Source organism: Anoxybacillus andreesenii (assembly GCF_030813005.1).
Taxonomy (GTDB): Bacteria; Bacillota; Bacilli; order Bacillales; family Cytobacillaceae; genus Robertmurraya; species Robertmurraya andreesenii.
In genome coordinates, this window is the sequence record NZ_JAUSTU010000001.1 from 1 (window position 1) to 57,671 (window position 57,671).

Sequence of the window (57,671 nt, forward strand, 5' to 3'; positions counted from 1 at the left end):
TTGAGTTATCTTTCTGAGATGAGGACGATGGACGAAGTAAAACTTAATAGAGGAGTATATACTTAATTTGGCTCAGTAGCTCAGTCGGTAGAGCACGATGAATAAGCTTCTGAGAAATAGCATCCAGCGTACTCATCGAGTTGCTTCTTGAGTTATCTTTCTGAGATGAGGACGATGGACGAAGTAAAACTTAATAGAGGAGTATATACTTAATTTGGCTCAGTAGCTCAGTCGGTAGAGCAATGGACTGAAAATCCATGTGTCGGCGGTTCGATTCCGTCCTGAGCCATCTTTTTATTTCAGGCTTAGGCCTTTTTCTTTTCTCAATATGGCGGTTGTGGCGAAGAGGTTAACGCATCGGATTGTGGCTCCGACACTCGTGGGTTCGATTCCCATCAATCGCCCCAATTTCAATCAAATAGCATGAAGATTGTGCGGGTGTAGTTTAATGGTAAAACCACAGCCACGAGCGAAACATCTATGAATTATCTGCGAGTTGCCTCGACGCATCCATCATCCCTGATTTAGCTTTCAGAGGAAGAGGCATGATAAGGCCAATATTCGTAAGCAGAACATAATAATACTACAATACAATTGTGCGGGTGTAGTTTAATGGTAAAACCACAGCCTTCCAAGCTGTTGTCGTGGGTTCGATTCCCATCACCCGCTTACATCAAAAAAAGTAAAGCTGTTTTTTCAGCTTTACTTTTTTTGTGGTCTTTTTCACCTATTCAAAAGTTCAATTTTTAGTCATAAAGAATTATAAAAAAACGAAAGGAATTTTTAATAGGCATGTAGAACTAGTAATGTTGAAGGATATCTCAACAAAATAGTTTGTAACAACTTAAGATAAAGGAGTTGTCAGATGTGGAAAACCAATTAAAAATTCTGATTTGTGATGATTCAGTTTTAATAAGAAAGAAGCTGAGAAGCACATTAGAGAAATGCAAATGTGAGGAAATCTATGAAGCGGAAAATGGTATTGTCGCGGTGGAGGTAGCCAAGGAAAAGAATCCCGACTTAATCTTCATGGATATCGTGATGCCCGAAAAAGATGGAATTGAAGCACTAGAAGAAATTATGAATCACAACCCGAAGGCCAAAGTCGTCATGGCATCATCTGCTGGAACAAAAGATCATCTCAAGAAAGCACTTGAAAAAGGTGCATATGATTTTATCCAGAAACCAATCTCTCTTGAAGCAATCACAAATATCATCGAAAAGATTCTCAAGGAGGGAAGCGTCAATGTTTAGTCAATTTTTTGGCCATTATTTATTAAATCAAGGACTACTTTCGAGGGAACAACTAACAGACGCACTGGAATTCCAGCAGTCGGTTCATGTGAAATTTGGTGTGATCGCTGTTGATGAAGGATTTCTTACACCCGAACAGGTTGAAAAGGTTCACGAAATGCAGAAGCAGATCGATAAGCGCTTTGGTGAAATTGCGGTTGAACTAGGCTATCTAACTGATGATCAAGTGGAAGCGATGCTTTCTGTTCAAAAACAAAATCATTTGCTTTTGGCCCAAGCCCTTGTTGATCGTGGATATATGTCCATTGAGGAATTCTCCAACGCATTAAACCATTATAAAAGGGATTTCAGCTTGTCCGATGATAAATTTGAAGCTATTAAGCGTGGAGATATTGATGCACTTGTAACGAATATTCTTGATCATAAGGAATCGAATACAATCGAGAAGTACGGAAATTATTTGACTCTTTTTGCGAAGAATATGATCCGCTTCATTGATGATCAAGTCTATTTAGAGGTATGTGACCACAAGCAAAACGAAGGCAATTGGCTGGTACACCAGGATATTGTGGGAGAAGCACCATTATTTACGGCCATTTCTGCACAAGAAGATGTCTTCCTTTACATTGCATCTGCGTACGCAGAGGAAGAATTAACAGAGGTGGATGAATTAGCTAAGGCATCCGTCAGTGAGTTTTTAAATTTACATAATGGAATTTACTTAGTCAATATGTCCAACGAAGGTATAGAGCTAAACATGAATCCGCAGGAAGTAGTTGAATCGGCAAAGGTTAATGGGGAAGGATTACTCGTCACCGTTCACACCTCAAAGGGCAAGTTTGACCTATTCCTTTCCACTCAGCCATCCACGGTCTTGATCGAAAAAGGTGAGGATAGTCAACAGCTTGTTTAATAGATAAAGGCTGTTTTCGAACGGATTGTGGTTCTGGAATGTCCTTAATACCGGCCATTCCGTTTCATACTAGGCGTGCGATACGCATAGTTTGAGTAGTACTTTTCTCCGCTGTTTCAACAGATAGACAGCATAAACAACTGTATTGTCTAATAATTTTTTATTCAAAAGCAACAATGTTTGAGAAAAGAGCCTAGATAAAAAAGGTTGCTCGGAATCGAGTAGCCTCTTTTGTTTCACAAATCCTGAGTGACCTCCAATAACCAATCAATTTCAACATTACTAAGCATGAGATCCTGAACATCCTCATCTAGATCAACTGTTGCTTCAAGCAGCTTATCAATATCTGTCATTTTTCTTACTCCTTCGATATAGTTATTTAGTTATAGTTCTATTTTACTAAAAAATTGGATATTTGTCAGTGGTTTTTACTATAATCATTCGGAGTAATAGTGGAAACTATGGGGGTGTTCTAAAAACTTTTTTAAAATATGACCGAACTATTAACAAACCAAGAAATATTAAAGAAATGAAGGAATGGGAGTTGATCGAACGAAAAATAAGAATTATGTTATTTCTAGGAGGTGTTGTATTTTGAACGTTTTGGTAATAGAGGACAATGAAAGTGTATGCTCGATGATTGATATGTTCTTCTCAAAGGAAGACATTAATGGTGAATATGTCCATGATGGAATAGAAGGATATAAACGATATAAGGATGGAGATTGGGATTTACTCATTATTGATTGGATGCTGCCAGGGATGGACGGGGTCTCAATCTGTAGGAAAATTCGATCGGAAGGGGATGCCATTCCGATCATTATGCTAACAGCAAAGGATAGTGAATCGGATCAGGTGTTAGGTTTGGAAATGGGTGCGGATGATTACGTGACGAAACCTTTCAGCCCGCTTGCACTAATGGCGCGAATTAAGGCTATTACGAGAAGAGTGAACAGCGGTTCCTTTGAAAAAGTGGAAAAGGGCTTATTGAACACAGAGCATTTCAAAATTAGCAGGGAAAAAAGAGAAGTGTATCTAAATGGGGACCCAATCACCAATTTAACTCCTAAAGAATTTGACCTGCTCTACTTTTTTGCCCAGCATCCAAAGCAAGTCTTTACAAGAGAGCAGCTTCTGGAACGGGTTTGGGGCTATCAATTCTATGGGGACGAGCGAACAGTCGATGTTCATATTAAAAGGCTTAGAAAAAAAGTCGGTACGGAAAATCAACCGTTTTTCCATACGGTTTGGGGAGTAGGTTATAAGTTCGATGAAACGATCCAAACCATTCAAGATTAAGTATTTATACCAGCAGCTCATTAGTCATATGAGCGTTCTTCTAGGCGCATTTCTGATCTTAAGCCTAGTGTTTGCTCATTATGTCGAGGGGCTTGTCTATCAGAATAAAGTAGATGAGCTCGTCTCCTATGGAAAGGATATTCTCGTAGAAATCACTCGAGGGGATATGGGAGCAAATGAAGTCATTAACCAATATAGTATGGTCTTGAAAGGAAGAAATATTGGCTTTAGTATCTTTGATGAACAAGGAAATATTCTTTATCCGAGCGGCAAGTATATCCCTGATTTGAAGCTTGCGGATGAAGTGCTAGAGCAAATTTCTGAAGGTGAACCACTCGTCGTCAAGAAAAGGGTGCAGCATTCAAATCAGGATGTCACACTCGTTGCTCTCCCGTATTTCATTAAGGGCCAGCTGATCGGTGGAATTTTTCTAACCACCCCCATTAGTGGCTCTAGAGAAATGATCAGTCAAATTAATCAGTATCTCATATTAACGGTCTTCTTCGCCTTTGCCTTGTCCATTCTACCAAGCTGGTTTTTATCAAAGATTCATGTGAATCGGATTAAAAGGCTGCAGGAGGCCACCTCAATGGTCTCTGCAGGGGACTATTCAGTCAACCTTCCACCATCGGATTTTGATGAAATTGGTGAGCTAGCAAAGGATTTCAACCACATGGTGAAAAAACTCAACACGGCGGCAGAAGAAATAGAAAGCCTTGAAAATAGACGGCGAAACTTCATGAGTGATGTGTCTCATGAATTGAGGACCCCATTAACGACCATAAGTGGAGTGATTGAGGGCTTAAAAAACAATATGATTGCGGACGAGGAAAAGGAAAAAGGGATTAATCTGGTCAGTCAGGAAACAAAGCGCTTAATTCGACTAGTGAATGAGAATCTTGATTATGATAAAATCCGTTCGAATCAAATCAAGCTTAATAAAGAGGACCTTCAATTACTAGAGGTATTTGAGATCATCCAAGAAACCCTTTTCCTTCAGGCATCCGAGAGGAATAACAGAATTGAGATAGAGGTGGATGAAGAAGTCCATATTTTTGCGGATTATGACAGGTTGATTCAAGTTTTAATCAATATAACGAAGAACAGTATTCAATTCACCGATAATGGTCTCATTTGGTTAAAAGGAAAATGGGATCAGGGAGATACGATTATTGAAATTGAAGATACAGGAATCGGAATTGATCCGGCCGAGGTCGAAAAAATATGGCACCGATTTTATAAGGCGGAAATTTCGAGAACGAGTAATCCCTATGGTGAATTTGGATTAGGATTATCCATTGTCAAACAGTTGGTTCATCTTCACAGCGGTTCCATTGAAGTGTCCAGTGAAAAAGGCAAAGGAACGAAATTTACCATACGGATCCCCTATTCGAAGGATTAGAGCTATTTAAAGTGGCTCTATTTTTTTTTCTGAAAAAAGCTCTCATGACTCATAATTTCATTCTTCTTCTCTATTTTTTCAATTGTTCTTAAGAATTCTGTCATTTTTTGTTCACAAATTATCACTATGATCAAGACATAAGAATAAAAGAGGAGGAATTATGAATGTCAGACTTAGATAAATTTGAAATGCCAACGAATGAGGATTTACTTCCCAAGAAGAAAAAGGGGAAAGCAAAGCCAATTGTGAAGAGTGCTCTGTCCACAGTTGCGGCTGGGGTAGTTGGTTCTATGTTAACCTTAGCGATCTTCCCGCAAACCGCTGCCTTTCAAAAAATGTATGAACCAGTAAATAATCAAGCTGCAACTATTTCTGAAACGTCTACAGCCGATAGTGATTCAGCAGTGGTTGCCACAAAAGCTTCAGTGAAAAATACCGATTCTTCCGTTTCAGACATCGTGGAAAGAACGGCAACAGCTATCGTTGGTATCGTCAACATGCAGCAGAACAACAATCGCTTTTCAGGAAGCATGGATGCGGTTGAAGCTGGATCAGGCTCTGGTGTCATTTTCAAAAAGACAAATGCTGCAGCGTATGTTGTTACCAATAACCATGTTATTGAGGGGGCCTCAAAGATTGAAATTTCCCTGCATAACGGTGAGAAAACAACAGCCGAGCTTATTGGCACAGATGCCTTAACAGACCTTGCTGTTCTAAAAATTGACCCAAAATACGCTGATAATGTGTTAGAGTTTGGTGACTCGTCGACCCTAAGAGCAGGTGATCAGGTACTTGCCATCGGAAATCCACTAGGGTTAGAATTTTCTCGTACAGTAACACAGGGTATCGTTAGTGCAGTCGATCGAGAAATTTCTGTTTCCACATCTGCTGGGGATTGGGACTTAAATGTCATTCAAACAGATGCCGCCATTAACCCAGGTAATAGTGGTGGAGCTTTAATTAATATGTCGGGCCAAGTTATTGGAATCAATAGCTTAAAGATCTCCGAAAGTGGAGTGGAAGGCTTAGGCTTTGCGATTCCAAGTAATGATGTTGTTCCTATTGTGAATGAAATCATCAAGAGCGGACAAATTAGTCGTCCATACTTAGGAGTTAGCTTGGCAAGTGTCGAGGAAATTCCTCCGTATTATCTCCAGGATACAGCGAAGGATGTACAAAGTGGAGCAATGGTTACCTATGTTGATCCAAACTCAGCTGCCGGAAAGGCTGGCATAAAAGCACAGGATATCATTGTCGCTATCAATGACAATGAAGTGAAAACATCCAATGATTTAAGAAAATACCTCTATACTAAAGTTAAGGTTGGGGAAGATGTCTCTCTAAAAGTTTATAGTGACAACGGCTATAAAACTGTGAAATTGAAACTATCGAGTAATATAAAAACAAACTAAAAATGATGAAGGGAGGCGGTATTGCTTCCCTTCATCATTTTTTTACCTATACTTATTAAAGAAAAATTCCTGCGAATCGATTCGCAGGAATTTTTTTAGATATATCTATATCAAACTACAGAAGAATTCGTCAAGGGTAAGTCCTGAATGGGCTTCTTATGAAATTCTTCTTCGTTTTTTGTTACTTCGATATACTTTATATGATGCTCCTCCATTTCTATAATTTTGAATGAATAGGAGCCAAAAATAATGGAGTCACCTTCGCGGGCCTCAAAATTCTCTGTTAATATCCAGCCCCCAATGGTATCGACATCCTCATCGTTAATATCGAGCCCAAGTAAATCGTTGACTTCACTAACCAAAACCTTGGAATCAAAAATATAGTGATCGTCATTAAGCTTTCTTATTTCGGAAACCTCATCCATGTCGAACTCATCGCGGATATCACCGACGATTTCTTCAATAATATCCTCAACTGTCACAAGACCAGAGGTCCCACCGTACTCATCCATAAGGATAGCCATATGAATACGCTCTTTCTGCATTTTAATCAACAGGTCTCCGATTGGAACCGTATCAATCACACGAATAATTGGACGAATATAGGAGTCCAATGTTTGCGAAGCAATCTCAGGATGGCTTAATAAATCTGCCATCACTTCCTTAAGATTAATCAATCCGATAATATGGTCTTTATCCCCATCAATGACTGGATAACGTGTGAATTTCTCCACATACATAACCTCAAGAAAAGTCTTGATTGTATCGTCCTTTGACAAAGACACGATTTCTGTACGAGGCACCATGATTTCCTTTGCAATTCGATCATCAAATTCAAAGATTTTATTTACATACTTAAACTCTGATTGGTTAATTTCACCACTTTTATAACTTTCGGACAAGATTAGTCGAAGCTCTTCCTCAGAATGTGCTTCTTCACCCTCTTTTGCCGGCTTTAAGCCAAACCATCCAACAATTGTCCGGGCTGATCCGTTTAAGGCCCAAATAAATGGGTAGAATATGCGATAGAACCAAATGAGTGGGCGCGCAACGAGAAGCGTAATCATCTCTGCTTTGCGAATGGCAACGGTCTTTGGTGCAAGCTCTCCCACTACGACATGAAGAAAGGTAATGGACAAGAACGCTATCGCAACGGAAACACTGTGAGACAATGTTGGAGAAATATTAAGCTCCTTAAATAGTGGTTTTAACAATTCCGCTATTGCGGGTTCCCCTAACCAACCTATTCCTAGAGCAGTTACGGTTATCCCGAGCTGGCAAGCCGATAAGTATTCATCAAGATGAGTAATAATCTTTTTGGCGGCAATTGCACTCTTGCTACCTTCTTCGATTAATTGTTCCACTCTTGAACTTCTTATCCGAATGATCGCAAATTCTGAAGCGACAAAAAATGCCGTTAAAGCAATCAAAATGGCTAATAAAACCAAGTTAAATATGTCCAAATAAGTTTCCTTATCTCGTTATACGAGAAAGGAGTCACCTCCCAATAATCTCAAAAATAAATTTTAATATTTTAATCCGGAAAGGGACCTGATTAACATTTTTCCTTCCGTATTCAGCAAATTGGCTAAGCGTTCTGCCTGTCGGTCATCAAGATTTTCAAACAAAGGGACAAGGACGTCTAGGTCATTTTGTAGCTGTTTCATTTGCTGAGTAATGGCTTGGATATGTTTCTTAATCTCCCCTTCTTGTACTTCATCTTGCTTCTTCATTTCAAGCTTTCTCTTAATCTCATCCAATGGAATATGCAGGTTCTTGCATTGTTCAATAAACTTCAGATCTTCCAAAGCTTGATACGAATAAATTCTATAATTTGATTTTGAACGTTGCGCTCTCAAGAGCCCAATACTTGTATAGTAATCAATCGTTCTTTTTGATACATTTGCTAAGCTTGCTAGTTCGCCAATTCGATAGACAGCCCCATCAAATCACCTCAATCTTTTTCCACATATTAATTATAAAATATGAAAAACCATACAGTCAAACGTTGTGGTTTTGAAAAATTTGTTACCTTTAGTTTATTATAAACGGCAATGAATATGAACTGTAATTTTTGAATAATTAGAATTTGAAAAATTACTTCTCTGATCCTTCTTACTAGTGTAATAGATTTGCTAAATGAAATTCACGAAAATGTCATAAAAGAAAAAACACAGTAGTGATGCTACTTCTTTGAGAATTAGAATCATTTATCTGCAGATGTGTGAGATTTTCCACTGCCCATATTAAAAAAAGTGTGATATAAAGAAAGAGAATCATTCTCATTTAAATTTTGAATTAGGTGATGTTCATGTTATCCATGCTTAGAAAAGGTGAAAAGGCAATAATTACAGATATATCAAAGGCTGATGAATTGGTAAAACGTCGTCTCTTAGACTTAGGAATTACGGAAGGCTCAGAAGTATGTATAAAATGTAAAATGCCATTTGGAGGACCTTTTATGCTTGAATCCTGTGGACAATGTGTAGGTATTAGGAAAAATGAAGCAAGCTGCATAAAGGTGGAAGGTCTATAATGGATATCGCATTGCTTGGAAACCCAAATACGGGTAAGACATCTATGTTTAATAATCTGACAGGCTCCTATGAATATGTTGGAAACTGGAGCGGTGTTACGGTTGAGAAGAAGGTAGGTATTTTTAAACAGGGGGCAGCGAAGCTAATCGATTTGCCTGGCGTCTATTCCCTTAACCCGCTCTCAAAGGATGAAGGGGTTGTGACGAGATTTTTGTTAGACGATCCTTTTGATCGGATGTTAAATATTGTCGACGCCTCCCAATTAGAAAGAAATCTACATTTAACGCTTCAACTCATTGAATTTGGAAGTCCCTTAATCATTGGGTTGAACATGATCGATGTGGCAAAAAATCGAGGAATTCAAGTGGATGACGAGAAGCTTTCCTCAGTTCTTGGTGTGGAAGTCGTTCCCGTTGTAGCTAGAACGGGTCGTGGTTGCAAGGATTTAGCTGAAGCGGCCACTACTCCATACCGAGAAACAAAGAAGCAGTTTCAGGTTGATTATGGGGAAGAAATTGATAAAGCGATCACTAAGTTAGAACAGTTGCTTCAGGGAGAGTCCAGTCATTCAACAAGATGGTTAACCCTTCAGCTATTGGAAGGAAACCCATATGTAAAAAAATATTTGCAATCATATATTGACATAGCTGACTTGGATGGGCTCATTCATTCAACTTCACGTGCGGTCTTAGCCGGAAGTGAAGTGAGGACCATTGAACAATTTATCTATAAGAGAAGACAGGCAGCTATTGGCGAGATCCTAAAAGAAACAACCGAGGTGAAAGGAAATAGAGGACAGCCTTTATCGGAAAAAATTGACCTCATCATTACAAATAAATGGCTAGGACTTCCCATTTTTCTTTGCGTGATGTATGTCTTGTTTATGCTGACATTTGACTGGCTTGGATTCCCACTTTCAGATGCCTTAGATGCATTTATTTCTGGACCGATTACAGAAGGGATTAGCCAGTTATTAGACTTGGTTGGAGCCTCCAAATTTATTCATGCCCTCGTGTTGGATGGGATTGTCGCTGGTGTTGGTGGGGTGCTTGTCTTTGTGCCACAGATTTTTATCCTCTTTTTCTTTATTTCGATATTGGAGGATTCGGGCTATATGGCACGCGTCGCCCTAGTGATGGATCGCCTCATGGAGATGGTTGGTCTAAATGGGAAAGCGTTCATTCCAATGATGATTGGTTTCGGCTGTAACGTTCCAGGAATCATGGCGGCGAGAACCATAGAGACACCAAGGGAAAGGCTGATGACCACATTGCTTACCCCTTTGATGTCCTGTTCAGCGAGATTGCCTGTATATGCTTTGTTTGTCGGTGCTTTCTTTGTCCATCAAAAGGCATTAGTAGTCTTATCTCTCTATGTTTTAGGAATTGTCGTTGCGCTTATTCTCGCTAAGATATTCTCTAATACGCTGCTTAGGGGAGAGACGTCCTTCTTTGTTATCGAGCTTCCACCCTATCGCCTTCCACAAGCAAAGGCTTTATGGAAGAGTACTTGGGAAAAAGGGAAAGGATTTGTTAAAAAAGCAGGGACATTTATCTTTGCTGGTTCTGTCATTATTTGGCTGCTTTCCTACGCTGGACCTGGAGGAACGAATGTTCAAATGGATGATAGCTTCTTAGCAATGATCGGTGGAGTATTTGCTCCTTTGCTTGCACCTCTAGGCTTTGGTACATGGCAGGCTGGGGCTTCATTATTAACAGGATTTTTAGCAAAAGAAGCCATTATCTCCACCATGAATATTATTTATTTCGTGCCTGATGAAGCAGGGTTACAAGGGATATTAGCGAATACATTCTCACCACTGTCAGCCTATAGCTTCATGGTATTTATTTTATTGTACATTCCGTGTCTCGCAACAGTTGCAACGATCAAAAAAGAAACCGGCTCCTACAAATGGACATTTTTCTCCATGGGCTATGCTCTGGCTATTGCCTATATTCTTTCTTTAATCATCTATCAAGTAGGACAGGTTTTTGGATTATAGTCAAACGGTATTGGAGAGGTGAAGGAAAATGGTGGTGAATATTATTATTGGTGGCGCTATATTCGGCTATGCGGGGTATGCGTTGTGGAAATTCATCAGTCGTTCTAAACAAGGAAAATGTGCAGCCTGTGATATAAAAAATTCTTGTTCAAGTAATCATTGTAATAGTTCAAAATAACTACTATCGCCGTCGGTAGTAGTCTTTTTTTATACAATTTCTTGTATATGGTTACTTTCATCTTGTATAATCAATTTATAAAGTGTAATTTTACACCATTACTCAAAAGAGGATGACGGTCCATTGACACGAGAAGAGATAATTTTAAGAGTATCGGAAAAAATGCTTCTGATTCGGACAGAGGCGGGCTATACCCAAGATAAAATGGCGGATATCATCGGCGTTTCGAAAAAAACCTTAGTTCAAATCGAGAAGGGACGAATGTATGCAAATTGGCCAACGGTTGTGACGGTATGTGCCTTATTTCGAGAAACCGAAACAGTACGTTACCTTTTTGGCGATGAACCGCTCGAGGTTCTTGAAACGGTGGCACGTGACGGGATAGATTATCGAAAAGAAAGAACGATGGGTGGTAAAATATGGTGGCGTGAAGTCAAAAAGAAGGATGGCTTTATCCTCCAACAAAATATTATTAGCCAGCATTTTCGAATTCTTGACGATGAATTTTTTCGAATATTTAGCAGCTTGGATGAGGCGGCCTCATTAGCCAGGTTTGAAGAGTTAGTTACGGAAGGAAAGAACGAATAAAAAATATTGAACGAAATTGCCCCGTAGAGCGTCATATGTTTGAGTACAGGTTGCGGGCTGTGGGAAAGTGGGGATATATACACGGATGGATGAAAAAGACCTAATCAAGGATGCCAAAAAAGGTAATCAGCGGGCCTTTGCCATACTTTTTCAGGGAAACTATTCTTTTCTTTTGAAATACTTAATTAAAGTGACAATGAATAAAACGATGGCTGAGGATTTGGCACAGGAAACGATGACAAAATGTATTGAAAAAATCCATTTGTACAATGAAAATTCTAAATTTTCTTCATGGTTAATCTCTATCGCAACAAACCTGTATATTGATCAAATTCGCAAAAATAAAAGGGAAAGAAACTGGCAGCAAACCGAACAGGGGATTCGGAATTTAAAATGGCACTTAGAGAGCAGAAATGAAGAATGGAATGATGTGCTTACCGTCTTAGGAAAATTAAGTGATGATGTTAGGATTCCGATTGTTCTCAAGCATTATTATGGTTATTCCTATGATGAAATTGGGAGCTTAATGAAGGTTTCACCTGGTACGATCAAATCGAGAATTCATAACGGAATTCTTACAGTGAGGAAGGAGTTGAAATTAGATGAGCAACCTGAACGAGATTCCAAGCGGGAAAGAGCAACTAGATGATGAACAAAATGAACTCATACAGCTTATGAAAGTGGGATTTGATCAACTTGATGAAGGTGTGGAGATTCATACACCAAGTATGGAATGGTTTGAGCATATGGTCGGTGAACAGACAGAAGTCATACGAAAAAAACGCATCAAGGAAGTCACGATTTTTCTTATGATTGCTGTAATCATTGTGAGTATGTTGTTATTTACACTTTATCAACTCCCAACCATATTCTTTGCCGTACAAGGCTTGGCTTCCATCTTTGTTGTTTTCTATAGTGTAAAGGACTTTGTTAAGCAGGTGAATAAAGCATGACAGAGGCTACGAAAGAACTCCCTCTGCCTGCACTCATTGCCATAGGTGTCATTTTACTTACTCAAAGTATTTTTCTTTTCATAAATGCTCGGAAAAATGGGCATAATTATTGGCTTTGGGGAATTCTTGGAATTATTCAAGCTCCGATGCCAACTCTCTTTTATCTGCTTTTCGCCCGCAAAATATGGAAACGGAAAAAAGCGAAGGAATGAAAACAAGAGGAAAAGCTCACCTTTTGATGTAGGATACTATTGCATACGGTACAGCGGTGTATGTGGAGTAGCATCCTCTGATCATAGTTTTTCTGTTCACAAAATGTTCAAAATAAAGTCAAAAAATAGTGCGATTTATCAAAGGCCTCCTTCTTAAAGCTATGGTACTTTTAAATTTGAAGAGCGACAGCTAAAGGGGGCAGAGATGATGGAAGAGCTTAGTGTAACATTAGTAATCGCGAGCATTATGGTGCTTGTCTATTATGTAGGATATACATTGGCAAAGGCCGAATAAACTGCTTGGATTTCCAAGCAGTTTTTCTATAGTTATAAACCAACATTTAAAAGCCCCCTTCTGTAATCGAAGGGGGCTTAGCCATGTTATATTTAGTTTTGTGTTAGGTCATTATATTTATTGGAAGTGTCCGCTCATTTGTTGCTGAGCTAGAGATACTAAACGCTTCGTAATTTCTCCACCAACAGAACCGTTAGCACGAGAAGTTGTGTCAGCACCTAAGTTAACTCCGAATTCATTTGCAATTTCAAATTTCATTTGGTCTAGAGCTTGTGCTGCACCAGGAACTAGTAGTTGATTTGAAGAACTGTTGTTTGCCATTGAAGTACACTCTCCTTCAGATTTTTTAATCTAATGGTTGGGTTAGCTGGATTTGCACCAGCTAGCAGGCGATTCTTGTTTTTGCGAAAAGAACAAGTTTGCCATGCCACCTTTACTTGGTTTAACCCATCGAGTAATTTTGTGTTGCTTGTTTACTCATTAGTATGGAAATCTTGCAAGTATTTATTCAAGGAATCAGGATGGGAATATTTTCTTTTGCTATAGCGACATCCATTCAGCATCATGGAAATGATTCATACAAGTAAGCAAAAGGCACAAACTAATAAGAAATAAAATCAAAGTTGAGGGTGGAGCATGGGAATTTGTCCAATTTGTAATGGATTTCATGAGGAGCAGAAAAATTGTCGTTTATGTGGCGAAGCAATGGAGGATAGTGGAAGAGTCATGGATTTCTATGATGATTACAGCCCATACATGCCTATTGACCAAATGAAGCTAGAAGATGGTTATCCCGAGGACTACAAGAATGAACAATGTCCACATTTATTCAAATGCCCAACATGTGGCTTCGACACAATCATATTTATTCATGAATAGTGTTACGCTTTTAATAAAGTTCTAGTTAAGATTTCACGTAAATACAGAATTAAGCTATAATATACATTAGGGGGTAATTTGGAACGAGGTGAATGGATTGCAGTACTCAAAAGAATTGATGAATCGTTTGAAGAGACTAGAAGGCCAGGTTCGTGGCGTCATTCGGATGATAGAAGAGGAAAAACACTGTAAGGAAGTGGTTTCTCAATTATCGGCAGTACGCTCAGCAACGGATCGGGCGATTGGCTACATCGTCGCAAAGAATCTTGAATCCTGTATATTAGAAGCAAAAGAAGAAGGTAGAGATGCAGAGGACGCCATACAAGAGGCAGTCAACATGATGATCAAAAGTAGATGAAAGGAAGCTGACGTTTTGAGTCAGCTTCATTTTTATTGGCACTACTTATCATATACATGAAACAGCATTATTTCATGAATCTGTTTTATTAGAGTCTCTTCATCGGTTGGCTTGCTTTCAGATGTCCATTCAATTTGTCCATCCGGATGATAAATGCCGGTTATTTTTTGTTTTTTATAATAAAAGGAAAATCGCCAGCCAGGCATTTCTTTGTTTTCGTATAGCGGCTTGTACTGAAAATGTGTGATCATCCCGTTCCCCCCCCTTGTACTATTGTACATCGTTGGGGGGAGAAAGACATACAAAAAGATGCTCGAATAATGCGACTAGTCTTTGTACTCTTTCTTCTTCGATTTCCTTTTCATCAAAGCTCATGGGTTTCGAATTAATTTCATAGATGACATATTGTTCATCTTCTGTTAATCCAGCATCGATCGAAAACTCTCCGAAGAACCCAACTTTTTCAGCCAACTGCTCTCCGCAAAGATGAACGAGTTCCTGAATAAAAAGCTCATCCTTTTTCCGGTATACTTCCTCAAAGGAGAGTAGTTTTCCACCGTTTGGAATGTGGGTCGTTAAGCTCTGCTCACCTGACTGTCTAATGCCAATTCCTGTCACTGTATACGTGCTTCCATCATAATGGGATAAAATACGAAAGTCATACCGTTTTCCATGGTAAAGAAGCGGAGAAATTCCCTTTTGGGCAATATACTCTCTATTCTGAAAAAGTGTAGCGTACTCTTGCCAAAATTGCTCGAAATCATGAAATAGAATCATTTCTTTCCTATTCTGATAGGTGATGATTCCATTCTCCATCTGTAAAAGCCGGAAGATTCCTTGCCCTTTGGAGGAGCAGGATGGTTTGACATAAATATGCTGATGTTCACCAAGAAATTCTCTTAGGTTGGACATTTCAGTAATATTAATCGTTTCTGGGAAATAAGGCCCTAGAGTTGGATGGTCCTTGAACATTAAATAAAGCTCATATTTATTGAGGAAGGAAGGGTTAAAAATAAGGGACCCTCTCTTTTTGAAGGCCTCGATGGCTGCTTGAAAGGGTTTTGACTGCTCTTGCTTGCGAAAAGGGACACGATTAAAGACAATATGAGGATAAGGTATTTGTACTTCGATCCACTGATTCTCTCTGGGAACGAATAGATAACCGTCTACTCGTGTCTCACGAATGAGTTCAGCGGTAGTCACCACTGCGATTCCACCATTATCATGGACCCTTTGCTGGAGCTGCTTGAATAGGGCGACATTTCCTATGACAGATTGCTGTTGAGCCTGCCCACCGAGGATCGTGATGAGAGGACCAAGATTTCGATGTTGGCGGCAGGAAACATGAAAAGGGATGGAGGAAGGAGAAAGCTCCCTCCTGTATGGAATGGGTGTTTCCTCTACTCCGAGAGTATAATGCGCCTCACCATCTGTATGGAACCATAGCTTTTCCTTTGTATCATAGTAGATAATCATTTGAAAATATCCCCTGGATTCGTAATCGCTTTCTCTGTTAGGTATACGGAATAGGCTAATGACAGCTTTCTTGTGAGAAGGTCAAAGAGCTTTAATTGGGGATGCTTAAAAATAGATCGGCCAGGCTTAGAATTTGCTTCATAGAGCCATACTTTGCCGTCCCGATCGATGCCCATATCAAAGCCAATTTCCCCGATTTCCCCTTCAATTTGCCGTTCTAATGAGGAGCTAAGGGTAAGGCAAGCCTCCGTTAGCTTTCGTACCGCCTCATCTTTTTCTTCCTTTGTTAAAAATATTTCCTCCAGTGTCTTGATCGTTCCGCCATTATTTACGTGAGTGGTCACGCTCCCAAGCCCAGCTATTTTAGCCGCCATGGCTGTCACCTGCCAATGGCCCTCCTTGTCCTTATTCGTATGAATGCGGAAATCAACGGTCCGCTTATCGATGCGGAGGGAGTGAATCCCTTGCTGGACAAGCATATGAGTTAAATTGCGATTTCGAAACAAATGCTTAAATAATCCTTCTAGCGACTCGTACCTTCTTAAGCGATTGCTGCCACTTTTTTCACGATAGCGGCAATAATAAGCATCGTTTTTACGGTCATATATAATCTGATGGATTCCTAGTCCAAGACTGCCGTTAATCGGCTTGACAAAAACATGGCCATAATCAGCAAGCATTCTTTCCACTAAGGAAAAGGAGATGAAAGGATGGGTTTCAGGCAAATATTTGGCACTTGATTCCTCCTGTAGCAATTTTTCATAAACATCCATTTTGTTAAAAAATCCTGGATTATACCAAGGGATGAGATACTCCTTTTGCAAACGTTCCTTTATCTTTGAAATTTGCGCTCTCTTTTCGCTACGTCGATTAGGGAGGCGATCGTAAATAACATTTGGAAAGGGTACTTGGAGTGATTGCCATCCATTTTCATGATAAAACAGCCCTTGAATCGTGCCATCCTCCCAATTGATATGCTCCTCACCAAAGATAAAGGCAAAGGCCCCAACAGATTTCTCTACAGAAAGAAGCTTTGAAAAAAATAAAGATCGCTCTCCAATGGGTCTTATCGGAAATGGGGTAAAGCCTGATGTAAATATGCCAATCAGCGGGCCTAGATATAACGTTTCATTATTAGAAAAAATATGCAATGGGCCAGGCCGAGAGGGGAGCCTTAATTGAGTAGCTAAGTCACGACTAATTGCAATCGTCTTCTTGTCATTTGGGTGAGGATAAAAGGATGCCGAGGAGGAAAAACTCCCAAATGCCACATTTTCCATTTTTTCTAGCTGCAGGGTTGGTGGATAAAGGACAGTTTTGTCATACTTTTCTATGATTTCAATCTGAAATAACTCTTTCTCTTTCATAAGGTTCTGGTCTCCTTTCCTGCAGAAACTTTGCGTAGAGAAGGGGGCTTTCATATAAAAAATCCTTCAGCTCCGGCTTGGTTTCAAGCAATACCTTGCGACCGGGCTTTGAATTAACATCGAGGATCCAAATCGATAAGTCCTTGGCAATACCAATGTCGACGCCAAGCTCAAATAAAGGAGGAAACTGGGTTTCTAGAATGGTGGGTAAGCTTGTTAAAATATCATCAATTTCTTCTATGATAAACCTTCTTTTTCGTTCATCTAGGTTGGCTAACCATTCTTCAAAATTGATTGCTATTCCCCCATAATTGAGATTTGAAACAATGCCACCCTCTTTGCCCTGGCGAATCCCTTTACCAATCATGCTCCAATGACCGAATTGATCCTTTTGTAGCAATGCTCGAATGTCAAAGGGTTGATTTCTTTCATTTTGCAGGGACAAAAAGGGTTGAAGCATGTAATCCGCTTTCGAGAGAATTCGATCGAGCCAGGATAACAGGGTCGATTTTGACTTAAAGGTACGGGAAACCTGATGGGTCATTTTATCCGTTTTGACGATGAATTCTTTATTGTACAGCTCGATGGAATAAATTCCACTCCCCCCTGAACCATCCGTAGGCTTTAAAATGATCCTTCTTTTGTCCTGCAAGAGCTGGTAAACCTGTTCAGATGAACGAGCCTGAATGGTTCTTGGGATATATGGAGCGAGCTTTGATTTAGTAAGCGCCTCATAAAGCATCAGCTTATTTGGAAGACCAAAGCCAAGAAATTGAATCTTATCCTTTGTCTTAAACCAATTGACTATGCCTTTACATTGCCGCGAGTGCAAATCATGTCCGTAAAAGCAGCGATCATAAAGAATGCTTGGAATGAGAAATTGCTCTTCGACCCAGGCATCTTTGTCAGGATCAAACCTTTCTCCTTCAATTTGTTCTGTCAGTGGACTGAACTTTGATGGAATGAAACGATAACAAATGATTTCGTGTTCTTTTGCTCGACGGGCTATTTCTGTAAAATAGCCTGCCTCTGTTTTAAGATTCAAGGTCATGAACCCTAGTGTAAGCATCGTTTTTCCCCCGCTCTAGATTTTCCTTTAGATACTTTTCTCCAATAACCGTTTCTCTTAAATGCTGAAAAGCAAGTGTATGGGCGTATTCATAGATAGCTTTTGTAGAGGGTCTTATGTTTTGTTTCTGTTCTTCGGTATTTTTTGAAGGCTTTGAATTCACCTCGATCAACCACGGATTGCCGCTCGAGTCGATTCCCATATCTATTCCTAGTTCTCCCACATATCCATCCGAGGCTTGGCTGATAACATGGGCTACCTCCAAAGAGAGTTCTTTCATCAAGGCGAGCTGCGCTTGGAGCGTTTGAGGATCGAAATGTTCCATAAGGGCCTTTTCGGGCTTAAACAAATCTCCTCCCCTTGCAAGATTAGATACAAACTGATGAACCGCAGAGATGCGCGAAACAATCGAAGTTATTCGCCATTGGTGTTGATGGTTTTTATGACAAAGAATACGGAAATCAAGCTGTCTATCCTGATAGGTAATGAGAGGAATCGTCTGTTGAATTATAAAGATGTATTGTTTGGAACGGGAATGAAACCAATCATGAAAGTCATGAAGGTGGAGGAATTCTTTATTTTTTTCACGAATGGATGATGATTCAACGATCACATGCTCATTCGTCGATACTCTGTAGATATTACGTCCTTGACTGCCATTTATTGGTTTGAGATAGACCGATGAATATTTATCAAGTAATGAAGACAGGCTTTCCTTGCTATAAAGGTCCGTTTTCGGAAGATATGGCTGCAAATGTTCTTCGGCATGTAGAATATTGTGAACGTCCCACTTGGTTAGGAAGCGGTCATTAAACAGCGGGATCTTCTTGGCTGAAATTTTTTGTTTGAAGTTGTCAAAAAAAAGGCTCGCCTCTATTTTTCGGGAATGAACTCGATTGTAGATGACATTTGGGAGAGTGAGCGTGGCTTTTCTCCAGCCATCCTCCTCGTAATGCCAGCCGATAATTTTATCTTCTGTGAAGTCCTTTGGATGAAAGACGAAAAAAAATCCGCCTTTACTCTCGGAAAAATAGTGCAACTCCTCGCAAAATGAATGGATGGAACGAAAGCTAGGCAGTCCATCCTCCTGCACATAAACCTCTGTAGCTACTGCAATAATAGGACCGATATAAAGGGTTTTATTTTCTTGATCAAATTGACATAAGAACCGGATTTTCTTCATTGGCAGTGGAAGCCTTGCCATGATTTCCTCATCCAATAGCAGGTGGTCCTTCTCAATTTCCTTCTTCATGATCATGACAGGCTGCATGGTAGTGCCAATACATAGGATGATCTGCTCCGAATTACGGATCCCCCAGTAGCTAAGAAGGGAGCTGCTGATATAAATGCATGATGGATGTTCCTGAAACATTTTTATCGGTTGAATCGTAATAGAAAGATAAGTTGTTGATGTCATTGGCATTCCTCATTTGCTCGCCCTTGTATGTCCATATATAATAGCAGGTGGTAGACATACGAGGTCTAAGCTGATATGAGTATCGTATGAAATTAATTAATGGTATGTGCCTATCTTGTTAGGTCGGTCTTGATATGAGGATGGAAGGTAGATGGATATGGAAACTTTAGGAACCATTTTATTTATGATTGTAATTGGGGCGGTGATTGGAGGGTTTACGAACCATTTAGCCATTAAGATGTTATTTCGCCCCTATCATCCAGTCTATATAGGGAAATGGAGGCTCCCTTTTACACCGGGAATTATTCCGAAACGAAGAGATGAGCTGGCTAGCCAGCTGGGGATCATGGTTGTAAATCACTTATTAACGCCAGAGAGCATTCAAAAGAAGTTTATGAATGATACTTTTCAGAAGGAAATGACAAAACTCGCTCAAAGGGAGCTAGATAAGCTTCTAAGCAGTGAAGAAAGCATTAGTGAAGTATTAGAGAGGTTAGGTTTTCAAGATGGTCGGCAACAGATCGAAGGGGAAATGGACTCCTTTTTAGAAAGAAAATACGATCAGTTAATGGAGAAGTATCGTCACCAGCCGATAAAGACGATCCTGTCTGTCGAGTTAATCGAGAAGCTAGACTCGAAAATCCCAGAAATCAGTGGGTACATCCTTCAAAAAGGGGTGGATTATTTTAATAGCATAGAAGGAGAGTTTCGGATTGAGCGAATGGTCGACGATTTCGTAAAAGGACGGAGTGGCATGCTTGGTAATATGCTGCAAATGGTTCTCGGGAATGTTAATCTTACGGGAATGATCCAAAAGGAACTGATTAAGTTTCTTAGCAATGAAGGAACGAAGGATTTGGTGGCCACGCTGTTACGAAAAGAATGGGAGAAGATTCTTGACTGGCAGGCCGAGCAGCTAGAGGAGCAATTTGGTCGAGAACAGCTTCTTCAGACTGCCAAGAAGGTCGTGGGCAAAATTATTCGCATGGACCAAGTTCTTTCTACACCAATCTCCACGTTAGCATCATCCTATCGAGAGCGTTTGGTCGAGCAGATGGCGCCTCAGGTTGTTCAGCTGTTCGGAAGTTGGCTTGCTGGAAGAATTGAGGATTTAATGGAAAGATTGCATTTAGCCGATGTTGTACGTGAACAGGTTGAGACCTTTTCGGTAGAAAGAATCGAGGAAATGGTTCTGCTTATTACGAGTCGAGAATTAAAGATGATCACCTATTTAGGTGCACTGCTCGGTGGCTCCATAGGACTGCTGCAGGGGATCTTTGTTTTGGTGATGGGTTAAGAGCAAAAGGTGCATTTATCATTTTATTGACGCACGATGTGCAATTTGCTTCATAGTTTGTTATAGTGATATGGATTTCTCATCGCATCATGAATGCGTGAGACGAAAAAAGGAGTGAATCAATAGTGGCCGTGAATTTACATGATGCAGCCTATGAACTAGAAAGATCAATAAGAAATAGTAATGAATATCATCAGTTGAAGCAGATGTATGACGCAGTAAATAGGGATGAATCGGCAAGAAGGATGTTCGAGAATTTCCGCAACATTCAAATGCAGCTGCAGCAAAAGCAAATGATGGGTGAGGATATTACCCAAGAGGAAGTGGAGCATGCCCAAAAGACAGTTGCCCTTGTCCAGCAGCACGATATGATTGGACGCCTAATGGAGGCTGAGCAACGCATGAGCATGATCATTAATGAATTAAATATGATCATTATGAAGCCATTAGAAGAGCTGTATGGCGTTGCAGCTGAATAACAGATGAAAGGGGATCACATTTGAGTGGTTCCTTTTTCTATGGGAAATCTTAAACATCGGTGGTATGCCTGAACGAGTCTTTGCTCCTGCCTTTTGGAGCAACAACGAAGAGAAGGTATGCTACCGATTTTATCAAAGGTGAAGCGGTTTTTAAACTAGTTTTTAAGATGTGAAACTTGCTTGTTCTATTTCCCTCTTTTCTCACATAAAAGTAGATTAGATGGCGTAGCTAAATCTTAAATCTACATCATGGAATAGGGGGCAAACAGGGTGATCTATAGGCTACTAGCTTTGAATATTGATGGAACACTGCTGCAAGCAAACGGCAGGCTCCATAAATCGACAAGGGAAGCGGTCGAATATGTAAGGGACAAAGGGATCTATGTTACACTTGTAACCTCAAGAAGCTTTCCATCGGCAAAAAAGGTTGCCAAGGCATTAAAGCTGGATTCCATTCTTATTACCCATAACGGTGGCTATATTGCGAAGGAATTAGATAAACCGATTCTCGAAAAAAGAATTTCTGAGGATATTACCTTTGAAATTGTAAGATTGTTAGAGGGCTTTCAATGTCAAATTAGACTTGTTCATGAAAAATACTCACTAGCCAATAAGCTCAAGATAAACAATAATTTAATGGCAAAAACCGTTGTCAATTCAGGGGATCCACTTTTTTATCCACATCAGTTTGTTGAGTCCATCAGTGATACGATTATGGATGATCCAAGTGCACCACCAAAAATTGAAGTCTACTTTGAAGAAAAAGGCGATCTGGAAGATGCTGAGAAAGCGATTGAAGGAATGTTCTCCGAGGTTGACACGTTCCGTCTCAATGATTATCGTCTGGAGATCGTCCCTCATTCAGTCTCAAAGCTCACAGGGCTTCTCTATTTGGGGCAGCAGCTAGGCATTAAACGAAGTGAGATGGTTGCCATCGGAGATGCGATGGATGATCTAGAAATGATTGAAGCAGTAGGACTCGGGGTGGCCATGGGCAATGCGCCTGCCCAGCTGAAGCAGGCCGCAGATTGGATTACCCGCTCTAATCAAGAAAATGGAGTAAGCTATATGGTAAAGGAGCATTTCCGCAAGCAGCAGCCTATAGAGTTTCTGAAAAAAATGAATATCATTCGATGAGTGGAAGCAGGCTGTTGCCTGCTTTTTCGTGTTGTTCGATTGACCTTGTCGTGAAGACTCTGTACACTAGGTTTGTGACAGCCAAAAATGCGTTTCGCAAATAAAATTGGTTTTCCGCAAATACAATCAAATTTCCGCAAATATAATTGGTTTTTCGCAAATATAACTAAATTACCGCAAATATAATGAAATTTACGCAAATATCTCGTATTTGCCGTAAATAAATCAGCTAAGTTTGAATTAGGGAGTAGATGTTCGCTTGCATATTCACATAAATGGACTGAAGGATGACCGTTTCTCACGGCCACTTCAGCTGATCGCAAACTTATTTTTTGAGGAAACGACGATTTCACTTGAGGATGGGCCTCAAAATCCAGATATCACCATTGATTTCCAGCTAAAAGTAGCCAACAATGTCATCGTGAAGGCCATTTTACAAGATAAAGAGGCTTATTTTGAAAAAGAATTGCCTGAGGCCGCTTCTGAAAAGGAACAATTCAAAGTCATCAAGAATTCAGTCTCCCATGCTTATCTTTCTGTGCTCCAGGAATATACGGGCATGGTTCAAAAATGGGGGATTCTTACTGGGGTACGGCCAACGAAGCTGTTGCATAAGTTTCTCCAATCAGGTCTTTCTAAAGCGGAGGCACACGCAAAACTAAAGGCAGAATATTTGATTACCGATGAAAAAATCCAGCTCATGCAGGAGATTGTTGATCGACAGCTTGCCGTTGTTCCGGACCTTTATGACTTGCGAAAAGAGGTTAGTATTTATATCGGCATTCCTTTTTGTCCGACGAAATGTGCTTATTGCACCTTCCCAGCCTATGCTATTAACGGAAGACAGGGTTCAGTAGACTCCTTTCTTGGCGGACTTCATCATGAAATGAGAAAAATTGGTGAGTGGCTGAAGGAAAATAATATCAATATTACAACGGTTTATTATGGCGGAGGGACCCCAACAAGCATCACAGCTGAAGAGATGGACATGCTCTATGAAGAGATGGTTACATCGTTTCAAAATGTCGAGAAGATTCGCGAGATCACTGTAGAGGCAGGAAGACCGGACACGATCACCCCTGAAAAGCTTGAAGTGTTGAAAAAGTGGAATATCGACCGTATCAGTGTCAATCCGCAATCCTATACGCAGGAGACGCTTAAGGCAATCGGTCGCCATCACACAGTCGATGAAACAATTGAAAAATTCCATCTTGCCAGAAACCTGGGCATGAACAACATCAATATGGACCTCATTATCGGTTTGCCTGGTGAAGGTGTTGCTGAATTCCAGCATTCACTTGATGAAACCGAGAAGCTCATGCCGGAATCGTTAACGATCCATACGTTAAGCTTTAAAAGGGCTTCAGAAATGACGAGGAATAAACAGAAATATAAGGTCGCCAGCAGAGATGAAATTGTAGAAATGATGAATCTCGGGGAAAAATGGACGAGAGAGCATCATTATTTTCCGTACTACCTATATAGGCAAAAGAATATTTTGGGAAACCTCGAAAACGTTGGTTATTCCCTGCCAAATCAAGAAAGTATCTATAACATCATGATCATGGAGGAACAGCAGACGATCATTGGCCTCGGCTGCGGGGCCGCAAGTAAATTCATTGATTACGACGGTAAAATTACTCATTTCGCCAATCCAAAGGAGCCGAAAGCCTATAACGATAGCTTTAAGGAATACACCGATAAAAAGCTCGCTATTTTAACAGAGATCTTTAATCAAGACAGAGCCCTTACTCGTTGAGTAGGGTTCTTTTTTTGCTGATTTTGAAATATTTTAAAAGGGTTTTTATACTATCATGTAGAACTAATGATATGTGCTTATGAAAGCGCTATTACTGTTCATTATTTTGAAGGGGGATGTAAGAATGATGATGCAAACACCATTAACGATGACACAAATGATTAAGAGAGCAGAGAAGTTTTTTCCGAAAAAGCAAGTCATCTCACGGACAACGAAAGGGATCAAAAGATTCACCTATAAAGAAATCGCCGAGAGAACAAGAAGACTTGCAGATAGCTTGCAGAAGCTTGGTGTTGAAAGAGGGGACAGGGTTGGAACGCTAGCCTGGAACACTCATCGTCACCTCGAAGCTTATTTTGCCATTCCTTGTAGTGGGGCCGTCCTACATACAATCAACATTCGTCTCGCACCTCAGCATATCTCCTACATTATTAATCACGCCGAAGACAAGGTTCTACTCATTGATTCAGATATTCTACCACTTATCGAAGCCATCAAGGATCATATACCAACTGTAAAAGCATTTGTCATCATGACAGATGAGGATGAACTACCAGAAACAACGCTATCCCCTGTCTACCACTATGAAGAGCTCATCTCAAAGGGAAGCAATGACTATGAATACCCAGATGATATTGATGAAAATGCTCCAGCTGGAATGTGCTATACATCGGCAACTACTGGCAATCCAAAGGGTGTGGTCTATACCCATCGAAGCACCGTTCTTCATAGCATGGCACTTGGAATGGTCGACAGCGCCGGTGTAAGTGAAAAGGATATTGCTCTCCCAGTTGTTCCGATGTTCCATGTTAATGCATGGGGGCTTCCATTTGCAGGTGTCTGGTTTGGGACAACGCTCGTGATGCCTGGAGCTTATTTCACTCCTAAGATCTTGGCCGAGCTCATTGAACAGGAAAAGGTAACCATGACAGCTGGAGTGCCTACTATTTGGCTGGGACTTCTAAAGGAACTAGAAGCAAATGAGTATGACTTAAGCAGCCTGCGCTATATTCTTTGCGGGGGCTCTGCCGCTCCAAAGAGCATGATCAAAGCTTTTGAGCAAAAATATAAAATTCCATTCATCCATGCATACGGGATGACTGAAACAAGTCCTCTTGTCGTCATCTCAAATTTAAAGAGCTACCAGGAAGAGCTTTCTGATGAAGAAAAGCTTGAATATAAAGCAAAGCAGGGTGTCCTTGTACCTGGTCTAGAAATGAAGGTCGTCGGCAAGGATGGAGAAGTTGCTTGGGACGGCAAGGAAATGGGAGAACTAGCTATTCGTGGACCGTGGATTGCCTCGGAGTATTACAAGGATGAGCGAACGGCCGATGCTTTCAGAGACGGCTGGCTCTACACCGGTGACGTCGTAACTGTTGATGAGGAAGGGTTCATGAAGATTGTCGACCGCACGAAGGATTTAATCAAGAGTGGGGGAGAGTGGATTTCCTCCGTTGACCTTGAAAATGCCCTGATGGCTCATGAGGCAATCTTTGAGGCAGCGGTCATTGCTGTTCCGCATGAACAGTGGCAGGAACGCCCGATTGCCTGCGTCGTTCTGAAGGAGAACGCACAGGCTACAAAGGAAGAACTGATCGAGTTCCTTAAGCCACAGTTTGCGAAATGGTGGCTGCCAGATGACATTCTTTTCATGGACGAAATTCCAAAAACCTCCGTTGGAAAGTTTTTAAAGCGGGCACTGCGTGATCAAGTGCAGGAGCAAATCCAACAATAACTTAAACACGGAAGGTGAATATCATTCTAACCTTCTCCTAATAAATAGTCGGTTGGTTGCCAGCCGACTATTCCATTCCAGGATTGATGATAATTTTTAAAATATTTAAAAAAGTGCTTATTTATTTTGGCAAATCCTTTATAATGAAGGTGAATATTTAAAGGAGGGGAAGGACCATGACAACTGAATTTCTCACAAATACGGTAAAGGTCAGCATAGATGGTCGAGTGGCAACGATTCAATTGAATCGTCCAGAAAGCTTGAATTCGATTAATGCAGAAATGGTGAGGGAATTACTCTATACGCTCAAAGAAATTAGTAATTCTGATGAAATTGATATCGTTGTGTTCACTGGAAATGAAAGGGCTTTTTCTTCGGGTGGAGACATTAAAACAATGCTTAGCCAGCCAGCAAGTGAAAACGATTTCTACACCATTATGGATAACATTAATGAACTGATTGTAACGATCAATAATTTACCAATGCTTACGATAAGTAGCATTTCGGGCGCGGCGGCAGGCCTAGGCTTCAGCCTTGCTCTTGCTACAGACTACATACTCGCTGATGAAAGCAGCAAGCTTGCGATGAATTTCATCGGAATTGGTTTGATTCCAGATGGAGGGGCTCACTTCTTCCTGGAAAAAAGACTAGGTGCCGATAAGGCCCAGCAATTAATTTGGGATGGCAAAGTATTATCCGCACAGGAAGCGCTTAAGCTGAACCTGATTCATGAGGTGTCCTCGAACTATCAAGAGGCGCTTGAAGCCAAAATCCAAGAATGGCTCAACAAACCGATTAAAGCGATGATTAAAACGAAGAAAATTCTTGCTGAGAAAAATCGTCCTCAACTATTAAAGATTCTTGAGCTTGAGAAGAATGGTCAATATCAAATGAGGCAAACAAAGGATCATAAAGAAGGAGTGGCAGCATTCCTAGAGAAAAGAAAGCCACAGTTCACAGGAGAATAGGAAGAGTTAGCAATTTGGATATACCCTCAAAAAACATCGGGTCTGAAGTGTCTAAAGGACAAATTTCAGGCCCTTTCTCATACAATAAATTAACTAGACCATATATCCCCATGCACAGGCAGATTAGAGAACAAGAATGCTAGCTACGATAACACGTAAGAACTCCCACTCATAAGGTATATTGAATTTCTTTTTTGGCGAGAGGAAGTGAAGGGCATGAAACGCTCCTTTTTAATTAAGCCGATGCTTGACGACGATTATCCAACGGCTAAGTATGGAAAGGGCATCTACATTTATGATGAAAATGATAAACAGTATTTAGATGGATCTTCTGGTGCCGTAACTGCTGGAATCGGTCACGCTGTTCCTGAAATAATTGAAGCGATGCATGCGCAGGCTCAAAAAATCTCCTTTGTCTACCGTTCACAGTTCACAACAGAGGAAGCAGAGAGGCTTGCGGAAAAGCTAAGTCATATTGAATTCATAAAGGATGGAGAATACTGCTCATTTTTTGTCAACAGTGGTTCAGAGGCCACGGAAACAGCGATGAAAATTGCTATTCAATATTGGCAGGAGCAAGGTAAGCCGACAAGAATCAAAGTAATTTCGAGATGGACTAGTTATCATGGCATCACAATGGGGGCTTTATCCCTATCGGGGCATTCAGAAAGAAGAAAGCGCTTCGTCAGTTTACTCGATGACCTGCCAACAATCCATGCACCATATTGCTACCGCTGTCCATTTGCTGAAAGCTTCCCAGGCTGTCAGTTAAAATGTGCTTCAGAGCTAGAGGGGGCCATTCAGAGATTGGGTGCAGATCAAATAGCCGCTTTTATCGCTGAACCAATTATAGGGGCGGCAGGAGCTGTCATTGTTCCGCCGGAAGGATACTACGAAAGAATTAAGGAAATATGCGAACGCTATGAAATTCTTTTTATTGCTGATGAGGTGATGACCGGAATCGGTCGAACAGGAAAAATGCTTGCGATGGAGCACTGGGATGTCAAACCAGATATCATTGCGCTTGGGAAAGGAATGAGCGCAGGCTATACTCCTATTGCTGCGACCCTTGTTAGTGAGGAAGTAATGAAGCCAATAAGACAAGGTTCCAAGGTGATTATGAGCGGTCACACTTACAGTGCCAATCCTCAGTCCGCCGCTGTGGCTCTTGCTGTATTGGACTATATTGAGCGGCATCATTTGGTTGAAGAGGCAGCCGAAAACGGTGCATACCTGCTTAACGAATTACAGAAGCTTGCGAAAAATTATCCGATTATTGGCGATGTCAGAGGAAAGGGACTGATGGCGGGGGTCGAGTTTGTCTCTAATTTCTTTAGTAAGTATCCATTTAGCAAAAATGTGAATTTGACAAATAGGATTGTCGCAACAGCTAGGGATAAGGGACTCCTCATCTATCCTGCTTCGGCAGGAATCGAAGGCGGAGATGGGGATGCCGTGATCATTTCCCCTCCATTAACGATAAAAAAACATGAAATTGATCAATTGATTCATATTTTTAGAGACACGATTGAGGAAGTGCAAGGTGGCCTCATGATGGATGATGAACTTGGTTCGATAAGTTAGGAGGGATCAATTTGAGGGAGGCAAAAAAGAAAACACCCAGCAAGGTCATCACGGTAGAGAAAGCGCTTACTTTTGTTGAAGATGGTTGTGTTTTAATGTTCGGTGGCTTTGGGGGAGTTGGAAATCCTCCTACTTTAATCAACGGAATCTATGAAAAAGGGGTTAGAAACCTCACCTTAATTGGAAATGATTCCGGATTTCCCGACATCGGCATTGGAAGAATTGTCAGTCATGGTCGGGCAAAGAAATTAATTACGACTCATATCGGCTCCAATCCGATTGCGGGGGAATTAATGGTTGAAGAAAAAATGGAGGTGGAATTTTGCCCCCAGGGAATTTTGGCTGAACGGATTCGGGCAGGCGGCGCAGGTCTTGGGGGGATTCTCTCCGATATTGGCCTAGGGAGTGTGATTGAAAAAGGAAAACAAAAGGTGTTGATTGGGAACAAGGAATATTTGATTGAAACGCCCCTGCAGGCGGATGTAGCCATTGTTCATGCCAAAAAAGCAGATACCTATGGAAACCTTGTCTACGACAAAAGTGCGAGAAACACCAATCCATTAGTAGCAACCGCAGGGAAAATTACCATTGCGGAGGCAGAAGAAATTGTGGAGCCGGGAGAGTTAGATCCAGAATGTATTATTACTCCAGGAATTTATGTTGATTATGTTGTCAAAAGCAAAGGAGTGGACTGGAAATGGGCATGGGAGTAGATACGAGAAATCGCATTGCTAGAAGAGCGGCTAAGGAAATTAAGGATGGCATGATCGTGAATCTAGGCATTGGGATTCCCTCTCTTGTGTCCAATCACCTCCCGTCCGATATTCATGTGATGTTCCATGCGGAAAACGGCATTCTCGGAATGGGGGAGTCACCGGAAAAGGGTGCGGAGGATGCCATGCTTTGCAATGCTGGGGGCTTTCCTGTCACGATTGTCCCTGGAGCATCCTACTTTGACAGTGCACAGGCCTTTGGCATGATTCGCGGTGGTTACTTAGACATTACGATTCTTGGAGGTCTTGAGGTAAGTGAAAAAGGAGATCTAGCAAATTGGGTAATTCCGGGAAAACGGGTGCCTGGCATCGGTGGAGGCATGGAGCTTGCCGAAAAGGCAAAGAAGGTCATTGTTTTAATGAGTCATGTGAACAAAGACGGCGAGCCGAAAATCTTAAAGGAATGCACCCTTCCATTAACTGCAGGGCGCTGTGTGGATTTAATTATTACGGATCGGGCGGTGATAGAGGTGAGGGAGGAAGGTCTTGTCCTTCTTGAAGTAATGGAGCCGTTCACGATCCAGCAGGTGGTTGAAGGTACGGGCGCTGCATTAATCATTTCGGAGGATGTAAAAAGCATGAACTAACATGGGGGTGTGTTGAATGGCTAGAGAGGGCAAGATCCGGGAATGGCTTGAGCAACATCGTGAACGAGGAATCCAGCTCCTAGAACAATTTGTTAGAGCTAGAAGTACCCAAGGAAATGAGAAGGACGTTCAACAGCTAGTCATAGAGGAGCTTGAGCGAATGAACCTAGAGGTGGATGTTTGGGAGCCGGGCGGGAAAGAGCTTCTAGGCAACCCTTATTTTGCATCATCAAGAAAAGAGTTTTCAGGAAGCCCTAATGTAGTTGGTGTGCTAAAGGGGGCGGGAAATGGTCGCTCGATCATCCTCAATGGACATGTGGATGTTGTACCAGAGGGGGACCTAGATAAATGGGAGGATGACCCTTATAGTGCAAGGATTGTTGATGGAAAAATGTTTGGCCGTGGCACGACAGATATGAAGGGTGGAAATGTTTCACTGCTCCTAGCCATACAAGCGATCCAAGCATTGGACATTCGTCTAAAGGGAGATATTATTTTTCAAAGTGTGGTAGAGGAGGAAAGTGGTGGGGCAGGCACGCTTGCGACCATTTTGAGAGGCTATCAGGCAGATGCTGCTCTTATTCCTGAGCCCACCAACATGAAGATATTCCCGAAGCAGCAAGGGTCGATGTGGTTCAGATTACATGTCAAGGGGCAATCAGCACATGGTGGCACACGCTATGAGGGAGTAAGTGCGATTGAAAAGAGCATGAAAGTTGTAGAATCGATTCTCGAGCTGGAAAAGGTACGTAATGAAAGAGTGACTGACCCTTTGTATGAGAAGATCCCGATTCCGTTTCCTATTAATCTAGGCAAAATATCGGGAGGAGATTGGCCTTCCTCTGTTTGTGATTTGGTGGTGATGGAAGGAAGGATGGGCGTATCTCCAGAGGAAACAATGGATGCTGCCAAAGCAGAATTGGAAAGCTGGCTTGTAGGCTTGAAGGAAGTCGATCCATGGTTTGAGAAGCACCCTGTCACGGTGGAGTGGTTCGGTGCACGCTGGTTGCCAGGGTCCATTGATGTTGAACATGAATTAATGAAAACCCTTGTTGTCAATTATAAGAGAGTATTAGATGAAGAGCCGATTATTGAAGCGTCACCATGGGGAACGGATGGCGGCCTTTTAACAGGTGTCGGGGGCACACCGTCCATTGTTTTTGGCCCCGGCGTAACGGAAATGGCTCATTTTTCAAATGAATACATTGAGCTTGATAAAATCTTTATCACTGCAGAAATTATTGCCCTATGTCTATTGGATTGGTGTGGTGTTGACGGCGAATAAAGAAAAGAGCCTCCATTTTCACTAATAATGGAGGCCCTTCTCGTTTTAGGGATGAAACAGCAGCAGCTTTCCGCTTGGAGAGGTGCAGCGATGAGTCTTTTCTAATGCCCCTTTTTCTGAAAGCATCTTCTCCCCTAATTGCTTTGCCTCAATATCATCCTTGGCTTCAAATGCTTCATCCACAAGTTTTTCCCCGTTTGGTTCAAATACCGTTAATTTATAAGTTTTCATAACCAAGCATTCCCCTTTACCTTATATATACCATTATTTTTGCATAATTTTTGAAAATTTGCAAAGAGGAAAAATTCTATCTTGAAAATGAATCCATTTGGATTTGTTTACGTATAAACTAATGGAAGAGGAGGATGCAGTATGGTATTAAAGTTAGAGCATGTAACAAAGCGATTTGGAAGCTTCACCGCTGTCAATGATCTATCCCTCTCGATCCCAGAGAGTGAAATGTTCGGATTCTTAGGTGCGAACGGAGCGGGAAAGACGACCACTTTTAGAATGATTCTTGGACTACTTGATCCTAGTGACGGCAAAGTAACCTGGGACGGAAAACCGATCAACTATGAGACAAGCCATATTATTGGCTATCTACCTGAGGAAAGAGGGCTTTATCCGAAGCTCAAAGTAAGGGATCAGCTCATTTATTTAGCCCGATTGAGGGGAATGAACAAGCAGGATGCGGCAGAGGAATTAGAGAAATGGTTAACTCGGTTCGGAAATCCTGAGTATATGGATAAAAAGGTAGAAGAGCTTTCAAAGGGAAACCAGCAGAAGATTCAATTTATTGCAGCTGTATTACATAAGCCGAAGCTACTTATTTTGGATGAACCCTTTAGCGGTCTGGACCCTGTGAATGTAGAGCTGCTTAAGGAGGCAGTGCTGGAGCTAAAGGAACAGGGGACCACGATTGTGTTTTCCAGTCACCGCATGGAGCATGTTGAGGAAATGTGTGAGCACTTGTGTATTATGCATAAAGGAAGCCCTGTCGTTCATGGTTCGCTAAAGGAAATTAAGCGAGCATTTGGGAAAAAGAATCTCATTATTCATGCGGATTTTGATCTTGAAGACATAAAGAACTATCCAGGGGTGAAGAAAGCTAAGCAAACACCAGAAGGAGTTCATTTACAAATTGAGGGTGAATATGTCGCAGAAAAGCTCCTAAAGGATATCGTTGGGAAAGGCTTCATTCGCAAGTTTGTCCTTGAGGAGCCTTCTTTAAATGACATTTTTATCGAGAAGGTAGGTGCATCCTATGAATAATTTCTGGATTATTTTATTTCACACATATTTAACAAAGCTGAAAACAAAGTCCTTCATTATTACGACCATTCTAACCGTTGTCCTCGTTCTCGGACTTACTAATATGAGCAATATCATCAATTTTTTCAATGATGGAGATGGGGACGATAAGATAGCGGTCCTTGATGAAACGGGAGTTCTATTTGAGCCGTTAAAGGAGCAATTAAAGGTAACTGGTGCTGACGTTCCATTAGAGGCCTTTGCTGCTGGTGATAAGGAAGCGGAAAAAGGGGTAAAGGACGGAAAATATAAGGGCTTACTCATTCTTACCTTTGATGCCAACGAGCTTCCTGTTGCAACCTACAAGGCGATGAGTATTTCTGATTCAACTTTCGTCACAACATTGTCCGGGGCTTTACAGCAAATAAAAACGCAATTAGCGGCAAGCCAAATCAATCTAACACAGGAGCAGCTGGCGAAGCTCTATGAACCAGTTCCAATAGAAAAAGTCGCATTAGAGAAAAATGCTAAAACAGAGGAAGAATTGAGTCAGGCAAGAGGACTTGTTTATGTGCTGTTATTTGTGATTTATTTTGCCGTTATTATGTATGCAAACATGATCGCAATGGAGGTTGCAACGGAGAAGTCTTCACGTGTAATGGAAATCTTAATTTCGAGTGTATCTCCGATTAAGCAAATGTTTGCCAAAATCATCGGAATTGCCTTGCTCAGTTTGACACAACTAGCTGTCCTTTTAGGGATCGGATATTTTTCCATTAAAAAGAATATAGATTCGATGGAGGGAGACTTTTTTAGCTTCTTTGGTTTTGGGGATATACCTCTAGCGACCATCATTTATGCCATTATTTTCTTCCTGTTAGGATATTTCCTATATGCGACACTTGCGGCATTCCTGGGATCCCTTGTAAGCCGAATTGAGGATGTCCAGCAAATGATTACACCGATGACTTTATTGGTAGTTGCTGGTTTCATGATTGCGATGTTCGGGCTTGGGCAACCGGAGACACCTTTTATTACCATTACGTCCTACATCCCGTTCTTTACCCCAATGCTTATGTTTATGCGTGTGGGAATGCTTACTCTCCCGACTTGGGAACCGATTTTAGGCATTGTCATCTTACTTGTCTCGATCATTCTCCTTGCTTTCTTTGGAGCAAGAGTATATAAGGGCGGTGTTCTCATGTATGGGAAATCGAATTCTTTTAAGGATATTAAAAAGGCATTGCAGTTAACGAAAAACAAGTAAGAAATTTTGCTCCAGTAAAAAAATTCCTTTGCTTGCTTTTTGGTTTTGTATCTGTTATTCTTAGAGAGAATTATTTTTGTTCAACATTTAAGGGAAGAGATAAATATTATTTTCGCCTGGAAGAGCAAGAATAGTAATACATTTGTGCGCTGGACGCACGAGGAGGCAACATACAATGGAAAAAGGTAAAGTAAAATGGTTTAACGCAGAAAAAGGCTTCGGATTTATCGAGCGCGACGGCGGAGAAGATGTATTCGTTCATTTCTCAGCTATCCAAGGCGAAGGCTTCAAAACTCTTGAAGAAGGTCAAGCAGTTACTTTTGACGTAGAGCAAGGTGCTCGTGGACCTCAAGCAGCTAACGTTAACAAAGCATAATTAACCATTCGAACCTTCAAGCAGACTCATTCATGGGTCTGCTTTTTATTTTGCATTTTGGTACCAGGTACCGAAATTTATATAGAACATATATTCGTATTATGGTAAAATGGAAGAAAATGATGAGTGAGGAAAAGCGATGAAAAGTGTGACATTTATTCATGCGGCAGATATTCATTTAGACAGCCCTATGGTTGGTCTTCAAGGCTTGCCAAAGAATATTTTTCAAAGGCTGCAAGAAAGCACCTTTAAGGCTTTTACCCGAGTAATAGATGCTGCGCTCACCAACAGCGTCGATTTCGTAATTCTTGCAGGAGATTTATTTGACCATGAGGATCGGAGTATCAGAGCACAAATTTTTCTTAAGAAGGAATTGGAACGGCTAGAAAAAGAGGGAATCCCTGTTTTTCTTGTCCATGGGAATCATGATCATTTAAGCGGGAACTGGACTGATATTAAACTTCCAGGCAATACATATGTTTTTGGTTCAGAGGTCTCGGTAAGTAAGCTTCAAACAAAGTCTGATGCGACTGTACATCTCTATGGTTTCAGCTATGGAAAGAAACATGTATATGAGCGGAAAATTATCGAATACCAGCGTCAGTCTGGTGCTGATTTTCATATTGGCATTCTGCATGGAAATATGGAAGGAAGTAGTGAGCATGGCAACTATGCTCCATTTCATTTATCAGAGCTACTTGAAAAGGAGTTTGATTACTGGGCTTTAGGACATATTCACAAGAAAATGCTTCTGAATGAAGAGCCTCCAATTGTCTACTCTGGCAATACACAAGGACGAAATAAAAAGGAAAAAGGCGCAAAGGGATGCTATATCGTTACCCTTCAGGAAGCAGGTTCACAGCTTCAATTCGTGGAGACTAGTGATGTTAACTGGTCTGAACTGGTCATAAATGGAGCCAATGTCACAAGCGTCGATGGACTATACCAAATATGTCGGGCGAAAATAGAGGAGGCCAGGAGAGAAGGGAGAGGGACCCTTGCACACATAGTTGTTCAGGATCTTTCCATTGATTCTTATCATGCAGCCATGGTGGACGAGCTCCTTGAAATTCTTCAGGAGGAAGAAAAGGAAGAAACAGAATTTGTTTGGCCGATCCACATACAAATAGACGAAGCGCTGAATTTTGATAAGGAAGAGCTAGCCAATCACTCCGACTTTTATGAAGAGTTATTTACCGTCATGGATGAATTCATAGAGTTCGAAGAGACGCTAGCACCTTTATATAAACATCCAAGTGCTAGAAAACTTTTATCCTCTCTCACTCAACAGGAACTGACAGAAATAAAGAAGGAAGCTGAGAAGCTCTTAATTCAAAAGCTCATCCAACAAGGATAGGGGGTGGCATCGTTGAAAATTTTGGAAATTCATATATATGGTTATGGAAAGCTAGAAGATGTTCGTATGACGAATTTAAGGGAGTTCCAAGTATTTTACGGAGAGAATGAGGCTGGTAAATCGACGATTATGTCATTCATTCATAGTATCCTTTTTGGATTTCCAACAAAGCAGCAAACGGAATTGCGCATGGAGCCGAAGAAGGGAGCCAAATATGGCGGACAATTAGTGCTCTTTTTCGAGGAACAGGGCAGGGTCGTCGTGGAAAGAGTGAAGGGTAAGGCAAGCGGCGATGTAAAAGTTCTATTTGAGGATGGGACGGTTGGAGGAGAGGAAGGGCTGCAGGAGCTTTTGCTTCACATCGATAAATCATTATATCAAGCGATTTTCTCCTTTAATCTGCATGGTTTACAGAACGTACATCAATTAAAAAGTGAGGATTTAGGTAAGTTTCTGTTCTCTACAGGCACGATCGGGACAGAGCGGTTAATGACTGTCGAACAGCAGCTCCAAAAAGAAATAGACCAGCTATTTAAGCCTAGCGGAAGAAAACCTCTTATCAACGAAAAACTGAAAGAGGTGAAATCTGCTTACGAGGATTTAAAAAAGGCAGAACAGCAAAATACAGGCTATGGTCAGCTCATTCAAAGGAAGGAAGAGCTTGAGCAGCTCATTCGGCTCAAACAGGAACAGATCCATAGTGCGCAGAAACGGATTCATCAATTAGAGGAATGGAAGAAGCTTGCTCCTATAGCTAAGGAAAGGGAACTTTTAAAGGATCGGATCGAATCGCAAAGTCTATCGTTCCCTGTTGACGGTCTATCACGACTTGACTCAGTACATCAGCTCCTTAAGCCATTAGAGGCACAATTAAAGGTCTTATTAGACAAGAGAGATAGACTTGAAAAAGAGCTTGAGGAATATCGCCCGAATGAGGAGCTCCTCGAAAAGGAAGCGTTGATTCAGCATGCATTAGAAAGTCTCCCCCTATACGACACTCTCCAAGAAGAAGAGGCAGAATGGCAATCAAAGGTAGAGCACTTGCTGAGAGAAATCGAAGAGATAAAAGAAAAGCTTCATTTCCCCACGGATGAAAGCAAGCTAGAACAGTGTGATACAAGCATTTTTATGGCTGAAAAGACAAGGGATGCTGAGAAAAAGCAGCTCCGTCTTCAGGAGAAGAAGCTTGAATTAGATGATGAGTTTGTTAAGGAAAAGCAGGAGCTAGAAGGAATCGAAGGGCAAATAGACCTTCTAAAGAAAGAGTTGCTTCCAGATGATGTCAGGGAGGCAAAGAAACAAAAGCTGGAGGACTTCACCAATAAGGCTTCAATGGAAAGAGAGTTAAAAAATATACAGGATCAGATTGATCTATATCAATTATCTGCCAAAAAGGCAAAGGAGCAAACGAAGCAAAATTATTATCAATTCTTGATCCTATGTAGCATTTTGTTAATCTTCGTTGGCTGGGGTATGCTCAAGACCCAATGGCTAGTGGCTTTTATCGGAGGAATTGGGTTTCTATCACTGCTCTTTTTCCATCTAAAAGGCAAACAGTCGAGCAATGAAGATTTGCGTCGAAAGCTACAAGCCTTAAAAACACAGGAGCAGAGTCTGAAGGAACAATTGAACAATCAGGATTCATCAGCCATAGGATTAATTAAAGAACAATTAACAAGAGATTCCCTGCTTCAAGAGCAGCTCACAATGTTGAAAATGAAATGGGAACAGCAAAATGCTAAGTATGACCGAATTATACAAGCATTTGAAGAATGGGAAAAGGAAGCACTTGCTCATCAAAAACTGCTGGCTCGTTTAGGTACGGAATTATCCATCCCTGAAGAAATTGCTTTGAGAAATATTCATTCGGCCTTTCTTTTAGTAAAAAAATTGAAGGAAGGCTATAGAGAGTATCAGCAATCAAAGGCACAATTGGAAAAGAAAAAAGCAGCAAGAGATAAAATCAAAGAAGCTATTTTCACCTTGGGTAAACAGCTTGGTATTGAGGAAGCGAGATCCGTTTACGACCAAGCCATCCAATTGCGTGAAATCTTGAAAAAGGAATTAGAAAAGAAACAAACCTTTAGTATTTTGAGGGAAAGGCTGGAAGAAGTTCTTGAGGAAATGGAGAGAGTTAATAAGGAATGCAGTTTCCTTCTTAAAGAAAGAGAGGAGCTTTTTCAACTGGCTGATGTACATTCGGAGGAGGATTTTCGCTTGCTTGGGAAAGAGGCAGAGAAGTTAGCTGAATGGTCCAATCGAATGGAGGAACTACAGAAGCAAATAGATATCTCGATGTTGACTGAAAGTGAAATAAAGGAATTTATGGCAATAGAGGATCTTCCATTCGTCCTTGAAGAGGCATCTGCGCAACTAAAAGTAAATATCAACGAAGATGAGGAATTGCGACAAGAACTTGCCGAAATCAAGCATCAAATTGCCTTGCTTGAAGAGGGAGGACGATATGGGGAGCTTCTCCATCAGTATAGACAGCTGCAATCTGCACTTGATATCGATGCGAAGGAATGGGTCAAGCTCTCGTTAGCGAAGGAAATGCTAAGAAGAACAGTCGCAAGCTTCAAACAGGAACGGCTTCCAACTATGCTAAAAAAAGCAGAGGAATATTTAGCTTTTTTAACAGATGGAACCTATATCAAAATATTTCCGAAGGGTGAAAGCAACGGTTTCTTAATTGAGAGAAAGGATCACCTACTGTTCGAAGCAAATGAATTAAGTCAGGCCACGACAGAACAGGTGTATGTTTCTCTGCGATTGGCCCTAGCAACAACCATTTATCGGAAAATGCCTTTTCCGATCATTATCGATGATAGTTTTGTAAATTTTGACCACGTCCGTACGGAAAAGGTGATTTCTTTGTTAAAAACATTGAAGGAAAATCAGGTCCTGTTTTTTACCTGTCATTTGCATTTATTGGACTATTTTTCTAGAGAAGATGTCAATATTTTAAAAGAGTCCATCGATCCTCCTATCCATTCCCAATAAGTGTGAAGAAGGATTATGCTATAATAGCTTCATAGAAAAGTAAATATTCGATTGATAGGAGAGGAGTGTCGAGTCTATGAGCAAGGGAATTCTTCAGCATGAGGTTGGAGAGCAGGTGGAGAAATTTCTATTGATTAAAAGCTCCACCAAGGGTACTGCAAGCAATGGTAAGCCATTCTTAACACTTATTCTACAGGACCAGACCGGTGAAATTGAAGCAAAGCTATGGGATGCATCTGAGGATGATGAAAAAAATTACTGTGCAGAGACCATTGTGAAGGTACAGGGAGATATTCAGAGCTATCGTGGGAGAAATCAGTTAAGACTCAGACAAATTCGTCCTTCGTCCCCGCAAGACTCGGTAAATCTATCCGATTTCCTTGTTGTCGCTCCCGTAGATAAAGAAGAAATGCAGAGTAAAATCACCCAGTATATATTTGAAATGAAGAATCCTAATATTCAAAGAATCACGAGGCATTTGCTGAAGAAATATTACGACGCATTTTTTGAATATCCGGCAGCGACAAAGAATCATCATGAATTTGTTTCAGGCCTTGCCTACCATGTCGTAAGCATGCTGGATTTAGCTAAAGCCATTGCTGGCCTCTATCCAAGCTTAGATAAGGATTTACTCTACGCTGGTGTGCTGCTTCATGATTTGGGAAAGGTCAAGGAGCTTTCTGGACCTGTGTCTACTACCTATACGGTGGAAGGAAATCTTTTAGGACATATCAATATTATGGTTTCTGAAATATCGAAAGCAGCTGATGAGCTGGGAATTTCAGGGGAGGAAGTCCTTGTTTTGCAGCATTTGGTCTTAAGTCATCATGGCAAGGCTGAATGGGGAAGTCCGAAGCCACCGCTTATTAAAGAGGCCGAGATTCTCCACTATATTGATAATATCGATGCCAAGATGAATATGCTTGATCGAGCGCTGGAACGCGTCAAGCCTGGGGAGTTCACTGAAAGAATTTTTGCTTTGGATAACCGTTCCTTTTATAAGCCTCTCTTTCATAAGTAATAAAAATGCCTTTTTTAAGGGCATTTTTTATGCCAATGTAAAGAGATAATCATAATCCTATTGCCCAAGCATACATTTTTATAAAAAGAGCTTGTACAAATCTTTTGGAGGGAGAATGTATGGATATTCCAATTTGGGTCTTATTATTAGTTGGTGGGATTATCATTAGCGCTTTCATGGCTGTCAAAACAGGGAGAGATGAGAGAAAGCAGGAGCATGAATTAATAGAGAGAGAAGGCGAAGTGTACATCCAACGCCTTGAAAAGGAAAGGGAAGAGAGAATGGAAAAGCGTTCGTTTGGCTAAGGGTACAAAAAAGGGGTTCCAAATTAGGAACCCCTTTTGATTACTTGCTCTCTTTTTCTTTGTTGTCTGCATTCGTATTGTCTTGGATGATATCCTTTAAGTCCTTATCCTTAACCTTAACGTTGGCATTTTTTAATTCTTTTTGGAGAGCCTCTTGCATGGCAGTATTATCGACCTTTGATACTTTGACTTTCTGCTCAATTTCAGCCTTCATTTTGTCCAGGCTTTCTTTTTTCTTTTTGTCAGTTACTTGAATAATATGCCAACCATTGTCAGTTTTGACAGGCTCACTAATTTGATTCACATCAAGGGCATAGGCAGCTTCTTCGAATTCAGGGACCATTGCACCTGCACCGAACCAACCAAGATCTCCACCTTGCTCAGCAGAGCCTGGGTCTGTTGAATTTTCTTTAGCAAGCTTTGCGAAGTCCTCGCCCTTATCAAGCTTCGCCTTAATTTCCTTCGCCTTCGCCTCATCCGCAACTAAAATATGACGGGCTTTAATTTCAGGTTTAATATTATCGTAATACTCTTTGATTTCCTTATCGGTTACCTTGACATCTTTTGTTGCTGCTTTTTCAACAAGCAAGTCCAATTTCAAGCTTTCCTTAAGCTCTTTCTCAGTCATTTGATATTGCGCTAACGCCATTTCGAAATTATCCCCAAGCTGATCCTTAACCTCTTGTAGTCTTGCGTCTAATTCCTTATCTGACACTTTATATTTATCTGATAGCACTTTCTCATACACAAGCTGCTGAAGAACCTGTTTCCCATTTGCTTTCTTCATTGCATCATAAAGCTCGTCCTTTGTAATATTGCCGGCCTTTGTTTCGACAACCGTGTCTGATGAGCCAGCATTATTGCATGCTGATAATCCAATAACCCCTAGTACTAAAGATAGGGCAAGTATCCATTTTTTCATTAAAACAACTCCTAAATTTTTTAATTTCTTTCGTGTAATTTCTACAAACAATACTATAACATAACTTGGAAAGAGAGCAAAAGAAAAACCCATTTTGACTGTTGATTTTCAAAAAAATAGGCACTGTCACTATTCCATAAAAGGGACTACTACATAGGATAAAGTATAGGCAGTTGATGTGGAGCTAAATTTAGTCTCATCCAGCAATCCGAACTCAAAAAGATACCTGCCTACATGGTAGAGATAATTTTCTTATAGAAAGAAGTAAATGCAATGGAAGGGGGTGTTACGATGAGTCATGGAGGATATGGTGGAGGATTTGCGTTGATTGTTGTCTTGTTTATCCTTTTAATCATTGTAGGAGCAGCATGGTGGTATTAATTAGGTGTAGAGATTATCAAATGAATCATTGAAAAAGAACATGGGAGCAGCCCATGTTCTTTTGTTAAGAAAACAATATTTCAATATATGATGAAATGAGAAGAATGGTCACCAATACATTAATCGTTCTAAAAACCTTTGGTTGCCGTTCTTCAGGGATTTCTTTTTGTAAACAAAGGGAATTTGTGAGTTTATTAATATTAAATAATATAAAAATAGCAAAAATTATAAATATGGAGATGATCACCAAATCCCTCCTTGTTGGGACAATTTTTCTTTTCACAACCATATCAAATTTTCTCTGAAAAGGAAAGTGTAGTTGAGAAGAAAATCTCATTCCTACATGTTTCGTACTTGATGATGGTGGATCAATATTTCAAAGCCATCATCATTTTCCTCTATAAATGCTGCCTTAGGTGCTTTAAGGATATTCAAACCGTAGGCAATATCAGGCACAGAAAGTCCAATTTGATAAGCCATTAAAATAGCAAAATAGTGTACATAATGCGGAAATAAGAAACAGCTAACAGCTAAAAGGATTGTAATGGATATAAAAGGCAAAAACAAAGCGAACAGAAACAATGGCTTCGAGATCGGCTCATGTACTTTTACTTCGATAAATGGGTAAACTCCGTATTTCCATTCAATTCTTTTCCTTATCTTTGAACCAAGATGAGCTACAGGCAAGTAATGTAACAGCTTATGAAGAGGGTACATCAAAATGATTCCGAAAATGAATAAGACGAATTGATTATCATAAAGCTCATTAGGAGCAAAAAAATAAGAAAGTGGAATATAGAGTATAATAAAGGTGAGCAACATCGTAATTAGTGAAAGAATAAACATTCTTTGGGAACCATATTGCTTTGAGTAATTAACCGTTTTCCAGCAATTCAAGATATCATCCTCCATCAGGAGCTACCTGAGCTTCTTTTACACGTAAAAGTCATTCATTTACTCACTTAAGATACTTTACGATGAAAGGATGAAAAAATCAATAGGAAATCGTATTACATTTTTAGCTAGATTTTTGCAAAAAATAAGCGAAAGATAGACGCTTTATTATACTAATTTTAACTACATTTTGAAAGAGGATCCACTATGAATTTAGATGTCTTATTAGAAAAGATCAATCGTCTTGAATTTCATCAATCGCTTCTATTAAAAATGATCGTGGATAGCGAGGATCATTTTTATCGGATGATCATCGAAAAATCATTAACGGAACAGGATTTGAAACAATTCTACCAGAGCTGTGACGAGCTAACTGTTGCTTTAGAAGAGCAAAAAGCGGAGGGATTTGTCAATTTTGAGCCACTTTTCCAAAAATTCAAAGCAGCTCTACACCCAAACCTCATCGCAGAAGAAGTCGTTCATGCCTGTCTCCGCCAACAGCTATATCGGCCTCTCATGTTAGAGTTTCGAAAATTCATTTAAGCTAGACACATTCCTTGGTAGAAGGCTTCTTTTTGAGCTTCCCATCCTCGTCGTTGAATTCATTTTCAATATTTTCAAAGGACTTTTCAAAAATTTCCATGAAATCATCGCCATAGATATTACGAACAATCGCCATCATTTCGACGATTTCTGGAAATTTCCCATATAGGCTTTTTAATGGCATTGCCCCAGAGAATACAGCATTCTTTTCTGGGTCATAGGTTTCCATTAGATTTAGTAAAATTTCTTCCCCTTTTTCAGTAAGCTGAATGTATGTGTTTCGTTTATCGTTTTCCTTCTTAGAAAAATTCAAAAGTCCTCTTTCCTCGAGTTTTTTCGAGAAATTAAATGCGGTAGATACATGCATAACACCGAATTTAGCCACATCTGAAATAGATGCTCCATTCAAATGGTAAGCAATCCAAAGGATATGGTGTTCATTAATATTCAGGTCAGCTGGCTTAATCCATTGCTGCCAATCCTTTTCAATCGACTTCCATAAGGCTTTGCTTAATTGTGCAATTCTTTGACTAAAAATCATAGCTTCTTTCATTGAATAATGTTTCTCTGTCATCCCCTAAATTCCCCCGATTTTATTTTTCTTACTATTCATTATGCCAATAAAACAAAAAGAAATAAAGATAAAAAATACTAAATTTTTAGAAATTTATTTATAAAGTTTGTATAACAAAGGTACATGAGTTGAAAAAAATCCTTAAAAATATTTCGAGTTTAGAAGAAGAATTTTTATAATATATTACTTTTCTGTGTTTTATTTAAAAATCCTTCAATTTTTTCAAAAAAGTTTTATAAGAAATTGAAAGATTTATTATTAATGGAAAAATAATATTCTTTTGCTCTAATGGGTTAAAGCTTTTCTATCTTTTCATAGGAGGGACTTTTTCGCATATAGATGAAGTAAGACTTTTTTTGCAGTGTCTTCAGGAGGAGTGAGTGGGATTGGCTAGTACTATTTTTTGGATATTTGTTGTAGGGATCGGATTATTTATTGGAGCCTTATTCAATGCTATGTCAGTAAAAAAACCCGGATTTTATCCTCCAAAGAGAGTATTAAAAAGGCGGGCGGTTTTACTTGCGGCTTTGGGGAGTATTAGTTTTTTATTGGGGATGCTGTTATCCGCATTTAAATGAAGGCATATTTTTCATGCAAACAGCAAAAAAAGAACCCAATCGGGTTCTCCTTATTAACTGCTGACTGTTTGGTTTGTAAGCTTTGTTCTCTTGACAATGGTAAGGGCCACTGGATAAAGGACAACCATGGCAACCGTATTAGCGACAGCTGCTGGTAATACAACACCTGCGAAAAGAGCTGCGAATGGTCCTGGCAGACCGACAATGATAGCGGCAGACCCTAGGAATACAAAGCCAGATACAATGGTTCCCAGTGCTGTTAACACCGCAATACTAACAATATTGGTACGGTATTTCTTTAATGCTAGGAATAAAGCAAAAAAGATAAAGGCTGTTATCGGCTTATCGATAATGTTTGGGATAAGACCCATTGGAAAAGTCGTTGTTAACCCTGAGATAATACCTGTTACCAAGCTTAAGAGCAAAATGCTCTTCCCATCTGGGAACAAAACAATCCCTAAGAACATCATCGCCAGCATCATGTCCGGCTTCATTCCAAACACGATTCCGGGCATAACCGCATGTAAGACAGCACCCATACCAACGAGCAGGGCTAACGCAACCAAATTTTTTGTTCTCATTTCTCATCTCTCCTCAGCTATTCTAACTTTTTCTTTCGCTTCTCCTACAGTGCACTCATTGCCTGCAGCGATCAGCTTGCTACTATTATATCATAAAAAGTCAACTAGTAAAGTTGAAGAATTCTGATAATTAACGGTAGGTTTTCATAAATTCTGCCAATCTCTGCACATGTTCAAGAGGAACTGCGTTATAGATCGACGCACGGCAGCCACCGACGGAACGATGTCCGTTCAGGCCAATAAAACCTTGTTTCTTTGCTGCATCTAAGAAATTTTTTGTGTCATCCTCAGTAGGAAGAGTAAAGGTTACGTTCATGTTCGAACGGCTTTCCTTGCTCGCATGTCCCTTAAAGAAACCATCGCTCTCATCGATTGCATCGTAAAGATATTTTGCTTTTTCAATATTCTTTCTCTCTAGGGCTGCTAGACCGCCTTCATTTTCCACCCAATCGAGCACTAATTTTAATAAATAGATCGCAAAGGTAGGGGGCGTGTTATAAAGAGAATTATTTTTACTAAAGGTTTGGTAATTCAGCATCGTTGGTAGATGATCTAGAGGCTCACTAATCAAATCCTTTTTAACGATGACAACCGTCACCCCTGATGGTCCGAGATTCTTTTGGGCACCGGCGTATATCAGTCCAAACTTGCTAATATCCAGTGGTCTACTAAGAATATCACTGGACATATCGGCGATCAGCGGAACTTTAAGGTCAGGGAAGGACTGCCATTGGGTGCCGTAAATTGTATTGTTAGATGTAATATGAAGGTATGCGGCATCTTCCTGTAACAAATCCAAATCAAGTTGAGGAATAGAACGATAATTTTCCTCTTTTGTTGAAGCAAGGATTTTCGTGTTCCCAACCTTTTGCGCTTCCTTAAGCGCCTTTTCTGACCAAGCGCCTGTAAGGACATAGTAGCCAGTCTTATCTTCTGATAATAAATTCATCGGCACCATGGAAAATTGTAGACTTGCACCGCCTTGCACGAAGAGAATTTCGTAGTTGTCAGGAATTTGGAGAAGTTTTCGCAATTGGCTTTGCGCACTGTTATGTACTTCTTCATAATCCTTGCTGCGATGGCTCAACTCCATAACAGACATGCCAGTTCCGTTGAAATTTAGCAAATGCTTCTGTGCTTCCAGCAATACTACTTCAGGAAGAGCGGCTGGTCCAGCATTAAAATTGAATGCTCTACTCATTTTTAACAACCTCCATATTTTTCTGCTTTAAAGAATTAAAGATACTATGTGATTCATTCTACATAAATCGGTATGGAGTGTAAATGATAAAAGTTGAACATTTCGAAAATTTGTTTGGAGATAGGCTATGTAAAAATACGAAGTTTATCTTAGCCTTTTAGCTGTACGTGAACGGGTTTTATTCGGTACGAAAACTCTCGTGAACGTGCACCTATAAGGCGGAATATATATAAAAGCCTCCCAGCTCATGCTGAAAGGCTTTAGTTTTATAAATTTTGCTTGATTTCCTTTGCCATGTTTTGATAGTCTTCTGGGGTATAATCGCTCTGATGAGTTTTCCAGACAGCACCAAAGCCGTCACCCTCACCATATCGGGGAAGAAGATGCAAATGGAAATGGAACACCGATTGTCCGGCTTTTTCTCCATTGTTGTTGACAAGGTTCATTCCAATTGGGTTATAGGTTGTTTTTAAAGCATTGGCGATCTTCGGCACTACCTCAAAGATTTGCTGGGCAACCTCAGGTGTTAGCTCATAAACATTTTCCTTATGTACCTTAGGAATAACAAGGGTATGTCCTTTCGTTACCTGGCTAATATCAAGGAATGCAACAACATGCTCATTTTCAAAAACTTTGGCTGATGGAATTTCTCCATTAACAATCTTACAGAAAATACAATCGCTCATTTTCAGACTCCTCTCGAGTATTTTAGAATATTTTACCACAAGCGAGAGGCAAAGAGAACAGGATGAAGCTGCGCAGTCATAGCGATTGACTTATTAGTCCAAAAAAGTGGAACAGGCAGGATTCCTCTTGAATCCCGCCTGTCCCTTTGAAGGGGAAATGCTTCTTGTTCATTCGGGTATCTTCCCTTTGATAAACACCTCATTTGCATGAATGTTATCTAATGAGAAATCGATCCATTGTCCAAGCGTACCATCCCCTTATTCCTTATAGGTTTCACAACTTATAAAGCGGGTAGATAGCCTTTAGCGAACACCCCATTTATTTATAAAATGGTTTACAGATCTAGGTTAGTGAACTAAATAGTCCAATACAACCATCCCCTTATTGGAACGTTTGAAGCTTATTTTCAATGGTTATTGCCTGCGACAGACATCCCATTTTTAACTTGGTTTTCCCCTTCGAATATTATCATGTCCAGACTACAAAAAAATATGTGCGATTTTTAATTTTTTCTCTTTTTTCTCTTTAATATTTATTTTTGATTAATAAACCGCCTTATATGTGTACGTTCACGAGAGTTTTCGTACCGAATAAAACCCGTTCACGCACACATATAAGGCTAATAAACAAAGCGCTATATGCTAAATATTTCACAACCGTATCGTATTTCTATTTTTTAGAAGTGCAATTTGTTAAAATGAAACTAACTACATTTGGGAGTTGTTGTTGAATGAGTTTGCTGGAAATCAAAGAGATCACGGGTGGTTACACAAGAAACCCCGTTCTAAAAAATGTTTCTTTTGAAGTGAATGAAAATGAAATAGTCGGTCTCATTGGCTTAAATGGAGCAGGAAAAAGCACAACCATCAAGCATGTTATCGGTTTAATGGAGCCGCATAAAGGTGAGATCAGCATTAATGGAAGGACGTTTCAGGAGGACAAGGAGGCCTATCGAAAACAGTTTACGTTCGTTCCGGAAACCCCCATTCTATACGATGAGCTAACGCTGGACGAGCATTTATCAATGACGGCAATGGCCTATGGGCTTGACAAGAAAATTTTTGAGGAGCGAAAGCAGGTTCTCTTGAAGGAATTTCGAATGCAAAAGCGGTTGAAATGGTTCCCAGCCCATTTTTCGAAGGGGATGAAACAAAAGGTCATGATCATGTGTGCATTTCTTGTACAGCCAAGTCTTTACATCGTAGATGAGCCTTTTGTTGGTCTCGATCCTCTCGGTATCCAATCCTTGCTTGATCTGATGAAAAAAATGAAGGAAGCTGGGGCAGGAATTCTCATGTCGACACATATTTTGGCAACTGCGGAGCGCTATTGTGATCGTTTTGTGATTTTGCATGAGGGTAGTGTGCGGGCAAAAGGGACTTTAAAGGATTTGCAGGAGCAATTTTCGATGCCAAATGCGACGTTAGATGATTTATATATTCAGTTGACAAAGGAAGAAGACTATGTTTGATGAAAAGAGGCTCTGGAAGGAAAGAGTAGGTCGAACATTAAAGGAATTAAGCAGATATGGACGTTATATCTTTAATGGTCATGTTGTTATTGGCATGGTTTTCTTAATTGGTACAGCATCCTATTATTATCAAGGCTGGGTGCGAGGTTTGGAACAGGATTTTCCAGTGGCGGTTGTTATGGCTGTCCTGTTGGCTCTTTTGCTCACATTCAGTCCCATCTTTACCTTTCTAATGGAGGCGGATCGGATTTTTCTTATTCCGCTTGAAGAGAAATTAAAGCCATATTTTCAACGATCGATGGTGGCAAGCTTTTTTATCCAATTGTACCTATTGATTGGGGGCCTTGCCATCCTGATGCCGATGTACGCACAGGTTCATAACAATGATTATGGAAGCTTTTTACCATTTCTGTTGATGATGTGTGTAGCTAAGGTGTTAAATCTTCTCATCCGCTGGCGCGTACAGTTTTACGTGAGTACGAATGTACATATGATTGATTCAATCATTCGCTATTTTATCAATGCAGTTTTTCTTTTTCTCTTGTTTTCGCATGCCCAGCTTTGGTTCATTCTTCCTGTTCTCTTCATTTGTGGAATGCTCTATCTGCTTTATTTTTCGCAAACAAAGCAAAAGGGTCTGAAATGGGAGTTCCTCATTGATCAGGAAGCAAAGCGAATGATGGCCTTTTACCGTTTAGCGAATTTATTTACGGATGTTCCGAAGCTAAAGGATAGGGTAAAGAGAAGAAAATGGCTTGATTGGGTATCCGGATTCCTTAAATTTGAGCATAAAGGGGTCTATACCCATCTGTATGTCCATACATTCATTCGAGGTGGAGACTATCTCGGCCTTTTCATTAGATTAACGGTGATTGGGATGCTGGTTCTTTTCTTCGTGGTGTATGGAAAGGGGCAGATTCTCTTTGTGCTATTGTTCTTATTTCTCACCGGCTTTCAGCTTATGCCACTATGGAATCACCATCAGAATAAAATATGGCTGCAGCTATATCCAATCGAAGAATCGTTCAGAGGGAATGCCTTTAAGAAAATCCTTACAATCATTTTAATGCTCCAGTCTATATTATTAGCCATTCCGATCTTTCTGAAAGAAGAATGGGCCGTTGGCTTTATCTCTATGGTCGCAGGGTTTGTATTTAGTTATTTATTTGTCTATATTTATCATAAAAATAGGCTAAAAGCTTAACTCCTTTCATAATGGAAAGGGGTTTTTTCATAATATTGTTTTTAGAAAGTCTTTGATGAAACTAATCGCTCATGATTTCGTATTCTATGTATAGATTGGAAAAAGGATGTGACTTCCTTGAACGAATATGAGTTGAAAGTATTTGACGAGGTGCAGGAATGGAAAAGCAAGCTTCTCAAGCGTTCGAGTTTACTGAAAAGATTATCGAAAAAGGCCCAAGGAAAAATAAATGAAATCATACCTGAAAAAGCCCATCAGCTAATGACAGATGGCATCAAAAACATGGTGAAGGCTACATTAACAGGTTCTGGACTTTTGACAAAAAATGAGGGCTATCGAAATGCTTCATTAGAGGAGAGGGATAATCAGCTCACCGAAAAGCTCGCTGCTTATCGAAAAACTGCCACAATTGAAGGCGCAGGAACAGGGGCAGGTGGGATTTTTCTTGGACTAGCCGATTTCCCATTACTATTATCGATAAAAATGAAGTTCCTATTTGATGCAGCCTCGATCTATGGCTTTGATACAAGGGAATATGAAGAACGTCTCTTTATTCTCCATGTCTTTAAGCTTGCCTTCTCCAGCGAAGAAGAGAGAAAAGAAACCTTGGAATTCATCGAAAATTGGGAGGAGAGAAAAAGGGAAATTATCGATATGGACTGGAGAGTCTTCCAACAAGAATACCGTGATTATATCGACTTTGTTAAAATGCTGCAGCTTGTACCAGGAATTGGGGCGGTAGTAGGAGCCTATGCCAACTATAATCTATTAGACCATTTGGGTGAGGTCGCCCAAAATGCTTATCGAATACGAATTTTAAAAGCCTTCCCAAAGCTCTATTAGAGCTCGTGGAAGGCTTCTTTCTGTCTTTTCTATCAATAATTTAAGGCTGCCGCACCTAATGCTTTTGCAGCAACAAGCATGGCTTTTTCGTCAATATCAAATTTGGGGTGATGATGTGGGAACGCTTGCGTAACTCCTTCAGGCTTTGCCCCGGTAAAGAAGAAGGTTCCTTTCACATGTTCGAGATAATAGGCGAAGTCTTCACCGCCCATTTGCGGTTCCGATTCTTCTACTGTATGAACACCGGATATGTTCTGCACACAGTCAATGAGGTAATCGGTTTCCTCGCTATGATTGACGACCGCTGGGTATCCACGATGAAACTCATAGGAATATTCGCAATCTGCGGCGATACACGTACCTTTTACAACCCTATCAATCTCCTGCTCAATGAATGTGCGGACATCCTCGTTAAAAGTACGGACCGTCCCGATGAGCTTTGCCTTATCAGCAATAACATTAAAGGCATTTTCCGCCACAAATGAACCAACTGAAATGACAGCGGAATCGACAGGATTCACTCTTCTACTAACAATTTGCTGGAGATTTAGAACTAGCTGTGAAGCAATCACAATGGCATCCTTTGTGGAATGAGGATGTGCACCATGCCCACCCTGGCCCTGGATATGAATTTCAAACCGATCAGCTGCGGCCATAATTGGACCTTTTCGGTATTGGATTTTACCGGTAGGTTCACTTGCCCAGAGATGCGTACCGAAAATGGCGTCAACTCCCTCTAGACAACCATCCTCTATCATAGAAATGGCTCCACCAGGTGCATACTCCTCGGCGTGCTGATGGATCATTACATATGTACCTGAAAGCTCATCCCTTAGTTCATGAAGGGCTTTGGCAAGGACTAAAAGAGTCGCCGTATGTCCGTCATGTCCGCATGCATGCATGACTCCTGGATTAAGAGATTTATATGGAACCTCATTTTCTTCATGAATAGGAAGGGCGTCAAAATCGGCTCGCAAGGCAATCGTTTTACCTGGCTTAGCACCACGAATTTTGGCAACAACTCCATTACCACCAACATTTCCTTGAACCTCAACGCCAAGCTTCTCATAAAAGGATTTAATATACTGGGCAGTGTTTACTTCTTGAAAGGATAGCTCAGGATGCTGGTGCAGATACCTTCTGATCTCAACCATTTCATCATAATAGTTTTCAAGCTTTGTAAATAACTGTTCTAACATGATCGTCTCTCCTCTTTATGTATAATTTTTTGTCTATTTTGAATTATAATAAGATTTTATCACATATTCTTAGAGACTCGAAGAAAATTTATTTGAAAATTTTTTTTGACAGAAGGCTGTGTTGATTTTAGCCCTATACTTGTGCGTGAACGGGTTTTATTCGGTACGAATAACTTAGTGAACGTATAAGTATAAGGCGGAATATTGAGCAATCACCAAATATAACAGAGCAAATAAAAAAGGATGAGGTAGCACCATCCTTTTTTACTAGTCAATTAAATTAATCATGCAAAAATTTTACACAGACTGGATCCGGGACCACGATATCCGATTGAACTAATGTTAGTTTACCGGTTTCTGGATTACGCTCGAAAAGAACGAGGCTGCTCGATTCCTGATTGGACGCAACGATGTATTTTTCAGATGGGTCAAGAGCAAAATCTCTCGGCCATTTCCCTGCTGTTGATGCATGCTCGACAAAGCTCAGTTCACCGCTATCTTGATTGATGTTAAATACGGCAATGCTGTTGTGTCCACGATTCCCAGCATAAATAAATTTTCCATCGGAGGAAATATGAATGGCGCTTCCTTGACTGTTCTCTTCAAATCCATCAGGGATGGTCGAAATGTATTGCACCTCAGTAAAGCTGCCATCGATTTCATTATAGGAAAGAACAATCACCTCAGAGCTTAATTCTGTCATGACATAGGCCATCTTGAGATGAGGATGAAAAACAATATGGCGCGGGCCACTTCCTGCTTTAACAGATAATTGATGCCTCTCAGTTAAAATCCCATTATCCAGTTCATATGTATAGACCTTGTCACATCCCAAATCCACAGCGATTACATATTTTTCGTCAGGGGTAAACCCAGAATAATGGGTATGTGGCTTTTCTTGACGTGGATCAGGACCTGTGCCTTGATGCTCCACTACGGATGCTGGCGGTTGAAGGGTCCCATCCATATTTAATAGGTAGGAATCGATCGTTCCTTTATGGTAGTTGGCAGATACTATATTTCGGTTCTTGCTGTCCACACTCACATGACAAGGAGGAGCACCAGTTGTAACCTGATGATTTAATGGGGTTAGCTTTGCTTTTTCCTTATCTAAAGCAAAAGCAGCGACCCCACCTAAATCACCTTCTTTCACAACCGAGTAAAGAAATTGATTGTCCCTGCTAATTGCTAGATAGGTTGGATTCTCAAGCTCGGCGGCAAGCTGTGGCTCTTCTATTTTCGCTGTAGCTGTATCTAAAGTGAGGGAATAGATTCCTCGACTATTTCCTTTTGTATAGGTACCAACAAAACCTGTAAATTTGGTCATCAATATCCCTCCAAATGTTATGAATCACTTCACCTATAGTTTACAATATTTATTGAGAAAATACGAGAGAAGTTACATCTCCGTCTCAAGACGGAGGACAAAACAACCCAAGGTTTGTTCATGAACGGAGAAAAAATAGTAAACTAAAAAGAAAGGAAAATCCCTGTCGAAATCGAAATGTTTAAGAAGGTTAAGAAAGTAGGGAATTATGTTGAGATATCGGTCCATCAATCAGATTTTATTTGCCTTATTCCTCTTGGCTATTGGAGTTGTTCTTCTTCTCGTGAATATTGGTGTCATTTCCTTGGAAATAATGGACTTTATTGTCTATTCCTATCCTTTTTTCTTTTTGGCAATAGGAATCAGTATGCTTTTCGGTAATTTGCTGAAAAAAAGGAATGATCTATTCTTTAGTTCATTTGTTGTCCTGTTCTTCTCCTTGCTTGTCCTAGATCGCTTCCATGTGATTGACTTCGGTTTCTGGGATATATGGAAGCTGTGGCCTGTATTGATCATTTTATTTGCCTTTTCCATATTATTTAAAAAAAGAAGCCTTAGGATTCATTTCACGAACGATTTAGCCTCAGACATGTATAAAAAAGGTCTAGATGGTGAACTATTGGGCGGCCGAAAAAAAGTTCGAGGATTAACAATTGGAGATATTAGCTTTAAGGAAAACAATTGGGCGCTGGAGCCGATGGAATTATACAACACGATAGGTGATTATTTCATCGATTTTAACAAAGCCTATATTCCAGAAAAAGAGACCTCGGTAACCCTTAAGGGATGGATTGGTGATGTCAAAATGATCATTCCTGAAGGAGTGCCAGTCAGTATTCAAGCAAACATAAAGGTAGGGGATATTCGCATTTTTGATCATAAATCAGAGGCGATTAACCGTTATTTGGAATACGAGACACCCGGATATGATGAAGCAACTAGAAAGCTGAAGATCATGATCGAACTTAAGATAGGTTCTATCCGAATTGATAAGGTATAGGGAGAATCATATGAAGAAATTAAAAAGCATCCGTTTTTGGTTTATACAAACCTTTGTCATGATGGCTTTCATCAGTACTTTAATCATCTTTGTAGGTCTGCAAATCTACTTGGTTGTTTCGGATTCCGCCATATTGGATATAAGAATGACTCTATGGCTCTCTCTTTTTGCGCTCGTTGTTTTTTTGTTGGTAGGGGGATATTTTGGCATAAAAGGCAGCTATCTAATTAAAGGGAGATTAACAGATATTCATCTATTTGTCTCGACGCTAAGAAGTGGAAATACAACGGACAAAATCCCTATCTATGAAAAGGATGAGATTGGTCTTGTATCAGAGGAATTAAATCTACTGGCGGACTATATTCAGGAGCAAAAGCAATCAATGCAGAGATTAGCAGATAAGAAGACTTCATTAGCACAATCTGCCCATGCTGCTGCAGTGATGGAGGAAAGGCAGAGACTGGCAAGGGATCTTCATGATGTGGTCAGTCAACAGCTCTTTGCCCTAGGTATGATGTCTTCTGCTACATTAAGATTATTTGAACTGGATCGTGAGAAAGCGAAGGAACAGCTAGAGGAAATCAATCGTATCGCTGCAAATGCACAAGGGGAAATGCGTGCCCTCCTACTTCATCTTCGACCAATCCAGCTTAGTAATGAGCGACTTTCTGATGGGATCATTAAGCTCCTTCAAGAGCTAAAAGGAAAAACAAATCTTCACTTCCAGGCGAGCATCGATGATATCGAAAATATTTCTAAAGCAACAGAGGAGCATCTATTCCGTATCATTCAAGAGGCGCTTTCCAACATTCTGCGGCATGCAGAGGCAAAGAAGATCAAAATCACACTCACTGAAAAAGAGAATACTATCTATTTGTTTATCGCTGATGACGGTAAGGGCTTTAACCCGAGTGTGGAGCGAATAGCCTCATACGGCTTGAAGACGATGCGTGAAAGATGCGAAGAGGTGGGGGGAGTATTCAATATTCGCTCAAAGGAAAAGGAAGGAACATATATTGATATTCGAGTGCCATTGACAAGGGAGAGTATGAAAAATGATTAGAGTGGCAGTTGTGGATGACCATGAAATGGTGAGAAAAGGGATTATCTCCTATTTAATTACCGAGCAGGAAATAGAGATTGTTGGCGAGGCGAAAAGCGGATTTGATGCGGTCAAGCTTGTGCTTGATAAAAGACCAGATGTCGTATTAATGGATCTATTAATGGAAAATGGAACGGGTATTGATGCGACGAAGGAGATACTTAAGACGTATCCAGAATGCAAAATCATTATTATTACAAGCTTCTATGATGATGAACAAGTATTCCCGGCGATTGAGGCAGGTGCCTTTAGCTATATGCTCAAAACCGCAACTGCTGAAGAGGTGGTTCGAGCCATTCGCAAGGCGGTTGATGGTGAAGCGGTGATTGAGCCTAAGGTTGCCAATCGAATGATGAGACGATTACGTCCGCAGGAGAGAAAGCCTCATGATGAATTAACCGAACGGGAGCTTGAGGTGCTGATGTGTATTGGCGAAGGGATGACCAACCAAGAAATTAGCGAAGAGCTTTTTATTGGGATTAAGACGGTAAAGACCCATGTGAGCAATATTTTGAGCAAGCTTGATGTAACCGACCGAACTCAGGCAGCAGTCTATGCCAATCGAAATGGAATCATCAAGGAAAATCGTTGATATCTTATTTTTAACTTAGCCCTTCATAGATTCTGAAGGGTGAGAAAGTAAGAAGAAAGTGAAGGGAATGCAAAACGGCATTCTCTTTTTTATATGGCTCTTTTCTCAAACATGGTTGTCATTGACCAATAAATAATTTCTTTTGTTCATAAGATTCTCCTTTTTAGGAGGTAAAGACTCTAATCATATTCGTTATAATAAAAGAAAAGGCTATTAAAAGCGGGTGTTTCTTTAATGAAAACGAAATGGTATCTATTTATTTCGATAATTTTGACTTTGTCTATTGTTATTTATAATTTCGTTAGTTTTGATAAGGAAAACCCCTATAAGATCGGAATCTTAATGGTTGGGAAAGAGCGAAGCGAGAAATATGAAGGCTTGCAGGCTGGGTTGTTGGACTTAGGGTATGAAAAAGAGGATTTTCATTTTATTGTGAAATCTGCAAAGGATGATACGGAATTATTAAGAAAACAAATTAAGGAGCTCTTGAATGAAGATATAGACTTAATTGTTACTTTAGGCGGAATTGAGACAGTTGAGTTAAAGAAGCAAATAGAAAAGGAAAACAGAACCATTCCAGTAGTATTTGCCGGGGTAGCTGCCCCGAGGGAAATCGGTATTATTGATGATTATCGTTCCCCTGGAGGTAGTTTTACGGGAATTAATAATTACCACACTAGTTTATCTGGCAAAAGGCTTGAATTACTACACGATCTAGTTCCTTCTATTGAAAGGGTACTTGTTATTTATGACCAGGATGTTGATGTAAGTAGACTTAGCTTACAGAAAACAATTGAAGCTGCTGAGGCACTTTCTATCAAAATCATTCCTTTTAATGTATCAAATAAAGACTATAAAGACCTAATGGAAAGAACGGTTCAGAAGAATGATGCCCTGCTTATTCTTCCCAGCTTTCGCATTGAGTCATTAACAAAAGAAATTGTCTCTTTTTCAAAGGAATATGCCATTCCCGTTATGGGGATCTATGAGCATGAGGTAGAGGCTGGTTACTTAGCAAGCTATGGGTCTAGTTTTTTTGATCAAGGTTACCATTCCTCTAGGTTTGTCAGTTCTATTCTTCAGGGGAATTCTCCTAGTCAAATTCCGACCGAATTACCAGATACAGTTCGTTTTCTTATCAACAAAGAAGTGACGGACAAGTTGAATATCCACGTTAGCAAGGAATTAATCCCCATGGCAGAGTTTATCAATGAAAAGGGGGAGATCCAGTGAAAAGTAGATCTTTGTTAAGTTGGTTTTATTCCCAATCTATTCGGAATAAAGTGCTTGTCTTTGGAGTTCTCATGTCGACGATCCCCCTTTTATTGATTAGCTATTTTTATTACACACAGGTAAAAATGGATCTAGAAGATAGAATTATGGAGAAGCAAGAGCTGTTAACGAAAAATTTATCCAGTGAAATAAAGCTGGAGTTTGGCAAAACTCTTCAGCAAATTCAAATGTTCGCTGCATTATATCAATATGGCGATGGGAAACAAGGCTTTTATGAGATTTTTCAACAAAATGAAACGATTGATGAAATTGTCATTACGAATAACTCTGGAGGTGTGGTTGAGCGTGTTTCCAGGTATCAGCTCAATCTTCCACAAAAGGATGAAAATTGGTTTACGGATGAAATGTGGGATGATTTCCAAACAGAGGATAAGGTCTATGGGGCGGTTGAATTTAATGATTTAGGACAACCGGTGATCAAACTCGCCATTCCCCTTCTCAATGAAGGAGAAAGGTACGGAATTGGAGTCAGCATACAGCTACAGAAAATTATTGGTCGAATCTCTTCCTTAAGGCAAGATTCATCTTCCTATTTATATCTGCTTGATCAATATGGCCGAGTCATTGCCCATCAAGATTATAGCAGACTATGGGAAAAATCAACTGCATATGAAAGCAAGAATTTACTAAGCGTAAAAACAAACATAGAGGAATTGAATTGGACACTGGTCATGGAACAACCAAAAGGGACTGCATACCTACCGATTAATAAAATGTTTCAAACAGGGCTGATTGCTGTGGCAGTCTCAACACTTCTTATAAGTATTATTAGTATCTACGCTGGTCTCTATTTTACCAAGCCGATTCTCCTTTTGGACCAAGGAATGAAAAAACTAAAGCACGGGATCAAAATCTCACCAATAGAATTGAAACAAAAGGATGAAGTGGGAAAGCTTGCCCAGTCCTTTAATGAAATGACGAAAGAGTTACAAACGAAGTCACTTCAGCTAGAAATGGAAAAGGAACGGCTAAAAGTTGTGGTTGAGGGGATCGGTGCTGGCCTTGCCCTCGTCACAAAAGAATATGCTGTCACATGGATGAATCCAACCTTACGGGAGTGGATCGAGCATCAAGACCTGAATCTTCCTTGTTATACAATGATTGGTGGGCACCCTTCTCCATGTAATGATTGTCCTATTACGGATCTCAATCTTGGCGAGGGAAGCGGGAATAAAGAGATGAAACTAATGACGAAGAGTGGGGATGAAAGGATCTTTCAGCATCGCGTCTTTTCTCTTAGTCATGCGATTGAAGGTGAAGGAGAGTTTCTAGTAGTCATTGAGGACATTACAGAACAAAGGGAAATGGAAGAGAAAATTATCCAGACAGACAAATTATCCGCACTTGGACTAATGGCTTCAAGCTTTGCGCATGAGGTGAATAATCCTCTTACAACGATTAATGTATATGCGGAGGATTTAACCGATCGGTTTGAAATGAAAGACGAGACTTTAGATGATGATGAAATTTATGATTACTTAAGA

The 57,671-nt window shown here is 40.3% G+C and carries 60 protein-coding genes and 3 tRNA genes (1 of these 63 running past the window's edge); 45 read left to right on the forward strand and 18 right to left on the reverse strand.

The features are described from left to right. Positions 1–216 precede the first annotated feature (216 nt). From J2S07_RS00005 to J2S07_RS00040, 8 genes are all read left to right on the forward strand, one after another. Positions 217–289: transfer RNA gene (locus tag J2S07_RS00005), tRNA-Phe, on the forward strand. A 42-nt stretch (positions 290–331) separates the two neighbouring features. Further along, positions 332–407 (forward strand) — tRNA-His (locus tag J2S07_RS00010). Between the two features lie 191 nt (positions 408–598). Next, positions 599–669, forward strand: a tRNA-Gly gene (locus J2S07_RS00015). A 198-nt stretch (positions 670–867) separates the two neighbouring features. Next, entirely contained in the window at positions 868–1,254 is a 387-nt protein-coding gene (locus J2S07_RS00020) for a response regulator (protein ID WP_307148338.1), read from the forward strand. Next, positions 1,247–2,167: a cyclic di-GMP-binding domain-containing protein, MshE-related gene (locus tag J2S07_RS00025; protein WP_307148339.1), complete on the forward strand. Its 921-nt coding sequence runs from the start codon at positions 1,247–1,249 to the stop codon at positions 2,165–2,167. Before J2S07_RS00020 ends, J2S07_RS00025 begins: the two co-directional genes overlap by 8 nt. Positions 2,168–2,761: 594 nt before the next feature. After that, on the forward strand, positions 2,762–3,466 hold the full coding sequence (locus J2S07_RS00030; protein WP_307148340.1) for a response regulator transcription factor: 705 nt from the start codon (positions 2,762–2,764) through the stop codon (positions 3,464–3,466). Continuing rightward, positions 3,438–4,868, forward strand: a complete 1,431-nt coding sequence (locus J2S07_RS00035) for a sensor histidine kinase (RefSeq protein WP_307148341.1) — start codon at positions 3,438–3,440, stop codon at positions 4,866–4,868. The genes J2S07_RS00030 and J2S07_RS00035 overlap by 29 nt, the downstream gene beginning before the upstream one ends. Before the next feature lie 164 nt (positions 4,869–5,032). Then, positions 5,033–6,280 (forward strand): S1C family serine protease, encoded by a 1,248-nt coding sequence (locus J2S07_RS00040; RefSeq protein WP_307148342.1) that lies wholly within the window; start codon positions 5,033–5,035, stop codon positions 6,278–6,280. A 110-nt stretch (positions 6,281–6,390) separates the two neighbouring features. Here the strand turns inward: J2S07_RS00040 and J2S07_RS00045 are convergent, their stop codons facing one another. After that, a complete protein-coding gene (locus J2S07_RS00045) occupies positions 6,391–7,743 on the reverse strand; it encodes a hemolysin family protein (RefSeq protein WP_307148343.1) in 1,353 nt (450 codons plus the stop codon). A gap of 63 nt (positions 7,744–7,806) precedes the next feature. Continuing rightward, positions 7,807–8,208 (reverse strand): MerR family transcriptional regulator, encoded by a 402-nt coding sequence (locus J2S07_RS00050; RefSeq protein ID WP_307148731.1) that lies wholly within the window; start codon positions 8,206–8,208, stop codon positions 7,807–7,809. 377 nt (positions 8,209–8,585) lie between these two features. On the opposite strand from J2S07_RS00050, the gene J2S07_RS00055 reads away from it, so the two are divergent. The 7 genes from J2S07_RS00055 to J2S07_RS00085 all read left to right on the forward strand — a co-directional run bounded on the left by J2S07_RS00055 (position 8,586) and on the right by J2S07_RS00085 (position 12,750). Next, positions 8,586–8,816, forward strand: coding sequence for a FeoA family protein (locus J2S07_RS00055; protein WP_307148344.1), 231 nt, complete (start codon positions 8,586–8,588; stop codon positions 8,814–8,816). After that, entirely contained in the window at positions 8,816–10,819 is a 2,004-nt protein-coding gene (gene feoB / locus J2S07_RS00060; protein WP_307148345.1) for a ferrous iron transport protein B, read from the forward strand. Before J2S07_RS00055 ends, feoB begins: the two co-directional genes overlap by 1 nt. Before the next feature lie 28 nt (positions 10,820–10,847). Then, positions 10,848–10,997, forward strand: a complete 150-nt coding sequence (locus J2S07_RS00065) for a FeoB-associated Cys-rich membrane protein (protein WP_307148346.1) — start codon at positions 10,848–10,850, stop codon at positions 10,995–10,997. Between the two features lie 123 nt (positions 10,998–11,120). Then, entirely contained in the window at positions 11,121–11,585 is a 465-nt protein-coding gene (locus J2S07_RS00070; protein WP_307148347.1) for a helix-turn-helix transcriptional regulator, read from the forward strand. Between the two features lie 85 nt (positions 11,586–11,670). Continuing rightward, entirely contained in the window at positions 11,671–12,234 is a 564-nt protein-coding gene (gene sigY, locus J2S07_RS00075) for an RNA polymerase sigma factor SigY (RefSeq protein WP_307148348.1), read from the forward strand. Beyond that, the gene (locus J2S07_RS00080) at positions 12,188–12,538 is read left to right on the forward strand and encodes a YxlC family protein (protein ID WP_307148349.1); all 351 of its coding nucleotides are present in this window, start codon (positions 12,188–12,190) and stop codon (positions 12,536–12,538) included. Before sigY ends, J2S07_RS00080 begins: the two co-directional genes overlap by 47 nt. After that, positions 12,535–12,750, forward strand: a complete 216-nt coding sequence (locus J2S07_RS00085) for a sigma-Y antisigma factor component (protein WP_307148350.1) — start codon at positions 12,535–12,537, stop codon at positions 12,748–12,750. The genes J2S07_RS00080 and J2S07_RS00085 overlap by 4 nt, the downstream gene beginning before the upstream one ends. Positions 12,751–13,162: 412 nt before the next feature. Here J2S07_RS00085 and J2S07_RS00090 read toward each other — a convergent pair whose 3' ends face one another. Further along, on the reverse strand, positions 13,163–13,366 hold the full coding sequence (locus tag J2S07_RS00090; RefSeq protein ID WP_307148351.1) for an alpha/beta-type small acid-soluble spore protein: 204 nt from the start codon (positions 13,364–13,366) through the stop codon (positions 13,163–13,165). A gap of 315 nt (positions 13,367–13,681) precedes the next feature. On the opposite strand from J2S07_RS00090, the gene J2S07_RS00095 reads away from it, so the two are divergent. Beyond that, entirely contained in the window at positions 13,682–13,924 is a 243-nt protein-coding gene (locus J2S07_RS00095) for a hypothetical protein (RefSeq protein WP_307148352.1), read from the forward strand. Between the two features lie 97 nt (positions 13,925–14,021). Beyond that, positions 14,022–14,282, forward strand: a complete 261-nt coding sequence (locus tag J2S07_RS00100; RefSeq protein WP_307148353.1) for a metal-sensitive transcriptional regulator — start codon at positions 14,022–14,024, stop codon at positions 14,280–14,282. A 41-nt stretch (positions 14,283–14,323) separates the two neighbouring features. On the opposite strand, the gene J2S07_RS00105 is transcribed toward J2S07_RS00100, so the two are convergent. The 5 genes from J2S07_RS00105 to J2S07_RS00125 are packed head-to-tail and all read right to left on the reverse strand — an operon-like array spanning position 14,324 to position 19,611. After that, positions 14,324–14,533, reverse strand: a complete 210-nt coding sequence (locus tag J2S07_RS00105; protein ID WP_307148354.1) for a YheE family protein — start codon at positions 14,531–14,533, stop codon at positions 14,324–14,326. A 19-nt stretch (positions 14,534–14,552) separates the two neighbouring features. After that, entirely contained in the window at positions 14,553–15,758 is a 1,206-nt protein-coding gene (locus J2S07_RS00110; protein ID WP_307148355.1) for a YheC/YheD family endospore coat-associated protein, read from the reverse strand. Then, positions 15,755–17,125 (reverse strand): YheC/YheD family endospore coat-associated protein, encoded by a 1,371-nt coding sequence (locus J2S07_RS00115; protein ID WP_307148357.1) that lies wholly within the window; start codon positions 17,123–17,125, stop codon positions 15,755–15,757. Before J2S07_RS00115 ends, J2S07_RS00110 begins: the two co-directional genes overlap by 4 nt. After that, positions 17,097–18,194 (reverse strand): YheC/YheD family endospore coat-associated protein, encoded by a 1,098-nt coding sequence (locus J2S07_RS00120; protein ID WP_307148358.1) that lies wholly within the window; start codon positions 18,192–18,194, stop codon positions 17,097–17,099. The genes J2S07_RS00115 and J2S07_RS00120 overlap by 29 nt, the downstream gene beginning before the upstream one ends. Beyond that, positions 18,160–19,611: a YheC/YheD family endospore coat-associated protein gene (locus J2S07_RS00125; RefSeq protein WP_307148359.1), complete on the reverse strand. Its 1,452-nt coding sequence runs from the start codon at positions 19,609–19,611 to the stop codon at positions 18,160–18,162. The genes J2S07_RS00120 and J2S07_RS00125 overlap by 35 nt, the downstream gene beginning before the upstream one ends. A 151-nt stretch (positions 19,612–19,762) precedes the next feature. Here J2S07_RS00125 and J2S07_RS00130 point away from each other — a divergent pair, with 151 nt between their 5' ends. From J2S07_RS00130 to J2S07_RS00175, 10 genes are all read left to right on the forward strand, one after another. Further along, positions 19,763–20,908 carry a DUF445 domain-containing protein gene (locus tag J2S07_RS00130; RefSeq protein ID WP_307148360.1) on the forward strand — a complete coding sequence of 382 codons (1,146 nt, stop codon included), beginning with the start codon at positions 19,763–19,765 and terminating at the stop codon, positions 20,906–20,908. Between the two features lie 125 nt (positions 20,909–21,033). Further along, positions 21,034–21,387, forward strand: coding sequence for a YlbF/YmcA family competence regulator (locus tag J2S07_RS00135; protein WP_307148361.1), 354 nt, complete (start codon positions 21,034–21,036; stop codon positions 21,385–21,387). A gap of 270 nt (positions 21,388–21,657) precedes the next feature. Further along, a complete protein-coding gene (locus J2S07_RS00140; RefSeq protein ID WP_307148362.1) occupies positions 21,658–22,524 on the forward strand; it encodes a Cof-type HAD-IIB family hydrolase in 867 nt (288 codons plus the stop codon). 259 nt (positions 22,525–22,783) lie between these two features. Beyond that, positions 22,784–24,283, forward strand: coding sequence for a coproporphyrinogen III oxidase (locus J2S07_RS00145; protein WP_307148363.1), 1,500 nt, complete (start codon positions 22,784–22,786; stop codon positions 24,281–24,283). A gap of 127 nt (positions 24,284–24,410) precedes the next feature. Next, positions 24,411–26,018: a long-chain fatty acid--CoA ligase gene (locus J2S07_RS00150; RefSeq protein WP_307148732.1), complete on the forward strand. Its 1,608-nt coding sequence runs from the start codon at positions 24,411–24,413 to the stop codon at positions 26,016–26,018. Positions 26,019–26,194: 176 nt separating this feature from the next. Continuing rightward, entirely contained in the window at positions 26,195–26,986 is a 792-nt protein-coding gene (locus tag J2S07_RS00155; protein ID WP_307148364.1) for an enoyl-CoA hydratase, read from the forward strand. 216 nt (positions 26,987–27,202) lie between these two features. Further along, on the forward strand, positions 27,203–28,570 hold the full coding sequence (locus J2S07_RS00160) for an aspartate aminotransferase family protein (RefSeq protein WP_307148365.1): 1,368 nt from the start codon (positions 27,203–27,205) through the stop codon (positions 28,568–28,570). Positions 28,571–28,581: 11 nt separating this feature from the next. Continuing rightward, complete coding sequence (locus J2S07_RS00165; RefSeq protein ID WP_307148366.1) at positions 28,582–29,283, forward strand: CoA transferase subunit A; 702 nt, start codon at positions 28,582–28,584, stop codon at positions 29,281–29,283. After that, positions 29,268–29,930 (forward strand): 3-oxoacid CoA-transferase subunit B, encoded by a 663-nt coding sequence (locus J2S07_RS00170; protein WP_307148367.1) that lies wholly within the window; start codon positions 29,268–29,270, stop codon positions 29,928–29,930. The genes J2S07_RS00165 and J2S07_RS00170 overlap by 16 nt, the downstream gene beginning before the upstream one ends. Positions 29,931–29,946: 16 nt before the next feature. Beyond that, on the forward strand, positions 29,947–31,215 hold the full coding sequence (locus tag J2S07_RS00175; RefSeq protein ID WP_307148368.1) for a peptidase: 1,269 nt from the start codon (positions 29,947–29,949) through the stop codon (positions 31,213–31,215). A 45-nt stretch (positions 31,216–31,260) separates the two neighbouring features. On the opposite strand, the gene J2S07_RS00180 is transcribed toward J2S07_RS00175, so the two are convergent. Beyond that, positions 31,261–31,446, reverse strand: a complete 186-nt coding sequence (locus J2S07_RS00180; RefSeq protein WP_307148369.1) for a YhzD family protein — start codon at positions 31,444–31,446, stop codon at positions 31,261–31,263. 141 nt (positions 31,447–31,587) lie between these two features. Between J2S07_RS00180 and J2S07_RS00185 the strand changes: the two genes are divergently transcribed. From J2S07_RS00185 to J2S07_RS00215, 7 genes are all read left to right on the forward strand, one after another. Then, the gene (locus J2S07_RS00185) at positions 31,588–32,487 is read left to right on the forward strand and encodes an ABC transporter ATP-binding protein (RefSeq protein ID WP_307148370.1); all 900 of its coding nucleotides are present in this window, start codon (positions 31,588–31,590) and stop codon (positions 32,485–32,487) included. Further along, on the forward strand, positions 32,480–33,733 hold the full coding sequence (locus J2S07_RS00190) for an ABC transporter permease (protein ID WP_307148371.1): 1,254 nt from the start codon (positions 32,480–32,482) through the stop codon (positions 33,731–33,733). The genes J2S07_RS00185 and J2S07_RS00190 overlap by 8 nt, the downstream gene beginning before the upstream one ends. Positions 33,734–33,908: 175 nt before the next feature. Next, positions 33,909–34,109 carry a cold-shock protein gene (locus J2S07_RS00195; protein ID WP_307148372.1) on the forward strand — a complete coding sequence of 67 codons (201 nt, stop codon included), beginning with the start codon at positions 33,909–33,911 and terminating at the stop codon, positions 34,107–34,109. A gap of 139 nt (positions 34,110–34,248) precedes the next feature. Beyond that, entirely contained in the window at positions 34,249–35,466 is a 1,218-nt protein-coding gene (locus J2S07_RS00200; RefSeq protein WP_307148373.1) for a metallophosphoesterase family protein, read from the forward strand. A gap of 12 nt (positions 35,467–35,478) precedes the next feature. Continuing rightward, positions 35,479–38,469, forward strand: coding sequence for an ATP-binding protein (locus J2S07_RS00205; protein ID WP_307148374.1), 2,991 nt, complete (start codon positions 35,479–35,481; stop codon positions 38,467–38,469). A gap of 76 nt (positions 38,470–38,545) precedes the next feature. Then, a complete protein-coding gene (gene yhaM / locus J2S07_RS00210) occupies positions 38,546–39,490 on the forward strand; it encodes a 3'-5' exoribonuclease YhaM (RefSeq protein ID WP_307148375.1) in 945 nt (314 codons plus the stop codon). A 119-nt stretch (positions 39,491–39,609) separates the two neighbouring features. Further along, the gene (locus J2S07_RS00215) at positions 39,610–39,795 is read left to right on the forward strand and encodes a sporulation YhaL family protein (RefSeq protein ID WP_307148376.1); all 186 of its coding nucleotides are present in this window, start codon (positions 39,610–39,612) and stop codon (positions 39,793–39,795) included. Between the two features lie 40 nt (positions 39,796–39,835). On the opposite strand, the gene J2S07_RS00220 is transcribed toward J2S07_RS00215, so the two are convergent. Continuing rightward, entirely contained in the window at positions 39,836–40,717 is an 882-nt protein-coding gene (locus J2S07_RS00220) for a peptidylprolyl isomerase (RefSeq protein WP_307148377.1), read from the reverse strand. A 291-nt stretch (positions 40,718–41,008) separates the two neighbouring features. On the opposite strand from J2S07_RS00220, the gene J2S07_RS00225 reads away from it, so the two are divergent. After that, entirely contained in the window at positions 41,009–41,098 is a 90-nt protein-coding gene (locus tag J2S07_RS00225; protein ID WP_307148378.1) for a YjcZ family sporulation protein, read from the forward strand. A 64-nt stretch (positions 41,099–41,162) separates the two neighbouring features. On the opposite strand, the gene J2S07_RS00230 is transcribed toward J2S07_RS00225, so the two are convergent. After that, entirely contained in the window at positions 41,163–41,342 is a 180-nt protein-coding gene (locus tag J2S07_RS00230) for a hypothetical protein (protein ID WP_307148733.1), read from the reverse strand. Positions 41,343–41,437: 95 nt separating this feature from the next. Further along, positions 41,438–41,995: a DUF3267 domain-containing protein gene (locus J2S07_RS00235; protein ID WP_307148379.1), complete on the reverse strand. Its 558-nt coding sequence runs from the start codon at positions 41,993–41,995 to the stop codon at positions 41,438–41,440. Between the two features lie 204 nt (positions 41,996–42,199). Here J2S07_RS00235 and J2S07_RS00240 point away from each other — a divergent pair, with 204 nt between their 5' ends. Continuing rightward, positions 42,200–42,535, forward strand: coding sequence for a DUF1878 family protein (locus tag J2S07_RS00240; RefSeq protein WP_307148380.1), 336 nt, complete (start codon positions 42,200–42,202; stop codon positions 42,533–42,535). Between the two features lies 1 nt (position 42,536). Here J2S07_RS00240 and J2S07_RS00245 read toward each other — a convergent pair whose 3' ends face one another. Next, positions 42,537–43,109: an HTH-type transcriptional regulator Hpr gene (locus J2S07_RS00245; protein WP_307148381.1), complete on the reverse strand. Its 573-nt coding sequence runs from the start codon at positions 43,107–43,109 to the stop codon at positions 42,537–42,539. A gap of 380 nt (positions 43,110–43,489) precedes the next feature. On the opposite strand from J2S07_RS00245, the gene yhzF reads away from it, so the two are divergent. Next, on the forward strand, positions 43,490–43,687 hold the full coding sequence (gene yhzF / locus J2S07_RS00250; protein WP_307148382.1) for a membrane protein YhzF: 198 nt from the start codon (positions 43,490–43,492) through the stop codon (positions 43,685–43,687). A 53-nt stretch (positions 43,688–43,740) separates the two neighbouring features. On the opposite strand, the gene J2S07_RS00255 is transcribed toward yhzF, so the two are convergent. The 3 genes from J2S07_RS00255 to J2S07_RS00265 form a co-directional block, all read right to left on the reverse strand. Then, positions 43,741–44,268 (reverse strand): tryptophan transporter, encoded by a 528-nt coding sequence (locus J2S07_RS00255; RefSeq protein WP_307148383.1) that lies wholly within the window; start codon positions 44,266–44,268, stop codon positions 43,741–43,743. 130 nt (positions 44,269–44,398) lie between these two features. Next, positions 44,399–45,469, reverse strand: a complete 1,071-nt coding sequence (serC, locus tag J2S07_RS00260) for a 3-phosphoserine/phosphohydroxythreonine transaminase (RefSeq protein ID WP_307148384.1) — start codon at positions 45,467–45,469, stop codon at positions 44,399–44,401. Between the two features lie 266 nt (positions 45,470–45,735). After that, the gene (locus J2S07_RS00265) at positions 45,736–46,155 is read right to left on the reverse strand and encodes an HIT family protein (protein ID WP_307148385.1); all 420 of its coding nucleotides are present in this window, start codon (positions 46,153–46,155) and stop codon (positions 45,736–45,738) included. A gap of 731 nt (positions 46,156–46,886) precedes the next feature. On the opposite strand from J2S07_RS00265, the gene J2S07_RS00270 reads away from it, so the two are divergent. From J2S07_RS00270 to J2S07_RS00280, 3 genes are all read left to right on the forward strand, one after another. Continuing rightward, on the forward strand, positions 46,887–47,627 hold the full coding sequence (locus J2S07_RS00270; RefSeq protein ID WP_307148386.1) for an ABC transporter ATP-binding protein: 741 nt from the start codon (positions 46,887–46,889) through the stop codon (positions 47,625–47,627). Further along, positions 47,620–48,831 carry an ABC transporter permease gene (locus J2S07_RS00275; RefSeq protein ID WP_307148387.1) on the forward strand — a complete coding sequence of 404 codons (1,212 nt, stop codon included), beginning with the start codon at positions 47,620–47,622 and terminating at the stop codon, positions 48,829–48,831. Before J2S07_RS00270 ends, J2S07_RS00275 begins: the two co-directional genes overlap by 8 nt. Before the next feature lie 117 nt (positions 48,832–48,948). After that, positions 48,949–49,674, forward strand: a complete 726-nt coding sequence (locus tag J2S07_RS00280) for an EcsC family protein (protein WP_307148388.1) — start codon at positions 48,949–48,951, stop codon at positions 49,672–49,674. A 32-nt stretch (positions 49,675–49,706) separates the two neighbouring features. On the opposite strand, the gene J2S07_RS00285 is transcribed toward J2S07_RS00280, so the two are convergent. Beyond that, complete coding sequence (locus J2S07_RS00285) at positions 49,707–50,873, reverse strand: M20 family metallopeptidase (protein WP_307148389.1); 1,167 nt, start codon at positions 50,871–50,873, stop codon at positions 49,707–49,709. 280 nt (positions 50,874–51,153) lie between these two features. Further along, the gene (locus J2S07_RS00290; protein WP_307148390.1) at positions 51,154–52,200 is read right to left on the reverse strand and encodes a lactonase family protein; all 1,047 of its coding nucleotides are present in this window, start codon (positions 52,198–52,200) and stop codon (positions 51,154–51,156) included. A 208-nt stretch (positions 52,201–52,408) separates the two neighbouring features. On the opposite strand from J2S07_RS00290, the gene liaF reads away from it, so the two are divergent. The 5 genes from liaF to J2S07_RS00315 all read left to right on the forward strand — a co-directional run. After that, a complete protein-coding gene (liaF, locus tag J2S07_RS00295; RefSeq protein ID WP_307148391.1) occupies positions 52,409–53,200 on the forward strand; it encodes a cell wall-active antibiotics response protein LiaF in 792 nt (263 codons plus the stop codon). 10 nt (positions 53,201–53,210) lie between these two features. Further along, the gene (locus tag J2S07_RS00300; protein WP_307148392.1) at positions 53,211–54,263 is read left to right on the forward strand and encodes a sensor histidine kinase; all 1,053 of its coding nucleotides are present in this window, start codon (positions 53,211–53,213) and stop codon (positions 54,261–54,263) included. Further along, on the forward strand, positions 54,256–54,894 hold the full coding sequence (locus J2S07_RS00305; RefSeq protein ID WP_307148393.1) for a response regulator: 639 nt from the start codon (positions 54,256–54,258) through the stop codon (positions 54,892–54,894). Before J2S07_RS00300 ends, J2S07_RS00305 begins: the two co-directional genes overlap by 8 nt. 234 nt (positions 54,895–55,128) lie before the next feature. Beyond that, complete coding sequence (locus J2S07_RS00310; RefSeq protein WP_307148394.1) at positions 55,129–56,127, forward strand: ABC transporter substrate-binding protein; 999 nt, start codon at positions 55,129–55,131, stop codon at positions 56,125–56,127. Then, positions 56,124–57,671, forward strand: partial view of an ATP-binding protein gene (locus tag J2S07_RS00315; RefSeq protein ID WP_307148395.1) — the 5' portion only. 555 nt of this gene lie beyond the right edge of the window; the window shows 1,548 of its 2,103 coding nt (coding positions 1–1,548); it begins with the start codon at positions 56,124–56,126; its stop codon lies off the right edge, out of view. The genes J2S07_RS00310 and J2S07_RS00315 overlap by 4 nt, the downstream gene beginning before the upstream one ends.

Coding starts and splice junctions, on each gene's coding strand:
- J2S07_RS00025 (WP_307148339.1), top strand. CDS start 1,247: ATGTTTAGTCAATTTTTTGGCCATTATTTATTAAATCAAGGACTACTT.
- J2S07_RS00035 (WP_307148341.1), top strand. CDS start 3,438: ATGAAACGATCCAAACCATTCAAGATTAAGTATTTATACCAGCAGCTC.
- J2S07_RS00040 (WP_307148342.1), top strand. CDS start 5,033: ATGTCAGACTTAGATAAATTTGAAATGCCAACGAATGAGGATTTACTT.
- J2S07_RS00055 (WP_307148344.1), top strand. CDS start 8,586: ATGTTCATGTTATCCATGCTTAGAAAAGGTGAAAAGGCAATAATTACA.
- feoB (WP_307148345.1), top strand. CDS start 8,816: ATGGATATCGCATTGCTTGGAAACCCAAATACGGGTAAGACATCTATG.
- J2S07_RS00065 (WP_307148346.1), top strand. CDS start 10,848: ATGGTGGTGAATATTATTATTGGTGGCGCTATATTCGGCTATGCGGGG.
- sigY (WP_307148348.1), top strand. CDS start 11,671: ATGGATGAAAAAGACCTAATCAAGGATGCCAAAAAAGGTAATCAGCGG.
- J2S07_RS00080 (WP_307148349.1), top strand. CDS start 12,188: ATGAGCAACCTGAACGAGATTCCAAGCGGGAAAGAGCAACTAGATGAT.
- J2S07_RS00085 (WP_307148350.1), top strand. CDS start 12,535: ATGACAGAGGCTACGAAAGAACTCCCTCTGCCTGCACTCATTGCCATA.
- J2S07_RS00090 (WP_307148351.1), bottom strand. CDS start 13,366: ATGGCAAACAACAGTTCTTCAAATCAACTACTAGTTCCTGGTGCAGCA.
- J2S07_RS00095 (WP_307148352.1), top strand. CDS start 13,682: ATGGGAATTTGTCCAATTTGTAATGGATTTCATGAGGAGCAGAAAAAT.
- J2S07_RS00105 (WP_307148354.1), bottom strand. CDS start 14,533: ATGATCACACATTTTCAGTACAAGCCGCTATACGAAAACAAAGAAATG.
- J2S07_RS00110 (WP_307148355.1), bottom strand. CDS start 15,758: ATGATTATCTACTATGATACAAAGGAAAAGCTATGGTTCCATACAGAT.
- J2S07_RS00115 (WP_307148357.1), bottom strand. CDS start 17,125: ATGAAAGAGAAAGAGTTATTTCAGATTGAAATCATAGAAAAGTATGAC.
- J2S07_RS00120 (WP_307148358.1), bottom strand. CDS start 18,194: ATGCTTACACTAGGGTTCATGACCTTGAATCTTAAAACAGAGGCAGGC.
- J2S07_RS00125 (WP_307148359.1), bottom strand. CDS start 19,611: ATGACATCAACAACTTATCTTTCTATTACGATTCAACCGATAAAAATG.
- J2S07_RS00130 (WP_307148360.1), top strand. CDS start 19,763: ATGGATATGGAAACTTTAGGAACCATTTTATTTATGATTGTAATTGGG.
- J2S07_RS00150 (WP_307148732.1), top strand. CDS start 24,411: ATGATGCAAACACCATTAACGATGACACAAATGATTAAGAGAGCAGAG.
- J2S07_RS00155 (WP_307148364.1), top strand. CDS start 26,195: ATGACAACTGAATTTCTCACAAATACGGTAAAGGTCAGCATAGATGGT.
- J2S07_RS00160 (WP_307148365.1), top strand. CDS start 27,203: ATGAAACGCTCCTTTTTAATTAAGCCGATGCTTGACGACGATTATCCA.
- J2S07_RS00170 (WP_307148367.1), top strand. CDS start 29,268: ATGGGCATGGGAGTAGATACGAGAAATCGCATTGCTAGAAGAGCGGCT.
- J2S07_RS00175 (WP_307148368.1), top strand. CDS start 29,947: ATGGCTAGAGAGGGCAAGATCCGGGAATGGCTTGAGCAACATCGTGAA.
- J2S07_RS00180 (WP_307148369.1), bottom strand. CDS start 31,446: ATGAAAACTTATAAATTAACGGTATTTGAACCAAACGGGGAAAAACTT.
- J2S07_RS00185 (WP_307148370.1), top strand. CDS start 31,588: ATGGTATTAAAGTTAGAGCATGTAACAAAGCGATTTGGAAGCTTCACC.
- J2S07_RS00190 (WP_307148371.1), top strand. CDS start 32,480: ATGAATAATTTCTGGATTATTTTATTTCACACATATTTAACAAAGCTG.
- J2S07_RS00195 (WP_307148372.1), top strand. CDS start 33,909: ATGGAAAAAGGTAAAGTAAAATGGTTTAACGCAGAAAAAGGCTTCGGA.
- J2S07_RS00200 (WP_307148373.1), top strand. CDS start 34,249: ATGAAAAGTGTGACATTTATTCATGCGGCAGATATTCATTTAGACAGC.
- yhaM (WP_307148375.1), top strand. CDS start 38,546: ATGAGCAAGGGAATTCTTCAGCATGAGGTTGGAGAGCAGGTGGAGAAA.
- J2S07_RS00215 (WP_307148376.1), top strand. CDS start 39,610: ATGGATATTCCAATTTGGGTCTTATTATTAGTTGGTGGGATTATCATT.
- J2S07_RS00220 (WP_307148377.1), bottom strand. CDS start 40,717: ATGAAAAAATGGATACTTGCCCTATCTTTAGTACTAGGGGTTATTGGA.
- J2S07_RS00225 (WP_307148378.1), top strand. CDS start 41,009: ATGAGTCATGGAGGATATGGTGGAGGATTTGCGTTGATTGTTGTCTTG.
- J2S07_RS00240 (WP_307148380.1), top strand. CDS start 42,200: ATGAATTTAGATGTCTTATTAGAAAAGATCAATCGTCTTGAATTTCAT.
- J2S07_RS00245 (WP_307148381.1), bottom strand. CDS start 43,109: ATGACAGAGAAACATTATTCAATGAAAGAAGCTATGATTTTTAGTCAA.
- J2S07_RS00255 (WP_307148383.1), bottom strand. CDS start 44,268: ATGAGAACAAAAAATTTGGTTGCGTTAGCCCTGCTCGTTGGTATGGGT.
- serC (WP_307148384.1), bottom strand. CDS start 45,469: ATGAGTAGAGCATTCAATTTTAATGCTGGACCAGCCGCTCTTCCTGAA.
- J2S07_RS00265 (WP_307148385.1), bottom strand. CDS start 46,155: ATGAGCGATTGTATTTTCTGTAAGATTGTTAATGGAGAAATTCCATCA.
- J2S07_RS00270 (WP_307148386.1), top strand. CDS start 46,887: ATGAGTTTGCTGGAAATCAAAGAGATCACGGGTGGTTACACAAGAAAC.
- J2S07_RS00275 (WP_307148387.1), top strand. CDS start 47,620: ATGTTTGATGAAAAGAGGCTCTGGAAGGAAAGAGTAGGTCGAACATTA.
- J2S07_RS00285 (WP_307148389.1), bottom strand. CDS start 50,873: ATGTTAGAACAGTTATTTACAAAGCTTGAAAACTATTATGATGAAATG.
- J2S07_RS00290 (WP_307148390.1), bottom strand. CDS start 52,200: ATGACCAAATTTACAGGTTTTGTTGGTACCTATACAAAAGGAAATAGT.
- liaF (WP_307148391.1), top strand. CDS start 52,409: ATGTTGAGATATCGGTCCATCAATCAGATTTTATTTGCCTTATTCCTC.
- J2S07_RS00300 (WP_307148392.1), top strand. CDS start 53,211: ATGAAGAAATTAAAAAGCATCCGTTTTTGGTTTATACAAACCTTTGTC.
- J2S07_RS00305 (WP_307148393.1), top strand. CDS start 54,256: ATGATTAGAGTGGCAGTTGTGGATGACCATGAAATGGTGAGAAAAGGG.
- J2S07_RS00310 (WP_307148394.1), top strand. CDS start 55,129: ATGAAAACGAAATGGTATCTATTTATTTCGATAATTTTGACTTTGTCT.